At 41.9% G+C, this 51,713-nt stretch carries 42 protein-coding genes and 1 pseudogene (1 of these 43 only partly in view); 20 read left to right on the top strand and 23 right to left on the bottom strand.

Features of this window, described 5'->3' with window-relative positions; all coding sequences use genetic code 11:
* From DW182_RS19020 to DW182_RS19005, 4 genes are all read right to left on the bottom strand, one after another.
* On the bottom strand, nt 1-213 hold a 213-nt coding region (locus DW182_RS19020), incomplete at its 3' end, for a helix-turn-helix domain-containing protein (RefSeq protein ID WP_147400139.1).
* 129 nt (nt 214-342) lie between these two features.
* Nucleotides 343-1,272 carry a hypothetical protein gene (locus tag DW182_RS19015; RefSeq protein ID WP_118296501.1) on the bottom strand — a complete coding sequence of 310 codons (930 nt, stop codon included), beginning with the start codon at nt 1,270-1,272 and terminating at the stop codon, nt 343-345.
* 106 nt (nt 1,273-1,378) lie between these two features.
* Nucleotides 1,379-2,572 (bottom strand): site-specific integrase, encoded by a 1,194-nt coding sequence (locus tag DW182_RS19010; RefSeq protein WP_118296500.1) that lies wholly within the window; start codon nt 2,570-2,572, stop codon nt 1,379-1,381.
* A 172-nt stretch (nt 2,573-2,744) separates the two neighbouring features.
* Nucleotides 2,745-3,710 carry a transporter gene (locus tag DW182_RS19005; protein WP_118296499.1) on the bottom strand — a complete coding sequence of 322 codons (966 nt, stop codon included), beginning with the start codon at nt 3,708-3,710 and terminating at the stop codon, nt 2,745-2,747.
* A gap of 140 nt (nt 3,711-3,850) precedes the next feature.
* On the opposite strand from DW182_RS19005, the gene DW182_RS19000 reads away from it, so the two are divergent.
* The 3 genes from DW182_RS19000 (at nt 3,851) to dnaA (ending at nt 7,750) form a co-directional block, all read left to right on the top strand.
* Complete coding sequence (locus DW182_RS19000; RefSeq protein WP_118296498.1) at nt 3,851-5,095, top strand: N-acetylmuramoyl-L-alanine amidase; 1,245 nt, start codon at nt 3,851-3,853, stop codon at nt 5,093-5,095.
* Nucleotides 5,096-5,117: 22 nt separating this feature from the next.
* Nucleotides 5,118-6,011, top strand: coding sequence for an MlaD family protein (locus DW182_RS18995; protein WP_044154614.1), 894 nt, complete (start codon nt 5,118-5,120; stop codon nt 6,009-6,011).
* Nucleotides 6,012-6,361: 350 nt separating this feature from the next.
* Nucleotides 6,362-7,750, top strand: a complete 1,389-nt coding sequence (gene dnaA, locus DW182_RS18990; protein ID WP_007659995.1) for a chromosomal replication initiator protein DnaA — start codon at nt 6,362-6,364, stop codon at nt 7,748-7,750.
* Here the strand turns inward: dnaA and DW182_RS18985 are convergent.
* Nucleotides 7,747-8,481 (bottom strand): NADPH-dependent oxidoreductase, encoded by a 735-nt coding sequence (locus DW182_RS18985; RefSeq protein ID WP_044534836.1) that lies wholly within the window; start codon nt 8,479-8,481, stop codon nt 7,747-7,749. The two genes, dnaA and DW182_RS18985, sit on opposite strands and share 4 nt — an antisense overlap.
* 341 nt (nt 8,482-8,822) lie before the next feature.
* Here DW182_RS18985 and DW182_RS18980 point away from each other — a divergent pair, with 341 nt between their 5' ends.
* Entirely contained in the window at nt 8,823-11,360 is a 2,538-nt protein-coding gene (locus tag DW182_RS18980) for an adenosylcobalamin-dependent ribonucleoside-diphosphate reductase (protein WP_021967659.1), read from the top strand.
* A gap of 135 nt (nt 11,361-11,495) precedes the next feature.
* Nucleotides 11,496-14,195 carry a 4-alpha-glucanotransferase gene (locus DW182_RS18975; RefSeq protein ID WP_115503559.1) on the top strand — a complete coding sequence of 900 codons (2,700 nt, stop codon included), beginning with the start codon at nt 11,496-11,498 and terminating at the stop codon, nt 14,193-14,195.
* A gap of 272 nt (nt 14,196-14,467) precedes the next feature.
* Here DW182_RS18975 and DW182_RS22605 read toward each other — a convergent pair whose 3' ends face one another.
* Nucleotides 14,468-14,608, bottom strand: coding sequence for a DUF6078 family protein (locus DW182_RS22605; RefSeq protein ID WP_255421305.1), 141 nt, complete (start codon nt 14,606-14,608; stop codon nt 14,468-14,470).
* 85 nt (nt 14,609-14,693) lie between these two features.
* Between DW182_RS22605 and folB the strand changes: the two genes are divergently transcribed.
* On the top strand, nt 14,694-15,056 hold the full coding sequence (folB, locus tag DW182_RS18970) for a dihydroneopterin aldolase (RefSeq protein WP_007660003.1): 363 nt from the start codon (nt 14,694-14,696) through the stop codon (nt 15,054-15,056).
* Here the strand turns inward: folB and DW182_RS18965 are convergent.
* Nucleotides 15,053-16,795 carry an ATP-binding protein gene (locus tag DW182_RS18965; protein WP_167507337.1) on the bottom strand — a complete coding sequence of 581 codons (1,743 nt, stop codon included), beginning with the start codon at nt 16,793-16,795 and terminating at the stop codon, nt 15,053-15,055. The two genes, folB and DW182_RS18965, sit on opposite strands and share 4 nt — an antisense overlap.
* Nucleotides 16,796-17,007: 212 nt before the next feature.
* Here DW182_RS18965 and DW182_RS18960 point away from each other — a divergent pair, with 212 nt between their 5' ends.
* The 6 genes and pseudogenes from DW182_RS18960 (at nt 17,008) to DW182_RS18935 (ending at nt 23,494) form a co-directional block, all read left to right on the top strand.
* Nucleotides 17,008-18,708 (top strand): tetratricopeptide repeat protein, encoded by a 1,701-nt coding sequence (locus DW182_RS18960; protein WP_118296497.1) that lies wholly within the window; start codon nt 17,008-17,010, stop codon nt 18,706-18,708.
* 124 nt (nt 18,709-18,832) lie between these two features.
* Nucleotides 18,833-19,216 (top strand): hypothetical protein, encoded by a 384-nt coding sequence (locus DW182_RS18955; RefSeq protein WP_115503557.1) that lies wholly within the window; start codon nt 18,833-18,835, stop codon nt 19,214-19,216.
* 35 nt (nt 19,217-19,251) lie between these two features.
* Entirely contained in the window at nt 19,252-20,865 is a 1,614-nt protein-coding gene (locus DW182_RS18950) for a hypothetical protein (RefSeq protein WP_044533242.1), read from the top strand.
* An 88-nt stretch (nt 20,866-20,953) separates the two neighbouring features.
* Entirely contained in the window at nt 20,954-21,382 is a 429-nt protein-coding gene (locus tag DW182_RS18945) for a hypothetical protein (RefSeq protein ID WP_007660011.1), read from the top strand.
* Nucleotides 21,383-21,505: 123 nt separating this feature from the next.
* On the top strand, nt 21,506-22,201 hold the full coding sequence (locus DW182_RS18940; protein ID WP_007660012.1) for a porin family protein: 696 nt from the start codon (nt 21,506-21,508) through the stop codon (nt 22,199-22,201).
* Between the two features lie 170 nt (nt 22,202-22,371).
* Nucleotides 22,372-23,494: pseudogene (locus tag DW182_RS18935) on the top strand (ATP-binding protein).
* Between the two features lie 94 nt (nt 23,495-23,588).
* Here DW182_RS18935 and DW182_RS18930 read toward each other — a convergent pair.
* Genes DW182_RS18930 through mtaB form a run of 4 tightly spaced genes read right to left on the bottom strand, consistent with a single transcriptional unit; the run spans nt 23,589 to nt 27,404 of the window.
* Nucleotides 23,589-24,110, bottom strand: a complete 522-nt coding sequence (locus tag DW182_RS18930) for a methylglyoxal synthase (RefSeq protein ID WP_007660014.1) — start codon at nt 24,108-24,110, stop codon at nt 23,589-23,591.
* Between the two features lie 45 nt (nt 24,111-24,155).
* A complete protein-coding gene (locus DW182_RS18925) occupies nt 24,156-25,172 on the bottom strand; it encodes a glycosyltransferase family 2 protein (RefSeq protein ID WP_115503555.1) in 1,017 nt (338 codons plus the stop codon).
* Entirely contained in the window at nt 25,165-26,067 is a 903-nt protein-coding gene (locus tag DW182_RS18920) for a lysophospholipid acyltransferase family protein (protein WP_007660024.1), read from the bottom strand. The genes DW182_RS18925 and DW182_RS18920 overlap by 8 nt, the downstream gene beginning before the upstream one ends.
* Nucleotides 26,068-26,084: 17 nt before the next feature.
* Nucleotides 26,085-27,404, bottom strand: a complete 1,320-nt coding sequence (gene mtaB / locus DW182_RS18915; RefSeq protein WP_115503554.1) for a tRNA (N(6)-L-threonylcarbamoyladenosine(37)-C(2))-methylthiotransferase MtaB — start codon at nt 27,402-27,404, stop codon at nt 26,085-26,087.
* 86 nt (nt 27,405-27,490) lie between these two features.
* Between mtaB and DW182_RS18910 the strand changes: the two genes are divergently transcribed.
* The 4 genes from DW182_RS18910 (at nt 27,491) to DW182_RS18895 (ending at nt 31,178) form a co-directional block, all read left to right on the top strand.
* Nucleotides 27,491-29,164: a long-chain fatty acid--CoA ligase gene (locus tag DW182_RS18910; RefSeq protein ID WP_115503553.1), complete on the top strand. Its 1,674-nt coding sequence runs from the start codon at nt 27,491-27,493 to the stop codon at nt 29,162-29,164.
* Nucleotides 29,165-29,324: 160 nt separating this feature from the next.
* Complete coding sequence (locus tag DW182_RS18905; RefSeq protein ID WP_044154593.1) at nt 29,325-29,543, top strand: hypothetical protein; 219 nt, start codon at nt 29,325-29,327, stop codon at nt 29,541-29,543.
* Between the two features lie 142 nt (nt 29,544-29,685).
* Nucleotides 29,686-30,447, top strand: a complete 762-nt coding sequence (locus DW182_RS18900; protein ID WP_147400138.1) for a hypothetical protein — start codon at nt 29,686-29,688, stop codon at nt 30,445-30,447.
* 20 nt (nt 30,448-30,467) lie between these two features.
* Entirely contained in the window at nt 30,468-31,178 is a 711-nt protein-coding gene (locus DW182_RS18895) for a hypothetical protein (RefSeq protein ID WP_118296495.1), read from the top strand.
* A 427-nt stretch (nt 31,179-31,605) separates the two neighbouring features.
* Here the strand turns inward: DW182_RS18895 and rplI are convergent, their stop codons facing one another.
* The 3 genes from rplI to rpsF are packed head-to-tail and all read right to left on the bottom strand — an operon-like array spanning nt 31,606 to nt 32,687.
* On the bottom strand, nt 31,606-32,055 hold the full coding sequence (gene rplI, locus DW182_RS18890; protein ID WP_007210279.1) for a 50S ribosomal protein L9: 450 nt from the start codon (nt 32,053-32,055) through the stop codon (nt 31,606-31,608).
* Between the two features lie 15 nt (nt 32,056-32,070).
* Nucleotides 32,071-32,340 carry a 30S ribosomal protein S18 gene (gene rpsR / locus DW182_RS18885; RefSeq protein ID WP_007210278.1) on the bottom strand — a complete coding sequence of 90 codons (270 nt, stop codon included), beginning with the start codon at nt 32,338-32,340 and terminating at the stop codon, nt 32,071-32,073.
* Between the two features lie 2 nt (nt 32,341-32,342).
* Nucleotides 32,343-32,687: a 30S ribosomal protein S6 gene (gene rpsF / locus DW182_RS18880; RefSeq protein WP_007210277.1), complete on the bottom strand. Its 345-nt coding sequence runs from the start codon at nt 32,685-32,687 to the stop codon at nt 32,343-32,345.
* 160 nt (nt 32,688-32,847) lie between these two features.
* On the opposite strand from rpsF, the gene DW182_RS18875 reads away from it, so the two are divergent.
* Together DW182_RS18875 and DW182_RS22335 are read left to right on the top strand one after the other, a co-directional pair.
* Nucleotides 32,848-33,294 carry a MarR family winged helix-turn-helix transcriptional regulator gene (locus DW182_RS18875; RefSeq protein ID WP_007660037.1) on the top strand — a complete coding sequence of 149 codons (447 nt, stop codon included), beginning with the start codon at nt 32,848-32,850 and terminating at the stop codon, nt 33,292-33,294.
* Nucleotides 33,295-33,456: 162 nt separating this feature from the next.
* Nucleotides 33,457-33,633, top strand: coding sequence for a hypothetical protein (locus DW182_RS22335; protein WP_007660038.1), 177 nt, complete (start codon nt 33,457-33,459; stop codon nt 33,631-33,633).
* 77 nt (nt 33,634-33,710) lie between these two features.
* Here the strand turns inward: DW182_RS22335 and DW182_RS18870 are convergent, their stop codons facing one another.
* The 3 genes from DW182_RS18870 to DW182_RS18860 form a co-directional block, all read right to left on the bottom strand.
* A complete protein-coding gene (locus tag DW182_RS18870; RefSeq protein ID WP_118296494.1) occupies nt 33,711-34,412 on the bottom strand; it encodes a response regulator transcription factor in 702 nt (233 codons plus the stop codon).
* A 4-nt stretch (nt 34,413-34,416) separates the two neighbouring features.
* Nucleotides 34,417-35,958, bottom strand: a complete 1,542-nt coding sequence (locus DW182_RS18865) for a sensor histidine kinase KdpD (RefSeq protein WP_007660040.1) — start codon at nt 35,956-35,958, stop codon at nt 34,417-34,419.
* Between the two features lie 275 nt (nt 35,959-36,233).
* On the bottom strand, nt 36,234-38,390 hold the full coding sequence (locus DW182_RS18860) for a translation factor GTPase family protein (RefSeq protein WP_007660041.1): 2,157 nt from the start codon (nt 38,388-38,390) through the stop codon (nt 36,234-36,236).
* Between the two features lie 194 nt (nt 38,391-38,584).
* On the opposite strand from DW182_RS18860, the gene DW182_RS18855 reads away from it, so the two are divergent.
* Nucleotides 38,585-39,385 carry a gamma-glutamyl-gamma-aminobutyrate hydrolase family protein gene (locus DW182_RS18855; RefSeq protein WP_044154594.1) on the top strand — a complete coding sequence of 267 codons (801 nt, stop codon included), beginning with the start codon at nt 38,585-38,587 and terminating at the stop codon, nt 39,383-39,385.
* 171 nt (nt 39,386-39,556) lie between these two features.
* Here the strand turns inward: DW182_RS18855 and DW182_RS18850 are convergent, their stop codons facing one another.
* Entirely contained in the window at nt 39,557-40,174 is a 618-nt protein-coding gene (locus DW182_RS18850) for a YhcH/YjgK/YiaL family protein (protein ID WP_044266363.1), read from the bottom strand.
* Nucleotides 40,175-40,347: 173 nt separating this feature from the next.
* Between DW182_RS18850 and DW182_RS18845 the strand changes: the two genes are divergently transcribed.
* A complete protein-coding gene (locus tag DW182_RS18845) occupies nt 40,348-43,668 on the top strand; it encodes a beta-galactosidase (RefSeq protein WP_118296493.1) in 3,321 nt (1,106 codons plus the stop codon).
* A gap of 155 nt (nt 43,669-43,823) precedes the next feature.
* Here DW182_RS18845 and DW182_RS18840 read toward each other — a convergent pair whose 3' ends face one another.
* The 5 genes from DW182_RS18840 to DW182_RS18820 all read right to left on the bottom strand — a co-directional run.
* Complete coding sequence (locus tag DW182_RS18840; RefSeq protein WP_115503550.1) at nt 43,824-46,160, bottom strand: glycosyl hydrolase 115 family protein; 2,337 nt, start codon at nt 46,158-46,160, stop codon at nt 43,824-43,826.
* A gap of 17 nt (nt 46,161-46,177) precedes the next feature.
* Nucleotides 46,178-47,548 carry a family 43 glycosylhydrolase gene (locus DW182_RS18835; RefSeq protein ID WP_115503634.1) on the bottom strand — a complete coding sequence of 457 codons (1,371 nt, stop codon included), beginning with the start codon at nt 47,546-47,548 and terminating at the stop codon, nt 46,178-46,180.
* Between the two features lie 19 nt (nt 47,549-47,567).
* Nucleotides 47,568-49,256, bottom strand: coding sequence for a polysaccharide deacetylase family protein (locus DW182_RS18830; RefSeq protein WP_082074188.1), 1,689 nt, complete (start codon nt 49,254-49,256; stop codon nt 47,568-47,570).
* A gap of 218 nt (nt 49,257-49,474) precedes the next feature.
* The gene (locus DW182_RS18825; RefSeq protein ID WP_044533859.1) at nt 49,475-51,526 is read right to left on the bottom strand and encodes a RagB/SusD family nutrient uptake outer membrane protein; all 2,052 of its coding nucleotides are present in this window, start codon (nt 51,524-51,526) and stop codon (nt 49,475-49,477) included.
* 14 nt (nt 51,527-51,540) lie between these two features.
* Nucleotides 51,541-51,713, bottom strand: the final stretch of a protein-coding gene (locus DW182_RS18820) for a TonB-dependent receptor (protein ID WP_044533858.1). Its footprint extends 3,118 nt past the window's final position; the window shows 173 of its 3,291 coding nt (coding positions 3,119-3,291); the start codon falls outside the window, past its right edge; it ends in the stop codon at nt 51,541-51,543.

The raw sequence follows: 51,713 nt of genomic DNA, 5'->3' as shown, positions 1-51,713 counted from the left end.
CAAGGGGGCAGAATCGCTTGGTTTTAGGGGGCAGCTTACACTGGATTTTCCATGTGGTTTATAGTGAGGTATCAAGTTACCTGATGTTAGTTTGTACAGGTAACTTTTGGAAAGGTTAAGAAACTTGCTCGCTTCATCAAAGCTAAGCACATTCTTAGTTAAAAACAACATCTGTTCGAGTTCCTCAACTCGCATCTCTAATGTCTTATCCATATTGCTTTTTTGGATTAAGTGAAACAATATGAAGGTGCGCACCCTCGTTTTCTTTTCGTTAACGAGGGCAAAGGTATTGAGGATTAGCTTGATAGTGGATTAAGCGATGTTTGAGGTCTTAACCTATTCTTAAAGTCTTTTCAGTTGTTTGATATAGTTGTATATGGTTGCAAATCCTTTCTCATGGGAGATGCCTTTCACATAATTAGTTGCTGTGGCTAAATCCCCTTGATTAAGGTATTTATCCCTACTTTTGTCTTTGGAAAGAAATAGTTTATTATTGGCAATAGCCGATTGCCAATTAGCGGTAATCAAAGACCTATTACTTAATTCCGAAAAAAGGAAAGCTACATATCTATTATTGTTTGACCTTAATATTACATTAGGCTTACAGGAAAGTATCGCTTTCAAGTCATCAACAGTTACAGAGGCATTGAACATTTTAACCTCGTTGATGCAATCTACAATCAATTCTATCTGTTTGTCATTAAGAATTGAACCAAACGGATTTTCCGTTTCAGCAATAGGGGGTACGGCTTTTATCGGAAACTCGGTGTTTGTTGTCGGCTTCTGTTCTTCCTGTTCCTGCTGCGGTTGCGTTTCCGTCTGCGTTCTGTCCTCTTTCTTTTTTCGCAAGTATGCTGAATATCTTTCCAATACAACAACTCTAACTACTACGGAAAAATAAGGCAATTCTTCATCATAGACTGAATTGTCCTGTTCGTATCGGGAATAATCAAATGAAAGAGGAGAGAATAAAAGGTATTTTCTTTTTTCATCGGGCTTCAAGGCTTCATAAAAACCGCTTTCCCAAAAGAAATCGGGTATCGAGTAAAAATTTTGAATGTCATTCAATACAGAATAACGAATGTAGAGTTGTGCCAATTCATCTGCAGTACGGATGTACTCCTGCCGTTCCAGTTCATCAGCCTGTTCACAGTTCAAATATTTGGACTTGGCAGCAATGCTATCCGTAATAATTTGGTAGGCATGATTTATACAACGGTTGAATATGCCTTGTATATGGTCGAATTTTACTTTCAATTCTTCTTCTGTCATAAGATACTCTGTTTCAGTTAGTAGAAGCAAAGATATATTTTTCTTGTGAAACAAGGGCAAAAAAAGAAAGAAAGTACGGTTGTCATAGTCCGTACTTTCTTTTAAATTAGTCTGTTAAATTCGGTATCAAACTTATAGCTTCTTCTTTCTTTTTATCCACAATCTTAGCGTAAATTTGGGTAGTCGCAATATTTTTATGTCCCAACAGCTTACTAACCGTATATAAATCAGCCCCTAATGTTAGCATCATAGTTGCATGGGTATGGCGTGAAACATGGAAGGAGATGTGTTTAGTAACTCCTGCCGCTTTAGCCCACTGTTGAAGTATCTTATTTATTGTTCCCTCATGTGTCAAAGGAAAGATTAAATCGCTATCTATAGCTTCTCCTCTCTGTGGCAACCACTTCAATGCTTCATCGGATATGGGAAGATAAAGCGGTTCTTTAGTCTTTTGCATTTTTATCTCAATCCTAATCCTATCACCACTTTTCTGTAAATCATTCCATTTTAATTTTCTTAAATCGCTTATTCGCAATCCACACAAGCAGCTAAAAAGAAAAGCCTGTTTCATTATCTCATATTTACATTCCGTATTTATTAAGAGTTTCAATTCTTCAATAGTCAAATACTCCCTACGGCTGGCTTCTGCCTTCACTTTGTCGGCAAAATCAAACTCTTTTGTTGGGTTTACTGTTATAATGCCATCTTTATAAGCTCTATTTATAGCAGTTCGTAATACTCCATAATAAGCAACTACCGAATTATTGCTTAATAATCCGCCTGCTTTAGTTACTCCGTATTTACTCGCTTTCTTTACCTGCTTTAAGAAATCCACAAAACTACTAAGGAAATCTTTATCAATATCACGAAAAGCGATATAATCCCCTCTAAACAATTTCAATTCACGGATAGTGTTACCAATAGTCTTTTCATAATTCAGACTGCCACGCTCTTTAGATTGGGCTCTCATATCCAACAAATAGTCAAGTACGTTTGCTTTGGATTTATTGGTATTCTGAAATCCGTGCGCATCATTCTGTAACTCAACAATCCGTTTGCTCTGAATAGCTTTGGCAAGCGCCAAAGTAGCTTCATTCTTAGTCTTATCCTCCCTCGTCTTTTCCGGAATAAGATATAACTTCAAAAACTCGTATTGGCGTTTACCACCAACATAGTTTTCTTTTCTAATCACATCACCAGTGTAATAATCCAAATAAATGGATTGATTACCATTGGCAAGCTGCTTAAATCTGATTCTTACAGGTTCTTTCAGTTTGACCTCTTGTTTCTTCTTCGCCATACTTATGTTTTTATTTTGTTACCGATGGCAAATATAGATATTTTTTTGTTACCCAATAGCATTTGAGTAACAAACTAGTAACAAAATAAAGGAATTTATAGGCAAACACAGGAAAGCAAGCAAAACAAAGGAAACAAGATAAACAAAATATAAACCACTATATTTCAGATATTTATATTTTATTTTTTAGCTCTTTCTTCCTCTTTTTCCACAGCTGATAACTGTTGATGATATTCTGCCACAGAACATAAGATCCCGGCCCTACAGAAGATAAAGGATTTAAATAAGTATAAGCCATCCAAATGGCAAGAACGGTATTCTTCTGCCCCAAAGCCTGTCCTCCACTGATCCGATCATTATAATGCCCACCAATCCTTTTACCCAAAAAGAATTGCAGACAACAAGTAATCAATCCTGCAAGAGCTATCAGAATTTCAACAGAAACCGGCGCATCACTATTTACCAATGAACGGACTGTCTGTCCGGATACGATGGCAAGCGCCACACCCCATAGATAAAAAGCAAGATCATGGAAACCTAACAAGAAATGATGTACACGCGGCATAAATAGCCGTAGGAACCATGCCAGAAGAAAAGGGAAAAGCAATAAAGGAAAGACTTTACTAAGAATCTTCAAAAAGGCTGCAAAGAAAGTCATATCAGCATGAGGTTCCACCAATGGAAAGACTAATGGGACTGCCACTGCTGCCAACAAATTAGATAATAAAGTATAGGTAGTCAATGTAGACGCACTGCCTCCCAATTTTCCGGTAATAACAGCCGCCGCTGTAGCCGTTGGACAAATAAGACAAACCATAGCTCCTTCAAACACTTCCCTGTAAACTTCCGGCATCGGACAACATACCAGCAAAGCAGCAAGTGCCAGGCAAGACAACGTCTGAATTAACAGCAACCAGCCATGCCATGCTTTTGGTTTCAATTCATTCAGATTCTCCACCTTACAAAAGGTCAGTAATAGCTGGGCAAATATCAGCAGAGGGGTTATGTACGCAATCAAATCACTGATATATGGTTTGGTAGGCGCCAAGAAAGGGACATTCGCAAGGATGAAGTACCCCAAAGTACCTGAAAGCATTGCCATTGGCAACGTCCAGTTCTTAAGAAAACGAACTAACATACCTTTTTCTATTTAATTTGCGGGTGCAAAGTTAGTCCCTTTTAAAGAAATCTATCACAAATCCGGGAGAAAAGTGACAAAACTTCACACAAAGCATCAGTTTTCTATAAATTTCCACTACATTTGCAACGGCTTTTAGTATGGAACTCTATAAACGATACATATTATATATAAGTATTTGCTTCGGGCTGTTCATCTCTCCTTTTTGTACCACCAGCATCGAAGCGAAAGATTTCGTTGTCGTTATTGACGCCGGACACGGCGGGCATGATCCTGGCGCTTTAGGCAAATTCTCCAAAGAAAAGACCATCAATCTAAATGTTGCCCTCAAATTGGGAAAACAAATAAAGAGGAACTGTCCGGACGTAAAAGTGGTATATACTCGCGAACGGGATGTATTTATCCCTCTTGGCCGACGTGCGGATATTGCCAATAACGCTAAAGCCGACCTGTTCATTTCCATTCATACCAATTCTGTGGCAGGTAGTAAAACAGCCAAAGGCGCCTCTACATGGACACTCGGTTTAGCTAAGTCGGACGCTAATTTGGAAGTAGCCAAGCGGGAGAACTCCGTGATTTTATACGAAAGTGATTACAAAACACGCTATGCAGGATTTAATCCGAATTCTGCAGAATCGTACATCATCTTTGAATTCATGCAAGACAAATACATGTCTCAAAGTGTGCATCTGGCTTCACTGGTACAAAAGGAGTTCCGCCATACCTGTAAACGTGCAGACCGTGGTGTGCACCAGGCCGGTTTCCTGGTACTCAAAGCCAGTGCCATGCCCAGTATCCTGGTAGAACTCGGTTTTATATCCAACCCGGAAGAGGAACGTTATCTAAACTCGGAAACCGGAAGTACTACATTGGCAAACGGAATCTTCCGCGCTTTCCTGTCCTATAAACGTGAACACGAAATACGTATGACAGGAAGTAGCCGTACCATATTACCGGAAGAAACAGATGCCGGCAATGTAGAGGAATCAGATACTACCAACGAAAAGGCTGAGGAATCTCCCGAAATTACTCAGAAACCAGCGGCAGCTCCCTCCAATACTACCAGAACGAAACAAAATGCAGGAAAAGTTACCGAATCGCAAACCGACACCGGCAGTCCAGTGTTTAAAATACAAATACTCACCTCTTCACGTCCTATCGCAGCCAATGATAAAAGACTGAAAGGTTTGAAAGGTGTGGAACATTTCCAGGAAGGTGGACTTTATAAATATACATACGGTTCATCAACAGACTATAACAAGGTAGTACGTACCAAACGTGAAATAACGCCAAAGTTTAAGGACGCTTTTATCATCGCTTTTAAGAATGGTAAGAAGATAAACGTTCAAACGGCTATCGAGGAGTTCAAAAAGAAAAAGAAATAAATAATAAGACTATAACATCATGATGAAGTATCTTACGAAAGAGGTTAGAATAGGAATAGCGGGTATTGTTGCCCTCTGCATATTAGTATACGGTATTAATTACCTGAAAGGTATCCACCTGTTTAAGCCTACCAACTATTTCTACGTCAAGTTCCATAACATAAATGGATTAACCAAATCAAGTCCGGTCTTTGCCGATGGCTTCCGTGTAGGTATTGTACGCGATCTTTATTATGACTACACACAATCCGGAAAAGTCATAGCAGAAATCGATGTAGATCCGGAATTGCGCATTCCGAAAGGTAGTACTGCTGAACTGACCTCTGAACTTATGGGAGGTGTCAAAATGAATCTATTGCTGGCAAATAACCCGCGCGAAAAGTACCAGACAGGCGATACCTTACAAGGTAGTGTCAACAATGGCGTCATGGACCAAGTAGCCGCAGTTATGCCACAAGTAGAGAAAATGCTTCCCAAGCTGGACTCAATTCTTGCCTCACTAAATACGATACTTGGAGATCCGGCAATCCCGGGTACGCTTCATAGCGTACAAAACACGATGGCGAACATGGAAGTGACCAGCCAACAATTACAGGCTATCATGAGTAAAGATATTCCCCAACTCACGCAAAAGCTGAATACTATCGGGGATAACTTCATCACAGTCAGTAATAACTTGAAAGAAATAGATTATGCCGCTGCGTTTGCCAGCATAGACTCTACATTAGCTAATGTAAAAATGATTACAGACCAGTTAGGCAGGAAAGACAATACGATTGGTTTATTATTAAATGATCCGTCGCTCTACAACAATCTGAATGCCACAACAGCCAATGCAGCCAGCCTTCTTGAAGACCTGAAATCGCACCCCAAAAGGTACGTTCATTTCTCCTTGTTCGGCAAAAAAGATAAGTAGGGAAAAACTTATTAAATAGAATAAGTCTAAATAACAGGAGCAAACAGGTTTGAAAGAAAAAGCCGCGGTAAGTCCATGTAGGAACTAAAGTATTCCCTTCTGCACAATCCATCAGAAAGTTTAAAATCCTGTTATTTAAGTGCATATTATATTATAATACAGATACTTATAAAAATGCAATAGCCCTCAAAAGGGGCTATTTACATGTAAATAGATAAGTGATTGAAAGTAAAGAGCTTATTACTTTTAACAGAAAAACAAGAAAAAACACATTTGTTTTTCTCAAATAAGATTGCGAATTTTGCAAGCGTAGAAGTTTTGCTTAATTAATAAATGTATTCAAAGCCGTTATGAGTGAATTAAATCATGTCGGGCTATGGAACCGCTGTCTTGAAATCATCAGAGACAATGTTCCGGAGCAGACATACAAAACATGGTTTCTCCCCATCATACCTTTAAAATATGAGGACAAGACGCTGGTCGTACAGGTACCCAGCCAGTTCTTCTATGAGTTTTTGGAGGACAAGTTTGTTGACTTGTTACGTAAAACTCTATATAAAGTCATTGGTGATGGTACCAAGTTATTGTATAATGTAATGGTGGATAAGAGTTCACGTACTACCGTTAATCTCGAATCTACCCCCCGCACCATTATTCCACAGAAAAAGATAATCGGCAAAGAGATACCGCAAGCGCCTATTGCAGATTTAGATCCACATCTGAATCCTGAATACAACTTCGAAACATTTATTGAAGGCTATAGCAACAAACTTTCACGCAGCGTAGCAGAAGCTGTCGCTCAGAATCCGGCAAAAACAATTTTCAATCCGCTGTTTTTCTATGGAGCGTCAGGTGTAGGCAAGACACATCTCGCAAATGCTATCGGCACAAAAATTAAAGAACTCTATCCGGACAAAAGAGTATTATATGTATCGGCACATTTGTTCCAGGTACAATATACTGACTCTGTACGTAATAATACAACAAATGACTTCATCAACTTCTACCAATCAATTGATATATTGATTATTGATGATATTCAAGAATTTGCCGGTGTTACCAAAACGCAGAATACATTCTTCCACATCTTTAATCACTTACACCAAAACGGCAAACAGCTTATCTTGACTTCGGACCGTGCTCCCGTATTGCTGCAAGGTATGGAAGAACGACTCATCACCCGTTTCAAATGGGGCATGGTAGCTGAACTGGAAAGACCGACTGTAGAATTGCGCAAGAACATCCTTCGTAATAAGATACACCGTGACGGATTACAATTCCCTCCGGAAGTAATCGATTATATCGCAGAAAATGTAGGCGACAGTGTGCGTGACTTGGAAGGCATCGTTATTTCCATCATGGCACATTCTACTATATATAACAAGGAAATTGATCTGGAACTGGCACAACGCATTGTGCGGAAGGTAGTGAAAAGTGAAAGTAAAGCGGTTACTGTTGATGACATCATCAATGTGGTATGCAAGCATTTCTCACTGGATACCGCTACAATCCATACCAAGTCACGGAAACGTGAAGTAGTGCAGGCACGCCAGATAGCTATGTTCCTCGCCAAATCTTACACAGATTTCTCAACGGCTAAGATAGGAACACTGATAGGCAACAAAGATCACGCGACCGTATTGCACGCCTGCAAAACCATTAAAGAATTACGGGAAGTAGACAAGGCTTTCCGCGCAGAAATAGATGATATCCAAGCATCATTAAAAAAGCAGGGTTAAAATCCCTGCTTTTTTATTACTTTCCAAAGATTCTCCGACATTACTTCGTTATCTTCTTTCTTATAACGTACATCAGTAAAGACTTGCGCCAAAGTTTCTTTGTTGTTTTCAAGAATAAACTGCTTATTTTCAGGCAAAGATTCCTTATAAGCATACAGGCGATCTATATCTCCAGGAGTATAATCATGATACGTCTCCTCATGTACAATAGCTTCCAACGGCAACCGATCTACCTGCGCAGGTTCCTCAGCAGGCCAACCCACTGTCACTGTTGTAATAGGAAACACCAATTCAGGCAGCTCCAGGGCCTCAATTATCATTTGCGGATTGTAAGTCGTCGTACCCAGATAGCATATACCTAATCCTTTTTCTTCCGCAGCTACACAAAAAGTCTGAGCTGCCAACAAGGCATCTACAGAACCGGTTACGAACCACTCTAAATTATTATACCCGGGAGTTGCTTTTCGTTGTTCGCACCATTTAGTAAAACGACGCAGGTCTATACAAAATGTTAAAACTACAGGCGCAGTTTTCACCATCGGCTGATTAAAATGAGCCGGTGCCAGCTTAGCTTTCCTTTCTGCATCACGCGTTACAATTACACTATACACCTGCATATTCCCGACTGTAGAGGCTCGGAACGCAGAATCAAGCAAATCATTTAACAAATCAGAAGAAATATCTTTCTGCTGATATTTGCGGATTGTTCTTCTCTGTTTTAGGATTTCCATTCTTCTATTTTTTTGCAAATATAAGAAAAGAATGGCAGATTGTTACCAAAGAACAAATTTAAAGTTTATCCATGTTTTCTAAAAGGAATTAGCCCATCCAGTCAAGTTTGAAAAACAATTTTCTTTTTGGAAAACTTTTTGTTCACCACACAATGCTAATATTTTATAAATCAGCAGACTATCATTCTAAAATAAAAATCTCACAGCCTGTTCATAATTTATTCTATTTTTATTTTGCTATAATAAAAAACATTCTTAGCTTTGCAATCACATTTGTTAATGATAGGTATCACTTCTACACTCTTACTTATTAAAAAAATAAATCTAAGGAAAAAAGCATCGTGGAAAAACAAACTTATTCTTACGAGGAAGCCTATGAAGAATCTTTACGATATTTTCAAGGCGACGAGTTAGCTGCACGTGTTTGGGTAAACAAGTACGCAGTAAAAGATTCTTTCGGAAATATTTACGAAAAATCTCCGAAAGACATGCATTGGAGAATAGCCAATGAAGTAGCCCGTATCGAGGCGAAATACTCTAATCCATTAAGTGCAGAGGAACTGTTCGACCTGCTCGACCACTTCAGGTACATCGTTCCGCAAGGAAGCCCGATGACCGGAATCGGTAACAATTATCAAGTAGCTTCTTTATCTAACTGCTTCGTGATCGGAGTAGATGGAGAGGCGGATTCTTATGGTGCCATCTTCAAAATAGACGAAGAACAAGTACAGCTTATGAAACGCCGTGGTGGTGTAGGACACGATTTGTCGCACATCCGCCCGAAAGGTTCTCCGGTGAAAAATTCTGCTTTAACCTCTACCGGCCTGGTGCCATTCATGGAGCGTTACTCCAATTCTACGCGTGAAGTTGCTCAGGACGGACGACGTGGCGCACTGATGCTGAGTGTATCTATCAAACATCCCGATTCAGAAGCATTCATCGATGCTAAAATGACGGAAGGTAAAGTTACAGGTGCCAATGTATCTGTGAAACTAGACGATGCATTTATGACCGCTGCTATCACAGGTACTCCATATATTCAACAATATCCAGTCAATGCCGCTGAACCAACAGTGCAAAAGGAAATCAATGCAACCAATTTGTGGAAGAAGATCGTTCACAATGCATGGAAATCGGCAGAACCGGGTGTATTGTTCTGGGATACCATATTAAAAGAATCCGTACCCGATTGCTATGCAGACTTGGGATACCGCACAGTTTCCACCAATCCATGCGGTGAAATCCCTTTGTGCCCGTATGATTCCTGCCGTTTGCTGGCTATCAATCTTTATTCCTATGTGGTAAATCCTTTCAAACCGGATGCATACTTTGACTTTGAATTGTTCCAGAAACATGTAGCGTTGGCTCAACGCATTATGGACGACATCATTGATCTGGAATTGGAGAAGATAGAACGCATCATAGAAAAGATTGACGCTGACCCCGAAAGCGAAGATGTGAGACATACGGAACGTGTATTGTGGGACAAGATTTATAAGAAGAGCGGACAAGGACGCCGCACCGGTGTAGGTATCACTGCCGAAGGTGATATGCTTGCTGCACTGGGATTGCGTTACGGTACGGAAGAAGCTACCGAATTCTCAGAAAAAGTACATAAGACGGTTGCCCTGAGTGCTTACCGTTCATCAGTAGAAATGGCAAAAGAACGTGGTGCATTCGAAATTTACGATACCGAACGTGAAAAGAATAATCCGTTCATCAATCGTTTGCGCGAAGCAGATCCCCAGTTGTATGAGGATATGAAAAAATACGGTCGCCGCAATATTGCCTGCCTTACCATTGCACCGACGGGAACCACCAGTCTGATGACTCAAACTACCTCAGGTATCGAGCCTGTATTCTTGCCCGTATACAAGCGTCGCCGTAAAGTAAATCCGAACGACACCAACGTACACGTAGACTTCGTGGATGAAACAGGAGATGCTTTTGAAGAATATATCGTCTTCCATCCCAAATTTGTTACATGGATGGAAGCACAAGGGCACAATCCTTCTAAACGTTACACACAAGAAGAGATTGATGTATTGGTTGAGCAATCACCTTATTATAAAGCAACCTCAAACGATGTAGACTGGCTGATGAAAGTCAAGATGCAGGGACGTATCCAGAAATGGGTAGACCACTCCATCAGTGTGACCATCAATCTGCCGAACGATGTGGATGAAGACCTGGTAAACCGCCTGTATGTAGAGGCATGGAAATCCGGTTGTAAAGGTTGTACGGTTTATCGTGACGGCTCACGTTCGGGCGTACTCATTTCTGCCAAGAGCGATAAGAAAGAAGAAATGCCTCCTTGCAAACCGCCTACGGTAGTAGAAACCCGCCCGTCAGTTCTGGATGCCGACATCGTACGTTTCCAGAATAATAAAGAAAAGTGGGTGGCATTCGTCGGTTTGCTGGACGGACATCCTTACGAAATCTTCACCGGTCTTCAGGACGATGACGAAGGTATCATTCTGCCGAAGAACGTTACTTCCGGACACATTATTAAGAAGGTGGACAAGGACGGCAGCAAGCGTTACGACTTCCAGTTCCAGAACAAACGCGGATATAAAGTCACCATCGAAGGTCTGTCCGAAAAGTTCAACAAGGAATACTGGAACTACGCCAAACTGATCTCCGGAGTATTGCGTTATCGTATGCCTATCGAACAGGTTATCAAGCTGGTCGGCTCTTTGCAACTGGACAGCGAAAGCATCAACACCTGGAAGAACGGTGTGGAGCGCGCATTGAAGAAATACATAACGGACGGCACAGAAGCCAAAGGCAAGAAATGTCCGAACTGCGGCAACGAAACACTTGTATATCAGGAAGGTTGCCTCATTTGTACCACTTGCGGAGCTTCACGTTGCGGATAAAAACAGACCTGTGAAATGCAAGCACAAACGTTTGCATAGGAATTTAAAAAACTTAGATAGCGGTAGCTGCTTGATTATGCGGAATAATGTCTATACTTGCATAGTCAATGCAGCTATTACTAAATCTAATATTATATGATACTATCTTTTCATATCGAGTACCGCACAAGTTGGGGTGAAGAGGTCAGAGTCTTAGGATCTATTCCTGAACTGGGTAACAATCAACCCGGTAAAGCCGTACCCTTACAAACAGTGGATGGCATTCACTGGACTTTAGATGCGGACATTCAAGCGCCTGAAAACGGCATCGTACAATACAGTTATCACATTTATCGCGACGGCAAAGATACACGTACGGAGTGGAACAGCCTTCCCCGCACGCTCTATGTATCGGCTGACAAGAAGAAGGTCTACCGCCTGCAAGACTGCTGGAAGAATCTGCCCGAACAGCAATACTTCTACACGTCTGCTTTCACGGAGTCCCTGCTTGCACATCCCGAACGTAGTGCCGCCCCCAAAAGCCACAAGAAAGGATTAGTGATCAAAGCGTATGCTCCGTGCATCGACAATGACCACTGCCTGGGCATTTGCGGCAACCAGAAAGTTCTGGGAGATTGGGACGCGGATAAAGCCGTTCTGATGAGCGACTCCAACTTCCCTGAATGGCAAGTCGAAGTAGACGCCTCGAAAATCAGTTTCCCGCTGGAGTACAAATTCATCCTTTATAATAAGAAAGAGCATCGTGCCGTGGCATGGGAGAACAACCCCAACCGCTACATGGCCGATCCGCAGATAGGCGCTAACGAAACACTGGTAATTGGTGACCGTTACGTTTACTTCGCCCTGCCCGACTGGAAAGGTGCCGGAGTAGCCGTGCCCATCTTCTCGCTGCGCTCCGAAAAGAGCTTCGGCGTAGGCGACTTCGGCGATCTCAGGCAGATGATAGACTGGGCAGTACTTACCCATCAGAAAGCCGTACAAATATTGCCTATCAACGATACTACCATGACGCATACATGGACGGATTCTTATCCATACAGCAGTATTTCCATTTATGCTTTCCATCCCATGTATGCGGATCTGAAACAGATGGGAACGCTGAAAGACAAAGAGAAAATGGCCGAATTCAAAAAGCGTCAAAAAGAGCTGAACGCCCTGTCCACTGTAGATTATGAAGCAGTAAACCAGACAAAATGGGAATACTTCCGCCTGATATACAAACAGGAAGGCGAGAAAGTATTGGCATCCAAAGCTTTCCGCCAATTCTTTGAAAGCAACAAAGAATGGTTACAACCATACGCCGTGTTCAGCTATCTACGCGATGCCTACAAGACGCCCAACTTCCGCGAATGGCCGAAATTCTCCGAATATAAGGCCGAAGAAATTGAGAAGCTGTGTCAACCTAAGTCCGCCGACTATCCACACATTGCCATCTACTTCTTCATCCAGTTCCACTTGCACCTGCAACTGTTGGCAGCGACGGAACATGCACGCGCCAACGGTGTAGTGTTGAAAGGTGATATTCCCATCGGTATCAGCCGCAACAGTGTAGAAGCATGGACAGAGCCTTATTATTTCAACCTGAACGGCCAAGCGGGTGCACCACCCGATGATTTCTCCGTAAACGGTCAGAATTGGGGCCTTCCCACCTACAACTGGGACGTAATGGAGCAGGACGGTTATTCTTGGTGGATGAAACGTTTCCGCAAAATGTCAGAATACTTCGATGCCTACCGTATCGACCACATCCTCGGCTTCTTCCGCATCTGGGAAATCCCGATGCATGCCGTACACGGACTGCTGGGTCAGTTTGTCCCCGCCCTGCCAATGACGCGCGAAGAAATAGAAGGTTACGGAATAGCATTCCGCGAAGATTTCTTTACGAAACCCTATATCCATGAATACTTCCTCGGACAAATGTTCGGCCCGCATACTGATTACGTAAAGCAGACCTTCATAGAGCCTACGGAAACGTGGGAAATATACCGTATGCGCCCTGAGTTCGACACCCAACGCAAAGTAGAGGCATACTTTGCCGGAAAGACGGACGAAGACAGCATCTGGATACGCGACGGACTATACGCATTAATCAGTGACGTATTGTTTGTGCCCGACCGTGAAGCCCCGCACAAATTCCATCCACGCATCGGTGTACAACACGATTACATCTACCGTGCCCTGAATGATTGGGAAAAGGCGGCGTTCAATCGTTTGTACGATCAGTATTACTATCACCGCCACAACGAGTTCTGGCGCGAACAAGCCATGAAGAAGTTGCCGCAACTGACGCAATCCACCCGTATGCTGGTATGCGGTGAAGACCTCGGCATGATTCCCGACTGTGTAGCTTGGGTAATGAACGATCTGCGCATCCTAAGTCTGGAGATACAACGCATGCCGAAAGATCCTTCACAGGAATTCGGACATCCGGACTGGTATCCGTACCGCTCGGTTTGCACCATCTCTACACATGATATGTCTACGCTACGCGGCTGGTGGGAAGAAGATTTCCTACAAACGCAACGGTACTACAACGCCATGCTGGGGCATTACGGTGCCGCACCTGCCGTTGCCACTCCGGAACTTTGCGAACAAGTGGTACGCAACCATCTTTACAGCAACTCTATCCTGTGCATCCTCTCCTTGCAGGACTGGATGGCTATGGACGGAAAATGGCGCAACCCCAATGTACAGGAAGAGCGCATCAACGTACCCGCCAACCCCAGACATTACTGGCGCTACCGTATGCACCTGACACTGGAACAACTGATGAAAGCGGATAGCCTGAACGAGAAGATCAAAGGACTGATAGAACAGACCGGACGAAAAGGATAATATTCAGGTAACACATTAGTGCTTTAATTATCAGCGCATTGCATTTACATTTCATTTTCGCCATGATGTAAAAGCATTTACCGCTGGATGTAACGACCTTTACCGCTTATTGTAACGCTCTTTACCTCCTATTGTAAATGCTTTTACCTCGGCATGTAAATGGAGTTACCATTTGAGGTAAACAAGATAACAATGAAAGGAAACAGCCGTGCCCTCGTAAGGTGAAATACATTCACCTGCCGAGGGCACGGCTGTTTGTTCGTAAGATGTGATTACCTGTTCGCAGGATGACAGGATACACTGACTGCCAGAGCTTCCGTAGTACACACAAAACCTCTGGCATAGTTCACTTTCTTGTTGGAACGGTAATACTCACATTTCCCCGCCATAGCCTCAATCGTTTTCGGATTCAGCGTAGGCAGGATACAAATATACCTGTTTTCTTTGTTTACTGGGCAGTTATTCTTATTTTTGTCATTAACCTAATATTCCATTGATATGAACAGTTATATATTCCTTGATAACGTCCGTTTCTTTGCCTACCACGGTGTAGGTCAGCAAGAGCGGGAAGTAGGTAATGAATTTGTCATTAACCTGAAATTGAAAGTCGATATTGCACGTGCCGCCGAGACTGACGATGTGACACATACCGTCAGCTATGCCGATGTATACGAAAATGTGAAAGCTGAGATGGAGATACCTTCTAAATTGCTGGAACATGTTTGCGGACGTATTGTAAAGCGCCTGTTCCGCACTTTCCCCACTGTTAAAGCTATTGAACTGAAACTCGCTAAACGCAATCCGCCCATGGAAGCCGATTTGGATGCGGCAGGAGTGGAAGTACAATGTGAAAGAGTTTAAAAAGAAACCTCCTCCATTCGTTCCAGTTCGCAGCCTCGAAACTGTACCACAATGCAATGTAACTGCGTATTCTGTATCAACTGCTTCACCTTGGGGGCAGCAGCATACATCCTTACCTGCCCCACTGCTTCCTGCCATTGCGTTTCGGTTTTCGATTCCGAATCTTTGGAGGAGAGGTATTTTAGTTCTATGATGTAACTGTGTGCCACTTCATAACGCAACAGGTCGGGCATTAGGAAAAGATCACAGAAACCATGGTTCAGTTCCAGTTCGGGAGCAAGCAGGTAGTAGGCGTTCACACTCAGATAAGCCGTGAAAAAGCCTTGGATATTTCGCTCGCCTTCGATGGCACTGCGAACGGAAGAGTTCTCCTTGTAGGCGTGAGCAATGAATTCCAGTGATTCACGCCAATGACCATCGTAAGCCATATCGTAGAATAAGTCCAGCATACTGTTGAGATCAATATACCGTCTCTCCTGATACTCTTCCAGCATGAATTCATAATACTGCTTACGCACATTGTTGTTAGGGATGCTAAGTACCATACGCTGTCCGCGTGTGGCGGTGATGGTGAGCATTCCGTAATAGAAGAGCAGACTGGGAAATATCTCCGGGTTGGCAATCTCTGTAGCAGGAAAAGTAGTGGTCAGGGCGGTGACTATCTGACCTTCCTCAGTGATTTTGCGCAGCACTCCTTTACGATTACCATCCAATCGATCCAGTTGAATAAGTTTCTTCATCTTGTTGTAATCCGTACGGGTGTTGGGATCTATCATTTCTTTGGGAGATTTTCCTAAAGTAATGTAATGTCTCAGATAATAAAACACCATGTCACAGTTGAACATCTTCGGATCGCGGTCTAAGCTTGCTTCGGCGAAACAATAATTATCATACCATGGCTTCATCTCCGCTATCATGGCTTCAACGTCGCCATTGTGCTGCCCGACATCCTTATAGTATTGCAGCATTTCGCGCACATCCTTTTCGCTGAATCCCAGCATCATGTTGAATTGGAAGTCGGTACTGATGTTCCATCCGATGTTGAATCCGCTGGTCAGGTCGTCCAAGATGACGGGGCTGACGCCGGTCATGAAGATGCGCTCGAACATACCTTTAAACTTCTTGAATACTTCTCGATAGAAGCCGCTGACATGGGTCAAGGCATGATACACCTCATTGCCTTGTTCATTAAGGACTACGTTGGTAAAATTATCATATTCATCAATGATAAGGTAAAGGGCAGCACCGGTATTGTGTGCCTGCCAATCCAGGAAGTTCAGTTTATTGGCAGAACCGAATTGCTCTTTCATATCTTTTTCGAACCCCGGATAATAGTAAGGTTCATAAATAAGAGCAAAATTATTCAAGGCTCCGCTGCAATAATCATCAAAATTCCGGTCTAATGCACCTATACCTCCCACGCGCGAGAAGTCGAGATAGAGTATCTGGTATTTCCCCTGCAACGGCGTAGGCTGACCGCCTATCCACAAACCTTCGAAGCGCTTCCGGAACTTTTCTTTTTGGGCGATGTCATAATAAGCCCGCAACATACTTAAGAAAATGCTCTTTCCAAAACGGCGGGGACGGATGAAGAATAAACTGTTGGGCTGCTGCTCCAGTAAAGGCAGATACATGGTTTTATCCACATAATATTGATTCTGTTCCACCACTTCTACAAAGTTGGATACGCCATAAGGTATTCTTTTTACATTCTCTTCTATAATTGTTCCCGTTTTCATATTATTTCGGCAGCGATAAGACAAAAGTAACTCATTCTTGCCGAAGGAACAAACAAAGCACAGGAAAGTTTGCTGGCCTTTCATAGACTGCGATGGTAAATTAGTATGAATCGAACCATAGCTTTTCTGAATGAACTATAAAAACAGCCCTCTTATCATCAGCTTTATAAATAATTATTTATACCTTTGCTGCCAACAAAATAACCGACCAAATGGTAAACTTAAAGATTACAACAGCATTATTTACTGTTTTACTACTATTTTCTTGTTCACACAAAAGCGAAACAGAAACATTATTCTCACATGCCGATACACTCATAGAAGAATATCCCGACAGTGCACTCCAGTCATTGGACTTATCACCGGAAGAAATAGAAGGACTTTCCGACAAAGAATGCGCACGCTATGCGTTATTACTTGCACGTGCCACGGACAAGTGCAAGCTCTCTTTGCTACCTTGCGACTCACTGCTGAATGTAGCATTAGATTATTATGACGATGACGAGAAAGAAAAAGCGATAGCATTGCTCTATAAAGGCAGACTGGCTGTTGAAATGGAAGAAGCAGAAGAAGCAACAACTTGTTTCCAAAAGGGATTAACCATCATACAAGATTTCCCGAAAGAGCTTAAGACAAAGAATTTACTTCTCAGTTCATTGGGAAATATCTATTTTGATGCCGGATACTATGACAAATCTATGGAAATATACGAAACGATGTATGAATGTTGCACTACAGATCTGGAAAAATCAATAGCATTGAACAATATCAGTACATATTATTGCTTAATAGATGAAAAGGATTCTACCTTAATGTTCCAGCGCGAAGCATTAAATTATGCTATAGCTTCGGGAGATTCTCTACAGATTGCAATGTCTAAACACAATTTAAGCCTGAAATTTGATAATTTTAACGAGCTTGATTCCGCCTTATATTATGAAAAAATGGCTCTCAAAGAACTACCTCAAAAGGAAAATCATGGAAACTGCTACTTCAATCTCGGAGATTTACTTTTAAAAACAGGTAAAAATAAAGACTCTGCTCTTTACTATTTAACCAAAGCCTTAGAGGATGTACCCATTGAAAGCAAAGCTTCATGTCTAAAAAGTTTATATAATCTTGAAAAAGAAAACGGAGATTACAAAACAGCAAATACCTATTTAGAAGAACATTCCGCTATCATAGACTCATTATTTTACATGGAACAGTCAACAGAAATACAACAACTGATTTATGAATACAATACCAAAATGAGGGTAAGAGAGGAACAATTAAAAGGAAAGCGCACCATACACCGCACTATTGCAGGATTCGTTTCGATTTGCTTTCTCATTATACTTGCTTATCAAAACTATATAAACCGGAAGAAACGTATTCAACTCCAATACAAACAATCATTAGAGCAAACACAGAATAAGTTATCATCTTTAGAAACTACCATTGAAAACAATCAGCTAATGATTACCTTATTAAAGCAAGAACAGAACATTTTAAAGCAAGAACATGAAAACAAAGAACAGCAAATAGAAGAAAGAGAACAAGCCATAGCTCGCTTAAAAGAAGAGAAACAACAGTTACTCCATTGGTTGTTTGCCCAAAGCAGCATTTACCAAAGAGTGATTGCTCTATCCCAACAAACCACTTCGAATAAAAAACAAATGAAAGCTTTAACCACTACGGAGCAGGAACAACTGAAAAAGACAATATTCGGAATTTATCAAAGTTACATATCTTTCCTCCACAAAGAATATCCCAAGTTAACGGAAGATGATCAATTGCTCCTTTGCCTACAGAAAACTTCACTTAACCCATTAGCCATTGCAATTTGTTTTGGCTATACCGATACGCACCCTCTCAATCAAAAAAAATACAAAATGAAAGAGAGAATGAGTAGAGAAGAAAGTAAGGTGTGACTACTAAATTTGATATTCACCTACTTATCAACACATTACATTTCTATAGTATGACTGCAAAAATGCATTCATGATAATTTTTTGCCCTAACTTTGCAATCATAAACCATTAATTAAATATAGAAATGAAAACAAAAGTATTATTTATTCTATTATCGGTATTATTCATTATGCCCATAAATGCAATCCCCCACAAAAAGCATCGACACAAAGTAAATGCTAAAATTATTAGTACAAATTATAAAACTACCACCCGCAGCCCCTTATTTTTTAGCCTAACTGCTGACGAAACAGACAACAACTTAGCTATTACTTTTCAATTTCCCTTAGAGGAAGCAGATATCACTGTGACTGATAAAGATGGAAACATAGTCGTCTCTGAATTGAATTCCTCCATCTATGAAGGAAAAACAGTTTACGTTCCAAATTCTGATTCTTATCCCTATCTGGTAGAAATCACTTCTCCTCGTTTAGATATAGAAGCAGAAATTACATCAGAAGATTATTAAGTTAACCATAATACTAATTTAAAACATTTATGATTATGAAAAAGTATTTCGTAAGTCTATTCTGCATTGCCGCATTTTGCGCTTGCACAGACCAAGTCAATGAGTTCCCATCGCAACCCGATGGGTCTCAATCAAAAACAATCGTTCAGGCTCCTTTAGACCAAGTGACCGCACAAAAAAAGTTTGCCAAAGCATTGTCTAAAGCTGTATCCAACAGCCTTGACGTACGCAAGTTTCTTAAAGCCGAAGCTGTGGCACAATTTGACAATGATTATGATATATTCTATCCGTTGGTAAAAAACAAAATAGTATATGACAAGCAAAGTCTCAGAGATATTTTATTGTCTTACTGTAAAGACGAAAATGAACTCGTTCAAATTGAACAATCTCTTCCTTTACTGAATATATTGGTTCCTGATTTATCTCTATTCTGGGATTTTAATGCAGAAAAATGGAATGTGGATGATAAAGAAGTATCCGTAATATGCCGGGACGATAAAGACAATACGTTATACGAAAACGGTGAAAATATCGGAAAAATGACAACGGGAGACATTCCTGATTTCCCTTGTCTCGTAGTGAAAAACAACGAACGCATGAAAGTTTCCAGTGTCAAGACCAGATCGGGAGAGGCCACTTACGAATTTTTAAGTGATGCCTTTGACGGTAGTAAAAGAAAACTTCAGACACGACACTATGAGGAAGACATAAATCTGCAACCTACAGAAGATTTAGAGGCATATGTCAATGGCAGCGAAATAATGTCGTCTGTAAAAGATGCATGGAACGAATTCAAAAATGTTCCCAACGCCTATCAAAGAGATTATATCTATTATGGAATAACTAAAGAAAATAAGCCCGGAACTTTAAATAGATATATCAGAGAGAAATTGTATAGATTCAGAATTGCTGCCAATGCATACAGTGCCATTAATGATCCCACACAAGACCCAACACTGCAAGACACACAGAAAAACAAAGGGTATCTAACTAACGAAGAAATTATACAGAAGATATGGACAGATGGAAACTTCGAGTTCCACTTTAAGTCATATATATCAGGTGAGGACAGCAAAGAAGCAATGGAAGCTAAGCTTACATTTACTATTAACCCAAGAGATGCATTCTCGTTAGAAAAAATACATTTAAAGCACAAGAACTCTACAGCATTCAGACAATCCAAAAATTTCTATACGGTGGATGCTAAGAATCTAAGATCAAAATGGATTTATCCGGAAAAATCCGATAAAAATGCAGACGATCTGGTTTTCACATTACCATGGGATCTATATAATAAATCTCTATCTATCTTCATGTTTGTAGAAGAGTGGGATAAAGGCCAAACAATCACTCAAGAGAAAAGTGTTGTGAGCGAGTTTGTCAATAAAGCAGACTTCTCAATTGAAGGAAGCGGCAGCATAGGAAAAGTCAGCTTATCAACTAAACTGGGGTATGGTTTTTCTCATACCAAAACTGTATCAAATAAGGCAACGATTCAAACCACAGTAGAATCAGATCCATTAGGAACATTATATTTTCAATACAATGATCCTATCATCCGCGATGAAATCAACGGAACTTATAAACTATATAACGTTTCCAGTGGCAGTGTAGTAGCCACACTCTTACCCGTCGATTCATCTAAGTAAAAAAAGAATTTACCTATAAGTAGCTTCCGGATTACGATGCATTATCCGGTTTGCTACTTATAGGTAATTAATATTATAATACTAAATTATGAAACTAACATACTACCTTCTATTAATAGCCGCATTATTACTAACGGCCTGCAATAATGATGAGGACGAAGAAAAAGAATTCATCATGACTACTCCCCCTATCGGAGAGACCTTCGAAGGCTCGGAAACATCTATAACATTTGAAAGCGAAGACAGTGTCAGTATCCACATCCTCTATCCAGAAGAGAGAATGAAACATCCGGTAGGAAAATCCAAGTATTTATTTGACAATGGGAAAATACAGATATTAAGTCCACATGAACCTTCTTTTCCCTCTATCGAAGCAACAGAAACTTTCGTCAGGTCCTTTGAGGGGCGTTTCACCAGCAACAATAGATTAGAAGCCCGTTTTACAATAATATCGGAGCATGCGTACTGCAGTATGATGGGAACAGGCCTTTGGTATCGTGTCAAACATCCCCAATAAAGGATGTTTTCCTGTCGTGCTCAGAAAGAGAAAATGCTTCGACTGCACTTAGCATGACAATGCCCCAAAAGCATAAAGTGACTAAGATGACATATTTATAAACAATTGATATTATAATATTAAATGAAAAGAATTACATTATTTCTACTATTGGCACTATACCTATCACTACAAGCCTTTGCACAAATAAGAATCGGCGTAGATGCAGGAATGAACCTGACACACTTTAAAAGCAGTGATAACTATGTACAAAAGATAGGTGGCATGGGAACTGGATTCCAAATTGGAGGAACCCTGGATTATGAATTCAAAAAACATTGGATGTTGATGTCGGGAGTCTCGTTCATGCAAACCCAAAGCAGGATGGAAATGGAATATGGCATGCTTCCCCGTTTCCCGGATGCTAAGATAAAACTAAACCATATCGTTATCCCGCTAAAGGTAGGATACAAATTCAAAATTAGCAAGACGTTGAGTTTGATTCCTTCAGTCGGAATGTATGCTTCATATAACTTTAGTGCCGGTGACTGCCCATTGGACATCAAATCTCCGGCTGACGGCAAGAAGATACATGAGAAATGGAATCCGATGAAAGGATATACCGATGCATTTTATATCTCTGACTTGCCCTATGAATTATACCGCATTAATCTCAATCCTCTTCGCCACTGGACTTATGGAGGAATTGCAGGACTGAAAGCTGTTATCGGCAGGCATTATACACTATCATTCCAATACTATGAGGCCATTAAGCGAATACAGTATCAGTGTAGTATAAGAGATTATGGCTATCAGCTTTCTGTAGGATATATATTCTAAATCCTATAGTTGCAAAGAGCAATTGAGAAACACCATCTTCGGGTTATACAATAATTACATTTCCAAAAATATCATGTTTTTTACGGAATGAAATCCGCAAAAAACATGATATTTTTGGATTTACACTTATTATCTGTTATCTTTGCTTTCAGGAAAAAAGCAATAAGAGTATGATAACAAGAGTATTAGAAGAAAGTATACGAAATAAACTGGGACAAGATAAAGCCATTGTCATCATGGGGGCACGCCAAGTAAGGTAAGACTACCTTATTGAAACATCTGTTCAAAGAAAAAGAAGGTATATTGTGGCTCAATGGAGACGAACAGGATACTCGTGCACTTTTTGAAAACATCTCGGCAACGCGTTTGAAGTATATCTTCGGCAATAATAAAACTGTTATCATAGATGAAGCACAACGAATTGAAGACATTGGGATAAGACTTAAACTCATCACAGACCAACTGCCGGACATTCAACTGATAGCAACCGGAAGTTCTTCTTTCGACCTTGCCAACAAAATCAATGAGCCACTGACCGGAAGGAAATGGGAATATAAAATGTATCCCCTCTCCTTTGAAGAGATGGTAAATCATCATGGACTTATGGATGAGAAAAGACTACTTCCCCACCGACTGGTATATGGCTATTATCCGGACGTAGTGAACCATCCCGGCTCAGAGGTTGAAATTCTGAAACAACTTTCCGACAGTTATTTATATAAGGATATCCTGGATTGGGAACATATAAAGAAAGCCAACAAAATAGTAAAACTATTACAAGCTCTTGCTTTTCAAGTAGGTTCCGAAGTTTCATATAATGAATTAGGGCAACTGTGTGATTTAGATCCAAAGACAGTGGAACGTTATGTCATTTTATTGGAACAATCATATATCATCTTCCGCTTAGGATCTTTCAGCCGTAATTTACGAAATGAACTAAAGAGTAGCCGAAAAATATATTTCTATGACAACGGCATCCGCAACGCGGTTATCGCCAACTTTGCATTAGCCGAAACCCGCCCTGATATTGGAGCGTTATTCGAAAACTTTATAGTATCGGAACGAATAAAGTTTTTACATTACCACCATCTATGGTATAACACATGGTTCTGGCGCACCACTGCCATGCAAGAAATCGACTTCATTGAAGAAGGCAACGGGCAACTGGCAGCTTATGAGTTTAAATGGAATCCAAAGAGAATCGCCAAAGTACCAAAAACATTTACCAACAGTTACCCGAACGCTACATTCAATGTTATCACGCGAGATAATGTGGAAGAGTTTCTATTATAATTATTACCTACCACCGGTTATTACATTGGAGAAGGGCTAAGAAAGGGACTTATAAATGCAGCATAACAGCAAAAAGTCGTCCTTATTTTCTCCTTTATCCTCTCTTTTTCTTCCGCTTTTTGGCAGACTCCACCGCCTCGGCAACCACCGGTTTATTTTCAAATCGTTTGGTATAGCCGGTGTAATCCGGAACCGTACGTTCGTACATAGGATCTACAAACAACGGACTTGAAATAATATGATCTGCCGTACTACGGTTACAACAGAAAACGATATTCTCCACACCGGCCAGACGAGTCAATGCCTTTACATCCGTATCGTGCGGCTGCAACGTCATCGGGTCAGTGAAGAAGAAAAGGTAATCAATCTCACCGTCCACAATGCGGGAACCCATTTGCTGGTCACCGCCCAAAGGACCGGATTTCAGAATGGTAAAGTCCCACTCAACATCGGGATGCTTTTCCTTAAGAGCCTCAAGGATAAGAGTTCCTGTAGTACCTGTACAGTAAAACTTGTGCCCCATAAGCAATTCTGAGTTCCAGAGGACCCACTCAATGAGGTCTTTCTTCATGGCGTCGTGCGCCACTAATCCAATCTTTCTAACTAATTTTGTCATAAGCCAATACCGTTTAAATAATAAACAATCGGTAAAAAGAAAAAGCTATAATTGCGAGAAAAATTTCTTTCCACGTAAATAATACTGCGCCAAGATACTGCTTTTTGTCCATTCCGGTATCACGGAAAGGGAAGTTTTTTTCAGGTTTTCTTCGCGTGCAGCAGTGAAAGAAGAACGTAACCGACGATATTCACGGCGCGCACGAAGTACAGCCAATGCATTGGGGAACTGGAGTTTAAGAGCAAAATTCAATGCAGCCACATAGTCGAGGACAGCACGAATACGCATCACCGAAGACAAATCTTCCGAAGGCAGGTTCTTGTAAAGCATGACAAGATTATTACGAAAATTGAGGTAAGTCTTTCGGGGATTTTCTTTCTTTAAAGTAGCACCGCCTACATGATAAACCACACTTTGCGGCACACATACAATCTGCCTGCCACGTGCACGAAGTCTCCAGCATAAGTCTATTTCTTCCATGTGGGCAAAGAATCGTCCGTCCAGCCCTCCGGCCTCACAATAGTCTTTCAGGCGGATAAACAAGGCTGCACCTGTAGCCCAAAATACAGGAATAATGGTATCGTATTGCCCTTTGTCCTCCTCTACCACACCCATAATCCGCCCACGACAGAACGGATAGCCGTAACGATCGAGAAAGCCGCCTGCCGCACCTGCATACTCAAACTTCCCCTTCTGCCGCCAACTCCGTATCTTCGGCTGGCAAGCTGCTGCCTCAGGATGTGCCTCCATATAATCTGCCAATGGCTGAAGCCAATGCTCCGTCACTTCCACATCCGAATTGAGAAGTACCACATACTCAGCATCCACTTCCAGCAAAGCCTTGTTATAACCATCGGCAAAACCCTGGTTTTCTTCCAGCAGTATCAATCGGACGGTAGGAAACTCCCGACAAAGCACCTCAACAGATGCATCCGTTGAACCATTATCAGCAACATACACCACAGCACCGTCTGCTTCGGAAAAGCGTACCACGGAGGGAAGAAATGAGCGAAGCATTTCACACCCGTTCCAGTTTAATATTACAACTGCTATCTTATCCATTTTGCTTCTCCAGTTCTTCACGTTTCAGTTTCCAACGTTTATGAGACCAGAACCAATAGGCAGGAGCACGACGAATCGTTTGTTCCAGACGGCGTACGAAAAGTTCGGTTATCTCCCCTTCAGCAGTCTGTTTAGGGGTTTCGGTCAACAAATCGAAGTAGGCTTTGCAATGTCCTCTGCCTTGTCTCTCCAATTCGCAATAAAATACAGGATAATTCATCATCCTGGCAATACGTTCACCTCCATCCATGAATACGGTTTCCTGGTTCAGGAAAGTAGTCCAGTGGTGAGCTTCGTTACGATTGGGCGATTGATCGGTAATCAAACCGACCACTACATGCTTCCCTTCACGGCGCAACCGGATCACTTCGCGGGCAGTAGAGTGCTTCGGCACATTATAACCACCATGCCGGGCACGGATAAGCTTAAACATTTCGTCCACATACTTATTTCGCAAAGGTTTATACACCTGTAGCGGCACATCTTCGGGCTTCATGAAAGCGCCCATTGCTGTCAACCACTCAAAGTTGGCATAATGGGGAATGAGCACAACAATGCCTCCATGTTTTTCGAGCATGGCAAGATATTCTTCTGTGTTACCATACTCCATACGCCGGGAAAGGTCTTCGAATGACATACGCATCATCTTGATTTCTTCCAGCATATAATCGCAGATGTAGTGATAAAACTCACGCTCAATCTCACGAAGTTCGGCTTGAGACTTTTCCGGAAAAGAATTCTTTAGGTTTTTACGAACCACCCCACGACGGTAATGCACCACATGGCGCATCAAGAGATAGAGTCCGTCAGACAATATATAGAGTGCCCGGAAAGGAAGCAAAGCCAGAAGCCACATACCTGCGTAAGTCAGCCAGTAGATAAGTTTCGATTTCATACTTTTCTTATACCTTATTATAATAGTAAAGTTCCCTGCAACGCCGTCCCGTCTTCATTGAAATTGCCCAAGCGTACAGATACCACTTGATTGTCCAGTGTATCATTATGGGGAACCTCTATCCGGATATAGTTAGCCGTAAAGCCATGCATCGGTGCACCCGGCTTGGAACGTTCCAGCAATACCGGCATAGTTTGTCCGATATGGCGGGCATAGAATGCATGCGTCTTTTCATCCGAAAGTTCCAAAAGACGCTGACTGCGACGATGCTTTTCCTCCGGAGTTACCACATGGTCTATCTTCAAAGCCTGTGTACCCGGCCGTTCGGAATAGCTGAACACGTGAAGTTGGGTCACATCCAGACTCTTAATAAATTCATAAGCCTGCTCAAAGTATCCATCCGTTTCACCCCGCGTACCCACTATGACATCCACACCGATAAAAGCGTCGGGCATCATTTCTTTCACTCTCTGCACTTTGGAGGCAAAGAGTTCCGTATCATACCGACGGCGCATCAGTTTTAAAACGTCGTCACTGCCGGACTGCAATGGAATATGGAAGTGAGGCATAAAACTGCGGGAATGCGAAACAAACTCTATGATCCCATCAGTCAGCAAATTAGGTTCTATGGAAGAGATGCGATAACGTTCAATACCTTCTACCTCGTCCAACGCCTTCACCAAGTCGAAGAAAGTCTCTCCGGTGCTCTTGCCGAAATCGCCAATGTTAACACCGGTCAACACAATCTCCTTTCCCCCTTCGGCTGCAGCCTGACGTGCCTGTTCTACCATAGAGGCAACCGTTCCATTGCGGCTCCGTCCGCGAGCAAAAGGAATGGTGCAATAGGAACAATAATAATCGCAACCATCCTGTACTTTCAGAAAATAGCGAGTACGATCTCCCCGTGAGCAGGACGGCGCAAATGAATGGATATCTTTCAACGCTGAAGCATACGCCTCTCCCGACTCATTTTTCTGTAAATTACCGAGATATTGAAGTAAGTCCTTTTTCTGTTCGGCACCAAGTACCACGTCCACCCCCTCAATCTTTGCAACGGTTTCGGGCTTCAACTGGGCATAACATCCGGTCACAACCACGAAAGCATCCGGATGTTGCTTCACCAAGCGATGAATAGCCTGGCGGCATTTCTTATCTGCCACCTCCGTCACCGAGCAAGTGTTCACTACACAGATGTCCGCCTTCTCTCCCTTACGTGCCGTACGCACGCCTGCTTCCCGCAAAATCTTACCGATAGTAGAGGTTTCCGAAAAGTTCAACTTACACCCCAACGTATAGTAAACCGCTGTCTTATTTTGAAATATATTGGTATCAATCATATCTATTCTAAACACATTTCTGCCACAAAGTTACATATAATTCTTAGAATTTTCCTACTTTTGCACAAATCATCAATTTTCGTGCAATGATACAAGAGAACTTTATCAAACTCTACGAGCAGAGTTTCCGTGAGAACTGGGATCTTCCTTGCTATACCGATTACGGTGAAGACGAGAGTTATTCCTATGGACAAGTGGCGCAAGAGATAGCTAAATTGCACTTGCTATTCAAACATTGCAGTCTGCGCCGGGGCGACAAAATAGCTATTATCGGCAAAAACAATTCCCGTTGGTGCATTGCTTATATGGCAACCATCACTTATGGAGCCATCGTTGTCCCCATCCTTCAAGATTTTAATCCGAACGATGTACATCATATCGTCACTCATTCCGAATCTGTTTTTCTCTTTACCAGCGATGCCATCTGGGACCATCTGGAAGAAGAACGGCTGACCGGACTGCGTGCCGTGTTCTCCCTTTCCGATTTCCGTTGTCTTCACCAGCGTGACGGTGAAACAATCAACCGTTTCCTCAAACATCTGGATGATGAAATGCATGAAACTTATCCGAAAGGTTTCCGCCGGGAAGACGTGCAATATACAACCCTCTCTAATGATAAGGTGATGCTGCTGAACTATACTTCGGGTACCACCGGTTTCAGTAAAGGTGTTATGCTGACAGGAAACAATCTGGCAGGAAATGTCACTTTCGGTATACGCACCGAGCTATTAAAGAAAGGAGACAAAGTATTATCTTTCTTACCTTTAGCCCATGCCTACGGTTGTGCCTTCGACTTTCTCACTGCCACTGCTGTGGGAACCCATGTCACACTTCTAGGTAAAGTCCCCTCCCCCAAGATACTGATGAAAGCTTTCGAGGAAGTAAAGCCCAATCTCATTATTACCGTACCGCTTGTTATCGAGAAAATCTATAAAAATGTTATCCAGCCCACTATCAATAAGAGAACTATGAGGTGGGCACTCAGCATTCCTTTACTCGATGGACAAATCTACGGGCAAATCCGTAAAAAACTGGTAGATGCCCTGGGCGGACGTTTCAAAGAAATCATTATCGGTGGAGCTGCCATGAACCCGGAAGTGGAAGAGTTCTTCCACCGCATCAAGTTTCCGTTCACTATCGGTTACGGTATGACAGAATGTGCACCATTGATCAGCTACGCTCCCTGGAACGAATTCATCCCGACTTCTTCCGGTCGTGTACTCGACATCATGGAAGCCCGGATTTATAAAGAAAATCCGGAAGCTGAAATTGGTGAGATACAAGTGCGAGGCGAAAATGTAATGGCAGGATATTATAAAAACCCGGAAGCCACGAAGGAAGTTTTTACCGAAGACGGCTGGCTGCGTACCGGTGACTTGGGAAAGCTGGACGAAAATAATAATCTCTATATCCGTGGCCGCAGCAAGACCATGATTCTCAGTTCCAGCGGGCAGAATATTTTCCCCGAGGAAATTGAAGCACGTCTCAACAATCTGCCATTCGTTCTGGAAAGTCTGATTATCGAGCGTAATAAGAAACTGGTCGCTTTGGTTTATGCAGATTATGAAGCGCTGGATTCCCTTGGCCTGAACCAAACGGAAAATATCAAAACCATTATGGATGAGAATCTGAAAAACCTGAATAACAGTGTGGCCAGTTACGAAAAAGTAAGCCAGATACAGCTCTACCCTAACGAATTTGAGAAAACCCCCAAAAGGAGTATCAAGCGCTACTTATATAACAGTATTGCAGTAGATTAGTATGTTATTAAACATACAAAAAGTCGTCAAAAGGGGCTAACCTCCAAAAAAAACATAAAAAAAGTTGGGATTTGGAGAACAACCTATCAAAAAAGTACATACCTTTGCAGCGTTTTAATAAAGCAATTGATTGTATTACGTTTTTAAAAAAGCAAAGAAAATGAAAAAATTAGTTTTGATGGCTGTAGCTATTGTAGCAGTATCTTTCGCATCTTGTGGTAACAAACAAGCTGACGCTGAAAAAGCAACAGCAGATTCTATCCGTATTGCTGACTCAATTGCAGCAGTAGAAGAAGCAGCTGCAGCAGCAGCTGAGGCAGCAGCAGCCGCAGCAGCAGACACTGTAGCAGTAGATAGTGCAGCAGTTGTAGCTGAATAATTTCAGAACAACACACTGAGAGAATTGAAAGTCTGACGTGCGAAAGCACGAACAGACTTTTTTTATACCCTTTTGTTTCCTTAGCCCTACAATTTTTCCTACATTCATATTCTTATTTATTTTAAATTATTCTTATCTTTGCTTGGCAACATTAAATAATAACCTTATGAAAATAAAACCGTCAAACAAATTAAAATACTTAGCGACAGAATATAAGTTGGGTGACTTCTTCCGCAATTTCATTGCAGTAGTATTAGGCATTATTCTCACCTTTGCCGGAAGCGACTGGATTACAGAACGCAACACCCAAAAGGAAATAAAGAAATCACTGCAACTGGTGAAAAGTGAGCTTCTTCTGAATAGGGAAGAAATAGAAGCTATGGGAAACAGAGTAACTTTGGAACAACGTGCCGCAAATTATCTTTTTGAGAATAAAGACAATGCAAGTAGAATACCTAAGGATTCCATTAATAAATATTTCCCTCTTCTTTTTCAATGGAGCAAATTCACATTCACCAATGATGCCATAGAAATGCTCAAAGCTTCTGCACTTATTCAAAAAATTCAGAACAAAGAACTTGCCCTGCAAATAATCAAAGCATACGGAGCCATCAAAGCCGCTGAAACATCTTTTGAAACATATAGTAATATAAAAGATCATGTGCAAAACGACTTCAATGATAATCCCAAAGTAAAGTCTTATGCATACAACCTGACGAGGCTAAGAGAAAAAACCGAAGATATCGTAAAAGACTTAGGGCAACAACTTCATCTTCTATTTACCCTACCGGAAGGTTTACAACTCCTTCAAGCAATCCCCAATATACAAAAAGCACGAATTTATTTCGCCTGTGTAGAAGAAATCGATAAAACAATCGAAGCTATCGAAAAAGAATGCGAATAAACCAACAGCTGAAAGAATAAATGAAAAAGAAACTGAAAGAACTCATTACATCCCCTACCACAACAAGACGATTAGGAGATTTTATCTGTAATTTTACAGCAGTAGTATTAGGCATCATTATCACTTTCATAGGCAGTGATATGATCCAAGAACACAATAAAAAGAAAGAGGTTACACAAGCTTTACAATTGGTGAAAAGCGAATTGCTCATCAACAAAGAAATAATAGAGGATATGAAGGAATTAGAGATATTCAACAAACAAGGAGCACGCTATCTGCTTCAATATAAGGACAGAATAAATGAGACATCCTCAGATTCTTTAAACTATTACAACTATTTTCTTTTCCAATCAAGAGACTTTCTTCCTCTTACCGACGCTATGGAAATGCTCAGTGCATCTTCTCTAATGCAAAATATTGAAAGCAAAGAGCTTGTTGTTCAAATCATTCAGGCGTATGCCGTTATTAAAAGTTCACATAAGTTTTATGAAGGCTTTTCCAAAACAAAAGAAAATATGACAGCAAAACTTAGCGATCGACAAGATTTTCAGGAATTCTCTAATAAAGGTAAGACGACGCTGAGGGAAACCTGGAATTTTGTTTTTAACCTCCCGGAAGGCCTTGCTGCCATACGGCAAATCTCCTATATACATGATGATCCGCAGCTTACGTACAACCATCACCTAGAATTAATTGACGAAACCATCAAAAGAATTGACAAGGAGTATTAGGTGACGTTAAAAAATAAAGTGGTATAATGGGCGTTCTATTTTTTTCCAATAGGAAATTTCTTTCCCAATAGGAGAAAAAGAATTTAGTAATAGACTAATAATACGAATCAATAGTTGAATTTAGTTTCTCTCAGGTGCGGGTTGATTTCTTTCAGAGCGGTTTTGAATTAAATGATGATTTATCAGTTCGCTTTTGATAGTCAGTACTATCTGTCATCCTTCGACAAGCTCAGGATGACAGATAGTACTGCTTAATCATTTGCTTCATTACTTTTCCGTTTTGAAACAAATGCTCATTTATATGTACCAAGTTATTTTTAAGCATTACTAAGTTAACATACTTATCACATCCGGTAAATGCTTATCAAAAATAAAAAAGCCCGGCTCCTCTCGGAAACCAGACTTTTTCTATATATGAAGTATTCAATTATGCTTCTTCAGCAACAACTTCGAAAGGAATTTCTACAGAAACTTCCTTGTGCAGCTTAACGATAGCTTTGTACTGGCCAACTTCTTTCACAGCGTCTTTTACAACGATGATCTTACGGTCAATTTCATGACCTAATTTAGCCAATTCTTCTGCAATCTGGATGTTACCAACAGAACCGAAGATAGTACCGGTTGAGCTAACTTTAGTAGCGATCTTCAAAGATACGCCTTCCAATTTAGCTGCCAATGCTTCAGCATCCTTCTTGATTTTTTCCAATTTGTGAGCACGTTGCTTCAAATCTTCAGCCAACATTTTCTTTGCAGCAGGAGAAGCAATCACAGCTTTACCTGTCGGGATGAGGTAGTTACGACCATAACCAGACTTAACAGTTACGATATCGTTCTTATAACCCAAGTTTACAATGTCTTCTTTCAATATAATTTCCATACTTTCCTCCTCCTATTATTTCATCATGTCAGTTACATAAGGCAACAAAGCCAAGTGACGGGCTCTCTTTACAGCTTGAGCTACACGACGTTGGAACTTCAAAGAAGTACCGGTGATGCGACGCGGAAGGATCTTACCTTGCTCATTCAAGAATTTCTTCAAGAATTCAGGATCCTTATAGTCGATATACTTAATACCACTCTTTTTGAAACGGCAGTATTTTTTCTTCTTAACGTCCACTGACGGCGGAGTTAAATATCTGATTTCTGATTGAACTTGTGCCATGATTAATCCTCCTTTTTAGTTGATTTAACACTTCTTCTCTTCGCAGCGTATTCAGCAGCGTACTTGTCTTGCTTGAAAGTCAAGAAACGGATAACGCGCTCATCACGACGGAAGTTAAGCTCTAACTTGTCAATTACAGTAGGGTCTGCATTGAACTCAATCAGCTGATAGAAACCAGTTGACTTCTTCTGGATAGGATATGCCAGTTTTTTCAGTCCCCAGTTTTCCTCATTTACGATCTCAGCACCTTCAGCAGTAAGGATGCCTTTGAATTTTTCTACCGCTTCCTTCATCTGAACATCAGACAAAACGGGAGTTAAAATGAAAACGGTTTCGTATTGATTCATACTTGTTTAATTAATGAATTAATAATTCGTTTAAAAATTTGCGGTGCAAAGGTAGGGATTTTATTTTGATCTACAAACATTTAATGTTTTTTTGTGCCGCGAGGATAGGATTTATCATGGAAGTGACTTACCTTTGCAAAGTTGTTTAAACAATAATTTCATGATCGAGCAATTTAACTTTGACATCCGGCTTATCTTTGCCATACTGAATGGTAAAGTTTCCGCCGCAATCAACCGAAAACTGTCCCGTAACTTCCGCCAGAACGGTTTGGAGATTACTCCGGAGCAGTGGACCGTCCTTATCTTTTTGTGGGAAAAAGATGGAGTGACGCAACAAGAGTTGTGTAATGCAACTTTTAAGGACAAACCCAGTATGACGCGCCTGATAGATAATATGGAACGCCAACATTTAGTGGTTCGTATCTCTGACAAGAAAGATCGCCGCACCAATCTGATCCACCTCACCAAAGATGGAAAGGAACTGGAAGAACAAGCACGAGTGATTGCCAACCAAACTCTGAAAGAGGCATTGCATAGTATCACTGTGGAAGAACTGCGCGTAAGTCAGGAAGTATTAAGAAAAATATTTTTTAATACGAAAGATTAGTGCAAAATACAGCGAAAGAATTAGTATAAACGGCTTATGGAAAGCCTGCAAAACCAACTATTTATCCTCAATAATAGTTTTTTTGCAAAAATAATTTCGCTTGTTAAAGAATTATGCTTTTCTTTGTGACAAGAATATAATAATCTATTAAAATACACACACATGAAAGGTTTATTAAAAAATCTGGGCTTGATATTAGTCTTGGTAGGAGCTGTAATTTTAGTTTCATGCTCTTTTACCGGTAATGTTAACAACAATACCCTTTTAGGTACTTCAGCAGTTTTGATGGTACTGGGTTTGATTTCATACATTATTATCAATAAGAAATTGGCAGACTAATCATCGGAAAAGAATAAAAAAGGCGGTTACTTTAAAAAAGTAACCGCCCTTTTTGTTTCGTGAAGAGCAGAAGTTTATTAAGCTTCCAGCTCCGGTGTAATCAGTTTGTATCCTTTTCCGTGGATATTGATGATTTCAATAGAAGGATCTTCTTTCAGATGTTTACGCAACTTCGTGATGTACACGTCCATACTACGGGCATTGAAATAGTTGTCATCAATCCAGATCGTCTTCAAAGCAAAGTCACGCTGCAGGATTTCATTAGCATGAGCGCAAAGCAAGCCCAAGAGTTCAGACTCTTTAGTAGTCAGCTTCGTTTGCTTTTCAGGTGTCGACAAAATCTGTTTCTGTGTATCGAAAGTGAACATACCAATCTTGTAGATATTACTCTCTTTGTTCTTCTTTCCACGTACACGTCTCAGGATAGCTTCAATTCTGAATGTCAACTCTTCCATACTGAATGGCTTGGTGATATAATCATCCGCACCGATCTTAAAGCCTTCTAGAATATCTTCTTTCAGTGTCTTTGCAGTCAGGAAGATGATAGGAATTTCGGCATTTGCAGCACGTACTTCCTGAGCCAGTGTGAAACCATCTTTCTTTGGCATCATTACGTCAAACACACACAAGTCATATTTATTCTTCAGAAAAGCTTTGTATCCAGCTTCGCCGTCGGGATATAACTCGGCAGAATAACCTTTCGCCTGTAAATATTCTCTTAAAAGCATGCCAAGATTTTCATCATCTTCGCACAATAAAATACGCAGTTTCTCGTCCATATCATTAATTTTTAAGTAAAGGTAATGCAATAATAAATTTAGTTCCAACGTTTAGTTCACTCTCTGCCCGGATGGTTCCCTTGTGATCTGTTATGATCTTCTTCACATAAGAAAGCCCTAATCCGAAGCCCTTCACATCGTGCAGATTACCTGTATGCACGCGGTAGAACTTTTCAAATATCTTTTTCAAATTCTCTTTTTTAATACCTATACCGTTATCCTGGATAGAAATCATCAGCTTACCCGGTTCATTCCAAGTCTTCACTTTCAATTCCAGATCCGCATCCGGTCTCTTATACTTCACCGCATTATCCATCAGATTGAAAATCACATTCGTAAGATGCATTTCATCTGCAAATATATCCGGGTCTGTTGCGTTCAGTTCCGACTCTATATTACCGTTATAACGCTCCACCTTTAAGGTGAATGTATTGATAACACCTGTAATCAACTCATTGGCATCTAGTTCCTTCATTTTCAAGGTAGCCTTCTGTTTGTCGAACATCGACATCTGAAGAACCTTTTCTACCTGGAACCTCAACCGTTTCGTCTCATCATTGATGACCGTCGATATATGCTGGAACATAGCAGGCGATTTCCCCACTGCGGGGTCTTTCAACATCTGCGCTGCCAGTGATATCGTCGATATCGGTGTTTTGAATTCATGCGTCATATTGTTGATAAAGTCATTCTTCATCTCCGTCAGTTTCTTTTGGCGGAACACGATATAAATCGTGAAGATGAATGTTATCAGCAGTACAAAGGTGAATATCATCGACGGTATCATAAAGTTGACTGAGTCGAAAATATAATCCCTTTTACCCGGGAAATGTATCTTTACAATACTCATACGGGCAGGTGGATCGTTCAGGAACAAAGGTTGGGAATAAGAATACTCATTACCTTCATCTACATAGTCCGAACAGCGATATACTTCCCGTCCATCCCGGTCAATCACTTTAAAGTGATAGGCCAGATCAATTCCGTTATCTACCAAACCCGACTTTAAGTACTGATCCAGATTCTTAAAGTTGATGCGCTCCTCTATTGGTTTGTCACTTGCTGTATATACCATCTGCCAAGCCACTTCATCCAACAAGTTACGCTGGTATACATAACGATTCTTCACGAAATCGACATGCGAACGAGCTGTTTTGGGTATCGTTTTGGCACCATGCTTACGCGAAATCATGGCTCGCGGCAGCTCTGACGGATTATTTGTTATCGTCTGCAGTTCTATAGCTGAATACTGAGAACCATCTGGCGATGTAGCCGTAAACCGCTGTGTCTGCACCACTGCTTTACCCTGCGCAGTCAATTCCCACGCTCTCTTTTCTGCCTCGGAGATATCCTCCCTTAACCAACGGTCAACCTCCGCGGACTCCACTTCTTTGGAAGCTGCCATCAGACCACGCTTCACCGATTCATCAAATTGCTCGTTACGCATCTTTACCATCTTCTCTATATAACTGATTTGCAGGTACAAGAGACTGAGGAAAGATAACCCCATAACGACGCCTAATATCCATATTGTTGACTTCTTCATAGTCACAAAATTAACACTCCCTAATTAACACTCCTAACACATTAACCTGATTTAACCGCAAGTTCTCGTAAATTAACCGAAAAGAGTTTTTTAAGTTGCATTACGAGCATTATAACAAATAGGAGTCTCTTTGGTTTGCAAATTTAATAAAAAATTAATTATTCGCATTCACATTTGCGCATGTTCTTAATCAGTGTTAATAAAAAAGCCATTACCCCTCGTTCTGAGGGAGTAACGGCTTTAACAAATTATAAAAACAGACGAAGTGAATTCTTTTATTCTTCGGCTTGTTTAGCTTCAAACTCCTTAACCAGCTTATCTTGTACATCACTTGGAACAAGTTCGTAACTGGCAAATTTCATGATAAATGAAGCACGTCCTCCTGTCAAAGAACTCAAGGCTGTAGAGTAAGACGACATCTCTTTCAAAGGAACTTTAGCACTCAGCTTTTCATAACCAGCTTCGCTACTCATACCCATAATCATAGCACGACGTCCTTGCAAGTCACCCATCACATCACCCATCCTATCTGACGGAACAAATACTTCCACATCATAGATAGGTTCAAGAATCTTAGGACCTGCGTTCTTGAATGCTTCACTAAATGCATTACGACCAGCCAGCATGAAGGAAATTTCATTGGAATCTACCGGGTGCATCTTACCATCATACACGATTACACGCACATCACGAGCATATGAACCCGTCAATGGACCTTGTTCCATACGAGCCATAATACCTTTCAAAATAGCCGGCAAGAAGCGTGCATCAATAGAACCGCCCACGATACTATTAACAAATACCAGTTTACCGCCCCATTCCAATGGAACTTCTTCAGTACCTTTCACATTGATCTTGAATTCCTGTCCGCCGAATCTATAAGTATCGGGTATCGGCATGCCTTCATAATAAGGCTCTACAATCAAATGCACCTCACCAAACTGGCCTGCACCACCCGATTGTTTTTTATGACGATAGTCTGCGCGAGCCGCCTTCGTAATAGTTTCACGATACGGGATTCTCGGTTCCTCATATTTGATTTGCAATTTTTCGTTATTTTCCAAACGCCATTTCAGCGTACGCAAGTGGAATTCACCCTGTCCGTGAACAATAGTCTGACGTAACTCTTTGGACTGCTCTATCACCCAAGTCGGATCTTCCTCACGCATACGGTTAAGGATAACCATCATTTTCTCCGTATCGGATTCATTCAGAGGTTTGATAGCACGAGAATATTTAGAATTCGGATACTTGATAAAATTAAAGCGGTTCTCAGCACCTTTACCATTTAGTGTATTTCCGGTATGCACGTCCTTCAATTTCACAGTACAACCGATATCACCAGCCACCATTTCTTCCACCTTAATACGGTTGGCACCTGCACAAGCGTAAATCTGGGCGATACGTTCTTTTGAACCACGGTCAGCATTCGTAAAGTCTTCTCCTTCGTGCACTTTACCGCTCATAACCTTGAAATACTGAACATCACCGATATGAGGTTCAACAGCGGTCTTAAAGAAATAAAGGGACGTAGGTCCATTCGGATCTGGTTTCACAACTTCACCGCGTGTATTATGTACAGGAGGCATTTCGTCTACAAACGGAACCACATTACCCAAGAATTCCATCAAACGGCGCACACCCATATCTTTACCTGCACAAACACAGAATACAGGGAACATACCACGTGAAGCCAGTCCCTTACGGATACCTTCACGCATTTCATCTTCCGTCAGAGACTCTTGTTCAAAGAATTTCTCCATCAGGCTTTCATCGTGTTCTGCAGCTGCTTCCACCAATGCTTTATGCAATTCGGTTGCTTTTTCCATTTCCTCTGCAGGAACATCTTCAATGGTAGGTGCACCACCTTCGGGACCCCACGAATATTTTTTCATCAAAAGTACATCAATCAACGAATTGAAGTTCGGTCCGGTAGCCAACGGATATTGTACGGGAACTACCTTCGAACCATAAGCAGACCTCAACTGCTCAAGTACCATATCATAATCACACTTCTCATGGTCAAGCTGGTTCACCAGGAAAATCACCGGTTTACCTAACTTTTCTGTATATCGGAAATGATTTTGGGTACCTACTTCAGGACCATATTGGCCATTCAGAAGCAATATTGCAGTATCGGTAACATTGAGTGCTGTCATGGCAGCTCCAACGAAGTCATCACTTCCCGGACAATCTATAATATTAAGTTTTTTACCGTTCCACTCCACATGGAAAACGGTGGAAAACACAGAATAGCCATATTCTTGCTCCACCGGGAAGTAATCGCTGACTGTATTCTTGGCAGTAATTCTGCCGCGACGTTTTATAATACCACTCTCAAAGAGCAGCGCTTCTGTGAGAGTGGTTTTACCCGAGCCATCATTGCCAAGCAGGGCAATGTTCTTAATTTCATTCGTCTGATATACTTTCATGATATATAAGATTTAAAATGAATAACTCAGTATGCCTTCGCATACCCTTAACTTTTAGTGAGGCGCAAATTATGAATTTATCAAAAGAAAAGCAATAAATCAATAGTGTTACTAAACTATGTTATGTAACACATCACTACTAACAGAAAGATTTTCTTAACTTTACAGCAAAATCATTAACCCCCAAACTTACAATGAAAGAACTACTATTATCTATTGTACTGCTCATTCTCCTGTCATTTACCGGATGTCAATCCGGAAGTTCATCTCACAAGCAACGACCACTTATCGGCCTATCTTGTTCACATCCCAGCGACTATTCGTCTGCACGAACGACTTATACCGAATCAGTCATACAAACCGGAGGCACTCCAATGCTTATACCAGTCACAACAGACAGTATAGTTCTGGTAGACATCATCAGTCGACTGGACGGGATTATTTTAATCGGAGGGGCGGATATACATCCTTCTTATTATAATGAAGAACCTATCGAGCAACTGGGAGAGGTAGATTCACTGCGTGATGTTTATGATATTTCCCTTATCCGCCTTGCAGCGCAACGTGGTGTACCCATGTTGGGAATCTGCCGGGGCGAACAATTAATCAATGTGGCATTCGGTGGCACACTCTATCAGGATATTCCAGCCCAACATCCGGATACTACCGTGCGACATAATCAGGAAGAGCCGAGTAGTGTACCCACTCATGCAGTCAACTTGCTTCCCGATTCTGAAATGGCACGGATAACAGGAGAGACACAACTATTTACCAACACCCACCATCATCAGGCCGTCAAGCAAGTGGCACCCGGTTTCCGGATTACGGCATGGGCTACGGACAGTATTCCCGAAGCCATTGAAAACATTGAAGGAAAACCTATCTGGGGAGTGCAATTCCACCCGGAAGCATTAACGGTAGCTGGTGATAGCATATCTGCCAGATTCTTCTATTTTCTGGTTGATCAAGCAATTGCATTCCGACAAAGCAAATAATAGTCTTATCCATTACCGGACATATTCAACTCCCTGCCAAGTCCGTACCAACTCCGTATCTATACGCTTGGACTTGGTACGGACTTGACAGGGAGTTGGTAGGGAGCAGGTCATACTCCGGTAATTCTTTAGTGATTTCTTATATACCATATATATAGGTACGCGCGTATATCACATATAATCCAACTTAATCACGATCACCCTTATATCCTGATCTTCCTTATCCGTAGCTATCTTTGCAATATGCCAGTCGGACGGGAAGAACAAGAAAAACTCACCGGGAACAGAGTCGATAAAGGTAGTTTTTTCCGGATCAAAATCATAGTGAATAACATCTTTTTTCTCACTATATTCGCAATTAGCCTTTGAAGATTCATGGTCCAGCAATGCAAAACGCTCCGTTCCTTTCACCACATACTGCAAATCTATATGTTTCCGGTGTGATTCGGATGTGCGTTTCTCTAACGGTTCATTCTTACTGTCTTCAACAGAAACCACAAGTGACGTTCCTTCTATCGGATGTTTTCCCTTCTCGATAGTAGTCAGGTCGTGCGACGCCAACCAGCGAAAAGCCGCCTTCCATTGTTCCGGATTCGCTTCGTACTGCGCTTTGAATTCCGCTAAATTCGTAGAAGAATGGGGCTTCGCCTTCAAACCTTCACTCCAGACTTTCGATTTTACCCATTTTTCAGGCGAGATACTTTTTACTTTCTTGCCACTTTGAGCAGAAACAGACAGACAAACCGCAAGCATACAGGCAGTTGCCAATAACCATTGTAAGTGTTTCATGTTAATGTTTTCTATAATTTCGTTTACTGACTACAAAGATATAAATTATAAATCGTATTAAATTGAAACATCTGTCTACCTATATTGAATTATTTGTGGAACATTAAATGAGAAGTCGTTCTTATCTTTGCAACAGAAATTAATTCGTAAACTAACAATAATCCATTCAAATCATGAGAAACATTTTCTGGAGTATGACATTAGTTGTTGCCTGTTTGTTCGGAGCTGCTACAGCGCAAGCCCAAAAACAAGTAACCGCCAACAATGCCATCGTACCGGGTGAAGTATGGAACGACACCGACGGTAACCCCATCAATGCACATGGTGGCGGTATCCTCTACCATGAAGGAACGTACTACTGGTACGGTGAGTACAAAAAAGGTAAAACCATCCTGCCCGAATGGGCCACATGGGAGTGTTACCGCACGGATGTAACCGGCGTGAGCTGCTATTCATCCAAAGACCTGCTGAACTGGAAGTTCGAAGGCATCGTGCTTCCCGCAGTAAAGGACGACCAAGGCCACGACCTGCACACCAGCAAGGTACTGGAACGTCCGAAGGTGATTTATAACCCAAAAACCAAGAAATTCGTGATGTGGGCACACGTAGAAAGTGCCGACTACAGCAAAGCATGTGCCGGAGTAGCCGTCAGTGACTCCCCTACCGGAGAATTCACCTATCTGGGCAGCTTCCGTCCTAACAATGCCATGAGCCGCGACCAAACCGTATTCGTGGATGACGACGGCCGCGCTTATCATTTCTACTCTTCCGAAAACAACGCCACACTGTACATCAGCGAGTTGACAGACGACTATCAGAGACCGAGCGGACGCTATACCCGTAACTTCGTCAAGGAAAGCCGCGAAGCCCCCGCCGTCTTCAAACGTAACGGAAAATACTACATGCTCTCTTCCGGCTGTACCGGATGGGATCCGAACCAGGCAGAACTGGCTGTAGCTGATTCCATTATGGGTGAATGGAAAACAATAGGCAACCCTTGTACCGGAACAGATGCCGACAAGACTTTCTATGCCCAAAGCACTTACGTGCAGAAAGTTATGGGCAAGAAAGACATGTACATTGCCATGTTCGACCGCTGGAATAAGAAAGACCTGGAAAACTCACGTTATGTATGGCTTCCTTTCTCCTTCGAAGGTGATAAAATCACCATTCCCTGGCGTGACAAATGGAGCTTCGACAGCTTTGCCGATCAAGGTCGTTTTGAAGCCGGCAAAGGAACTTTCCTGCTAAACGGCAAACCATTTGTAGTTAAAGCCGCCGAACTGCACTACCCGCGCATCCCGAAACCTTATTGGGACCAACGCATCAAGTTGTGCAAAGCACTGGGTATGAACACTGTCTGCCTCTATGTATTCTGGAACTCTCACGAACCGCAACCCGGTGTATATGACTTTACGGAGCAAAACGACCTGGCTGAATTCTGTCGTCTGTGCCAGCAAAATGATATGTATGTCATCCTCCGCCCCGGACCGTATGTTTGTGCCGAGTGGGAAATGGGTGGTCTGCCGTGGTGGCTGCTTAAGAAAAAGGATGTACGTCTGCGCGAATCCGATCCTTACTTCATTGAACGTGTAGCTCTGTTCGAAGAAGCCGTAGCCAAGCAAGTGAAAGACCTGACGATTGCCAATGGCGGTCCCATCATCATGGTACAGGTAGAAAACGAATATGGATCTTACGGAAAAGATAAGGGTTATGTATCCCAAATCAGAGACATCGTACGTGCCAACTTCGGAAATGACATCACCCTTTTCCAATGCGACTGGGCCTCTAACTTCACCCTGAACGGACTCGATGATCTGATCTGGACCATGAACTTCGGTACAGGTGCCAACGTCGACCAGCAATTTGCCAAACTGAAACGACTTCGTCCCAACAGCCCACTGATGTGTTCTGAATTTTGGAGCGGTTGGTTCGACAAATGGGGTGCCAACCACGAAACCCGTCCTGCCGCAGATATGATTAAAGGTATCGATGATATGTTATCAAGAGGCATTTCATTCAGCCTGTATATGACACATGGAGGTACGAACTGGGGACACTGGGCAGGCGCCAACTCTCCCGGCTTTGCACCCGATGTGACGTCTTACGATTACGATGCGCCTATCAGTGAATCCGGTCAGACAACTCCTAAGTATTGGGCGTTGAGAGAAGCCATGGCCAAATATATGGATGGTGAGAAACAGGCGAAAGTACCTGCACTGATCAAACCTATCAGCATCCCTGCTTTCAGATTCACAGAAATGGCACCACTGTTCGAGAACCTGCCCGCAGCAAAGAAGGATGAAAACATCCGCACCATGGAAGAATATAACCAAGGCTTCGGAAGCATCCTCTACCGCACTACCCTGCCTGAATTGAAATCACCCGCTACCCTCACAGTAAACGATGCGCACGACTATGCACAGGTATTCGTAGACGGGAAATACATCGGCAAGCTCGACAGAAGAAACGGTGAAAAGCAATTGGTACTCCCCGCCTGCGTCAAAGGCTCCAGACTTGATATTCTGGTAGAAGCCATGGGCCGCATTAACTTCGGTCGTGCCATCAAAGACTTCAAAGGAATCACGAAAAACGTAGAACTTTCTATGGACATCAACGGATATCCTTTCGTTTGCGACCTGAAGAACTGGGAAGTTTTCAACATTGAAGATACTTATGAATTCTATCAGGGCATGAAGTTCCAGCCGATAGAGTCATTGACAGACCGCCTCGGACAACGTATTCCGGGTGTTTACCGTGCTAAATTCCAGGTGAAGAAACCGAGCGATACTTTCCTGAACTTCGAAACATGGGGCAAAGGACTGGTTTATGTGAACGGTTATGCATTAGGCCGTATCTGGGAGATCGGTCCTCAGCAGACTCTTTATGTACCGGGATGCTGGTTGAAGAAAGGTGAGAATGAAATCGTAGTTTTCGACATCGTAGGCCCTAAAGAAGCTAAGTCCGAAGGTTTAAGTGAACCGCTCCTTGACCAGCTGCTTGTACAGAAACCCTTGACACATCGCAATGAAGGCGAAAACCTGAACTTGTCAGGTGAAAAGCCTGTATTCACGGGAAGTTTCAAACCGGGTAACGGCTGGCAGGAAGTTAAATTCAACAAACCGGTCACCGGACGCTATGTTTGCATTGAAGCATTAAACTCACAGGATGGAAAAGACCTGGCTTGTATTGCCGAAATGTATTTCTTGGACAAGGATGGTAGCCGTCTGTCCCGCGAGCCTTGGATTGTGAAGTATGCCGACAGCGAAGACGTGGCTCACGTCAACCGCTCTGCCGACAAGACTTTCGACCTTCAGGAATCCACCTATTGGAGCACAGAGAAAGGTAGTCCTTATCCGCATACGATTGTAATCGATCTGGGCGCCAGTCATGCCGTGACTGGTTTCCAATGCTTACCCCGAATGGAAAGCGAAGTACCGGGAAGCATCAAGGATTTCAAGATTTATGTGAAGGGGGAAAACTTCAAATACTAATCTGATTTATACAGGCAATAAAGAGTGGCTGTCGTTATGAAATGACAGCCGCTCTTCTTTATATATTACTTAATCAACTTCTACTTATTTAACGTCTGATAGTTTACAGACATAAGGGAGATTCTACTTAAACTGTTTTGTAACAATTAGAATTATCAATAAAGCATGATCTGATCCAAAACGACACCCTCATCCAATGCTTTAATCACCAGTTTATGCGATTTTCGTTTGCTGACGGGTAATTTCACTGTCCGTATGGCTTGATTACGCAATACGTTTTCTTTCCATTCTTCACTACGTCCCTGAGTTTCGTAAGAAACTGTCTGAACATTTTTTTTATCTATCGAAACAGAAAAGCGTAACTGCCCTCCATGTATAGGATGGTTTGGCAATAACCGGATTTCAACCTCTACAGAATCACCGGGACATTCGCCAAAATCAAAAGACAATTCTTTGTTCTTTTCAAGCATTACAGCCTTTCCTTCATAACCAAGCCCCTTACAAGACACTGCATCACCTGCCGAATATTCCACTCCATTCCATTTATATAAACTCGGGGAATCTTCCAACATAGGTGTTTCAACCAATAATCTGTCTACCGGCTCAAATACTGGCAATCTACGCGGCTGATGATCCATCATACGATGCCATTTACCATTATTACGTATACCTATATTATATATGCGGGTCAGCGAAGCAATACTATCATAAGCAGCATCACTTTTATTCCAGTTCATCTCACCGTGGCGGGCAAACTGTGCATAAAGCATCTTCTTATTCATTTCAGCAGTAGCCTGTACCGGATATTTTACCAATTGAAAATAGGCATCCCGTCTATCTCGTTGGATTCGTGAAGCCAACTTTTCTACTTTGTCCGAAATAACTTGGTAATCTTCAAGGCGCTTATTGATGTACGACCTGCTCCAAGGCATATCTTTCACAATCCGGTATGCATTCGTATGGTATTCTTCTTCACGGGTATTTCCCATAAATTCCGGTTTACGGATATAGGACAAACGATAATGCTCCATCATAACCGGCAAGAGATCTTCACCCGTAGTTTCTCCAAACTCACGCTTCAAGAAATTACACAAATGATCAGACACCCCCCCTTCGGTAAACTGATCAATATTCCATGCCATATCCAAGAATAGCTCTGTCTGATACTCTATCGGCTTGATATCTCCTACATTCAATATCCATATTTTTTGTATGCCACGCTCATAAGCCTCCTTCATCTGTTGATATAACAAAGCCGGACTAAACGTTCCTAACCAAAGGTAATCGTGTGGACGCCCCCAATATGAGACATGGTAATAAACTCCATTTCCTCCCTTACGAGCACGCTCTGCCTCCGTCGGAAAATGTTTTATATAACCATAATTATCATCACACCACATTAATGTCACATCCTCAGGTACTTCCAGACCGGCACGATAAACATCAAGTACCTCTTTATAAGGGATAAAAACTTGTGGAACAGCCTCAACATCTTTATTCACATATTTCCGTAATAAATCACGCTGATCTTTCAACACACGCTCCAGCACCGCTTTCTGTTCTTCCACAGTTTTAGCCCCTTGCATCTGTCCATCATGCACACCACGCATGCCAACCGTATACAAAATTTCCTGTCCGGAAACTTCCTTAAGCCTTTCTTCCCAAAAATGACATACCGAACTACTATTTTTCACATAGTCGTAATCACCTTTCCCTCTTCGGCTCCACTCACCGGCAGTACTACAAGCCATAGGTTCACAGTGTGACCCACCGATATAGATACCAAACTTTTCTGCAGCTTCCCTATTTCCGGGAGTAAGGAAAAATGGGACCGAACATTCGTGCATGGCAGGCCAGTATGTATTAGCTCGCAGACGGAGCAACAATTCAAAGATACGTTCATTTGTCTGTGGTCCTATGCGTCCTGGCTTATACCAAGGTTCATAATTCAGACTACTCCAAGGCATCAATCCCCAATCTTCATCGTTAATAAAAATGCCACGGTATTCTACCGAAGGAGACTGCACCGTCTTATAATCGGCAGCCAGTTGAAAAAACTCTTTCTTCCCAGGAATCACGTCTGCCCACCATTCCCAGGGAGATACTCCCAGCAGACGGGAAAGTTCCATAATGCCATAGGCTGTGCCATGCTGGTCGCTTCCGGCTACCAGTAGTTTTCCATCCGGTAAAACAGTCAGTAGAAAGGCTTGCTTTTTACCATTCAAACCAGAAACATCCGCTCCGGTCTTAGCTATCAACGGGCTTTTACCAACAGTACCAATAATGATATCACCTTGTTCATTATCTACCAACAGCGATGCGGAAAGTACTGCTTTACAATCACGGGATAATAAATCTAAAGCGGTATGTACCACCTTTTCTTCCGCATTATCACAGGATACTTTGACTGGCTTCCCCGAAGGTAGGTTGAATTGTGCCCAACAAAGTTGGGTTATCAAAAACAAGAATAAACTTAAAAATACTTTTTTCATGATCAGTTATTTATGGTTCAAAAATAATAAATCTTATCTATTGTCACAAAAGTATTGTCGCTTCCGTAAATGGTTTTAGACTTATCCGTCCACACCGGCTTTATGCCTGTGACTTCAATTAATAATGTATAATCCCCTTTAGGCAACTTCGGAGTCATTATTCGGATTGCTTTCTCAGGATATTTACTGTAAAAGTCGACTAATGAAGAATAAATAGTATCTTTCTTTGCATTCAGCACACTTATCCTGGCATATCCGCTATGACTATTAGATTCACCGGTCACAGCAGTATGGGTTCCTTGGAACGGAACAGCCAATACACTCCCTTTCGTATTTGAAAGCAACCGTCCGTTTTCTTCTTTCCATGCGGCATCCGGCATCATCTTCTTGGTAGGAATCGTTTTTCCATTGCGTAATGCATCAACAGGTTTCACACGATTGATATCCCAGCATTGCCAATATTCGGGAATGGTAATTCTGGTTCCTTCCACTTGCAAGGGCATCCACACATAAGTAGCGGCAGAAGCCTGATGAGGAAATGACCAACGGTCACCCATAAACATAGGAATCGTGTCGTTACCTTTTTTCAAAGGAAAAACAAAAGTGCTTTGTGAGTTATACGTCAAGGTTCCTTCGGGACAGAATATCCCCTGCTTTGTCCAAGGGCCTTCAATAGCCGGAGCCGTAAAATAGAAGTTATCATTCTTTTCCCAACTCGTCAGATTGGAGAACAGCATATAGTACATGCCATTCTTCTTGAACATGGCAGGCGATTCGCCTGAGCCTTTCACATGAGCAACTTCAGCCTCTATCGAGCGGTAGTCTTCACTCAATCTGTAAACAGGCCCGTGATGAATAAGCAGATAGCCTTTGCCATCCGTATCCTGAAAAGTTCCCATATCCCAACGTTTGACGGGTTTACCGTCATAGAGCAGAGGTCCTTGCAATTTGTATTCCCCATTAATCGTTTTGCAAGTAGCGTAACCGATATAAGGGTCTTTATATCCCAAATCATCGGCATGCATATACATGACATATTCCCCGGTAGAAGGGCATTTCATCACTTTCACCCGCTCGCCTACACGGTCAGGACCCAATATACCATCGGGTTGCACCGGCAACACCACTCTTTCAAATTTCCAGTTAACCAGATCATCGGAAGAGTAGCAACTGAATCCCGGAAAGGCATTACTCTTATCCGATTTATATTCTCCGAACAAATAATACCGCCCACCATCTTCCACAATGCATGCACCATGTGCATTGACAATATTCCCCTGTTCGTCGAACCAAGGTATGCCGTTATAAACTACTTTTTCCGAGTCATGCGCCGAACACGCTCCCAGGCTCAATCCTATCAGGACCGCCAATAGAAAGGTACATTTCATTGTTATATCATTCATCAAATTAAAAACTTATTTTTATTACTTCGCCATGCGGGTCGAAAGAGAAGATAAATTTATCTCCTGCATCCTTCACCGCCAATTCCTGCTTTCCCTGGCTTACTTTTATTTCAGACTTTCCGTTTTTACTCACTACCATTGTCAACGGCTCACAAAACAGCTTATCATCCAGTGCCAGACGAGGTGTTATCTTGAAGGAAGACTTTTTCTTAGTAATATCCAGTTGTATATTTTTTCGCTCTTTCACATAAGCTGCTACTTCGCAATAGGTACCAACCCAGATATTGTCTTCCAGAGCTTTCACCCTCTTAAAGTGTTCCCACAATATCTCCGGAGAGGTAAAAGCATCATATCCCGTTGCAATGCCATGAATCATTGCCACTCCCCATTCACCTGCGATAGCAAGTTCCTTCACCCATTTATCTAAAGATTCGATGGTAGATTTCGATTTATCGCCACCAATGCCATATTGTTTGGTGCGTGTACCGACTCTGTCCTTTGAACTTATCTGCAAAATATCTTCATTGTAAGCATTGAACGGATAACAGAACGTAAGCGGTCTCTTCCCTATCCAGGCGAGAATGATGCTATCATTCTTTTCTACTTCCGTTTCCACTTCTTCCAGAGTAAGACTCTTCAAATTGGCATGCGACCAACTATGGCTGGATATTTCGTGTCCTTTATCAGACATTTCTTTCATCTGCGCCCAGGTCATACGTGTTTTACCTTGTTGTGCCGCTTCATTCTCTATTCCTTTTCCCCATATCCAGAAAGTGCCTTTGAATCCTACTTTCTCCATTTCGGGGAAAACAAGCGTGTAGTGTTCTTCCAAACCGTCATCGAAGGTATAACTGACGGCACATTGCTTGTCATCTTTATAATCCGCTACATATACTTCCGAATCATGATGACGTACATAAGGCGCCAGTTCCGGCACAACTTTGGCAACTGCTTCCATCGCAATCTCAGCTACCACCTTTCCACCATAAATATTCAGATGGGTGTTATCAATCTTCCCTTTCGGACAGAAATCATATTTCCCGGCTGGCACCCACATGAAAAGGCTTCTTGACTTCTCCACTCCCATGCCGACTACTAAATCATGCGTCAGTTTATTCATATCCACAAAAGGGACATTCATTTCTTTTGCCACTCTTCGCGGTGATTCCAGATACTCTCCATGAGTGTCTACCAACGTGTTCCCTTCCATCTCATAACTGCCTTTATTCTCTGTAGCCCCTTCCGGAGGAAAATTCCGGCGTACAATCGAATTGAACAGTACCGGATAAGCTCCCTTTGCACGTGTCTCCCTTACAAACCGACGCAGGTTCTCATCGAAAGTGCTTCCGGGAACTGTATGCAGTTTTTCTGCAGATTTCTCATCATTATGCCCGAACTGGATAAATACATAGTCTCCACTTTTTAGTTTAGAGAGTACGGTGTCCCAGCGTCCTTCATTGATAAAACTCAGTGAACTCCGGCCATTCATGGCATGATTATCCACCCGTACATCATCGGTCAGGAAGCCCGGGAGCATCTGTCCCCAGCCACGTTCAAGATTTCCATTCTTCAGACTTTTATTCGCCATGGTAGAATCACCTATCATAAAAATAGTGATTACATCCTTCTTTCCGGTAGTAAAAGCAGAAAAGAAGAGAAGTGCAAATAGTAGTTTCAGTTTCAAGTTTCTCATGATATTATATAAAATTTCAACAAAAATAGGGAAGAACACAAAAACAAGACATGGAGTAATGTGCAATCACCTGCATTATTGTTCAGAAAGCATGATTGTAGTCAAAAACTAACTACTACACGTCAATCAGGAAAGACCATTCACAATAAATGCAAATGGCCTTTCAAGTTTTACACTATCACCAGGAATACCTATTGCATAACCAAGTATCTATCACTCTACTTTTCTGCCGGCATATCAGCCGTAGTCGGCCAATAAGGATTCTGATAAATCGGTGAAGTCTCAATCGTTTTACCATCGGTAGATGTTATCTGGAATTGGTCAATACGTATCGGATCCAGATAATGAGCCATTTTCCAAACGAAACCATCATAAGCCAGTTGGTTTGTTGTCTTTCTATATGGAAGCAAATACTCACTGTCAGCAGGTGAAGACACATTTGCCTTACTGGTACCATAAACAAGTGTTGTTTTACCTGCCGAATTATCATACCAACGTTCCATTGGTGTATTCCAAAGATGCATACCTTCAGGTATATAAGGCTTAACCATCAGTTGATCCATTGCTCTCCAACGACACAAATCCATCCATCGGAGTCCTTCAGATATATATTCGCAACGGCGTTCCCGACGAATATTATACAAGGTCTTATCAACCAGAATCTTTCCGGCCGAATAAGCGCCCCAATCATTTTCAGCTTCCTTATTCATATCAGTAGCAGCAATAGTGGCATCGATATTATCACTAACTAAAGCACGGCGGCGAAGAAGTTGCCAATACTCACGGGCTGTATTATCCAGTGTTTGATTCTTTTCGTAGCTGGCCTCCATATAGTTCAATAGAGCTTCCGAAGCACGATAGATAGGAATACCAAGGAAACATTTGTTCTGAACCAAATATTTACTATCCCAAGCGCCACCTTTACGCAATGCGTAACCGGTAGTGTAAGTATACTGCACAGCACCATCTGTAATTTTCGGATACGGCTCATCCAGCCAAATATTAGTAAGTCCCGAAACACTTTCAATCAATACATTCTTTTGTCCCGGTTCTTTCAGGAAGATAGACAAGCGACTGTCCCGATTGATACGTACATTAGCGATTGTTTTGTCTCCCATGTAGTAACCATCACCGTCGGCATAGGTTCCATGAGCATAGATGGGCAGGCCATCAGCCATCAGGAAACTTTGTACCAAGCCACGAGTCACACCAACACCCCAGTTGCCTTCGTCCGCAGCCAAAGCAACATCATGACCGCTTCCCAATCCCTGAACATACTGACGCCACATCAACACTTCCTTCACACCCGACAAGTCTTCTTGCCCGAACATGGCAAAGTAAGGATTCTCCGCGGTAGCCAAATCTTGCTTCACAATACCCGTATTCTTTGTCAGGCTTGCTTTATACTTCTCTGCCACTTCTTTAGAAGCAGTCATCGCTTGCTCCAGAAACCAATTGATTTCATTGTCAATACTTCCACTTGGATACTGATAGCTGGCATTATAATCTTTTGTCTTACCGGGCCATCCTTCACCATTGGGGACAAATGCCGTACCTTTAAAGTATTTCAGCCATGTAGCCTCAAATAAGGCAACACGCGATTTAAGCAATAAAGCCACATCACGACTAAGACGTGTTGTTTGAAAACTCTTTCCATCCATCAATGTCGCTGCCTTATCTAAGTCCGAAAGGATGAAACGTGCTACCTCATTACGTGGCGAACGCTTGGCAGCCCCGGTCAGAATTTCCATATTATCAGTTAATGGTTCCGTTATAATAGGATAGTCTCCAAACGACTGATAACGTTTGAAATACTCTAATGCACGCAGCGTATACATTTCGCCGATGTAATGGCGAATACTACTCAATTCACCCGAAATCGTATTATCCGCCCCATTCAAGTCTTCGCCAAAGCGTGGCAAGACACTGGCAAAAAAGAAATTCATGTGATAGATATTGGTAAAAGACCAATCACCGGAAGCATTAGGTACTCTCCATTCTCCCGTACAGAAATAGCTGGGAGCATTTGCCGCTACCTGATTATCCGTACCCTGATCTGCGGCATAAAATCCATAAGAGTTACCGGTATTAGTAGGCAACATACTGGCATAATACTTATCCGCATAGGCTTGCAGATGTGAAGCATCCGTGAAGAAAGTTTCGGGTGCAAGTTGCGAAGTAGGTTCTCTGTCAAGGAAATCATCACATGACGCCATTGCACCACCCAAAGCCGTAGCTATCAATGCTAAAAATATATTTCTTGTTTTCATGATTTACTATCAAATTAAAAGGTTACACTTAGACCAAACGACCAGGTGGAAGACAAGGGGTAAGCGTTGCCACCCCAACCGCCAACACAGGTTTCAGGATCGAATATAGATGATAAGGAGGTGAACGTCAGTAAGTTTTCACCCGATACAAACACACGACAGTTGGCAATGCCTACTTTATCCAGCA

This window comes from Bacteroides sp. AM16-24 (assembly GCF_003471885.1).
Classification (GTDB): Bacteria; Bacteroidota; Bacteroidia; order Bacteroidales; family Bacteroidaceae; genus Bacteroides.
Note: the sequence above shows the minus strand (reverse complement) of the source record. Positions and strands in the feature narration are given on the sequence as shown.

Bases quoted from the DNA above. Each gene is read 5' to 3' on its own strand.
- DW182_RS19015 (WP_118296501.1), bottom strand. From the start codon at position 1,272: ATGACAGAAGAAGAATTGAAAGTAAAATTCGACCATATACAAGGCATA.
- DW182_RS19010 (WP_118296500.1), bottom strand. From the start codon at position 2,572: ATGGCGAAGAAGAAACAAGAGGTCAAACTGAAAGAACCTGTAAGAATC.
- DW182_RS19005 (WP_118296499.1), bottom strand. From the start codon at position 3,710: ATGTTAGTTCGTTTTCTTAAGAACTGGACGTTGCCAATGGCAATGCTT.
- DW182_RS19000 (WP_118296498.1), top strand. From the start codon at position 3,851: ATGGAACTCTATAAACGATACATATTATATATAAGTATTTGCTTCGGG.
- DW182_RS18995 (WP_044154614.1), top strand. From the start codon at position 5,118: ATGAAGTATCTTACGAAAGAGGTTAGAATAGGAATAGCGGGTATTGTT.
- dnaA (WP_007659995.1), top strand. From the start codon at position 6,362: ATGAGTGAATTAAATCATGTCGGGCTATGGAACCGCTGTCTTGAAATC.
- DW182_RS18985 (WP_044534836.1), bottom strand. From the start codon at position 8,481: ATGGAAATCCTAAAACAGAGAAGAACAATCCGCAAATATCAGCAGAAA.
- DW182_RS18975 (WP_115503559.1), top strand. From the start codon at position 11,496: ATGATACTATCTTTTCATATCGAGTACCGCACAAGTTGGGGTGAAGAG.
- folB (WP_007660003.1), top strand. From the start codon at position 14,694: ATGAACAGTTATATATTCCTTGATAACGTCCGTTTCTTTGCCTACCAC.
- DW182_RS18965 (WP_167507337.1), bottom strand. From the start codon at position 16,795: ATGAAAACGGGAACAATTATAGAAGAGAATGTAAAAAGAATACCTTAT.
- DW182_RS18960 (WP_118296497.1), top strand. From the start codon at position 17,008: ATGGTAAACTTAAAGATTACAACAGCATTATTTACTGTTTTACTACTA.
- DW182_RS18955 (WP_115503557.1), top strand. From the start codon at position 18,833: ATGAAAACAAAAGTATTATTTATTCTATTATCGGTATTATTCATTATG.
- DW182_RS18950 (WP_044533242.1), top strand. From the start codon at position 19,252: ATGAAAAAGTATTTCGTAAGTCTATTCTGCATTGCCGCATTTTGCGCT.
- DW182_RS18945 (WP_007660011.1), top strand. From the start codon at position 20,954: ATGAAACTAACATACTACCTTCTATTAATAGCCGCATTATTACTAACG.
- DW182_RS18940 (WP_007660012.1), top strand. From the start codon at position 21,506: ATGAAAAGAATTACATTATTTCTACTATTGGCACTATACCTATCACTA.
- DW182_RS18930 (WP_007660014.1), bottom strand. From the start codon at position 24,110: ATGACAAAATTAGTTAGAAAGATTGGATTAGTGGCGCACGACGCCATG.
- DW182_RS18925 (WP_115503555.1), bottom strand. From the start codon at position 25,172: ATGGATAAGATAGCAGTTGTAATATTAAACTGGAACGGGTGTGAAATG.
- DW182_RS18920 (WP_007660024.1), bottom strand. From the start codon at position 26,067: ATGAAATCGAAACTTATCTACTGGCTGACTTACGCAGGTATGTGGCTT.
- mtaB (WP_115503554.1), bottom strand. From the start codon at position 27,404: ATGATTGATACCAATATATTTCAAAATAAGACAGCGGTTTACTATACG.
- DW182_RS18910 (WP_115503553.1), top strand. From the start codon at position 27,491: ATGATACAAGAGAACTTTATCAAACTCTACGAGCAGAGTTTCCGTGAG.
- DW182_RS18905 (WP_044154593.1), top strand. From the start codon at position 29,325: ATGAAAAAATTAGTTTTGATGGCTGTAGCTATTGTAGCAGTATCTTTC.
- DW182_RS18895 (WP_118296495.1), top strand. From the start codon at position 30,468: ATGAAAAAGAAACTGAAAGAACTCATTACATCCCCTACCACAACAAGA.
- rplI (WP_007210279.1), bottom strand. From the start codon at position 32,055: ATGGAAATTATATTGAAAGAAGACATTGTAAACTTGGGTTATAAGAAC.
- rpsR (WP_007210278.1), bottom strand. From the start codon at position 32,340: ATGGCACAAGTTCAATCAGAAATCAGATATTTAACTCCGCCGTCAGTG.
- rpsF (WP_007210277.1), bottom strand. From the start codon at position 32,687: ATGAATCAATACGAAACCGTTTTCATTTTAACTCCCGTTTTGTCTGAT.
- DW182_RS18875 (WP_007660037.1), top strand. From the start codon at position 32,848: ATGATCGAGCAATTTAACTTTGACATCCGGCTTATCTTTGCCATACTG.
- DW182_RS22335 (WP_007660038.1), top strand. From the start codon at position 33,457: ATGAAAGGTTTATTAAAAAATCTGGGCTTGATATTAGTCTTGGTAGGA.
- DW182_RS18870 (WP_118296494.1), bottom strand. From the start codon at position 34,412: ATGGACGAGAAACTGCGTATTTTATTGTGCGAAGATGATGAAAATCTT.
- DW182_RS18865 (WP_007660040.1), bottom strand. From the start codon at position 35,958: ATGAAGAAGTCAACAATATGGATATTAGGCGTCGTTATGGGGTTATCT.
- DW182_RS18860 (WP_007660041.1), bottom strand. From the start codon at position 38,390: ATGAAAGTATATCAGACGAATGAAATTAAGAACATTGCCCTGCTTGGC.
- DW182_RS18855 (WP_044154594.1), top strand. From the start codon at position 38,585: ATGAAAGAACTACTATTATCTATTGTACTGCTCATTCTCCTGTCATTT.
- DW182_RS18850 (WP_044266363.1), bottom strand. From the start codon at position 40,174: ATGAAACACTTACAATGGTTATTGGCAACTGCCTGTATGCTTGCGGTT.
- DW182_RS18845 (WP_118296493.1), top strand. From the start codon at position 40,348: ATGAGAAACATTTTCTGGAGTATGACATTAGTTGTTGCCTGTTTGTTC.
- DW182_RS18840 (WP_115503550.1), bottom strand. From the start codon at position 46,160: ATGAAAAAAGTATTTTTAAGTTTATTCTTGTTTTTGATAACCCAACTT.
- DW182_RS18835 (WP_115503634.1), bottom strand. From the start codon at position 47,548: ATGAAATGTACCTTTCTATTGGCGGTCCTGATAGGATTGAGCCTGGGA.
- DW182_RS18830 (WP_082074188.1), bottom strand. From the start codon at position 49,256: ATGAGAAACTTGAAACTGAAACTACTATTTGCACTTCTCTTCTTTTCT.
- DW182_RS18825 (WP_044533859.1), bottom strand. From the start codon at position 51,526: ATGAAAACAAGAAATATATTTTTAGCATTGATAGCTACGGCTTTGGGT.